The 55014-nt window shown below is 67.4% G+C and carries 51 protein-coding genes and 1 riboswitch (1 of these 52 running past the window's edge); of the genes, 27 read left to right on the forward strand and 24 right to left on the reverse strand.

Annotation, left to right across the window (positions count from 1 at the left end; all coding sequences use genetic code 11):
- Positions 1-16: 16 nt before the first annotated feature.
- Complete coding sequence (pepN, locus tag ACZLZY_RS00550) at positions 17-2662, reverse strand: aminopeptidase N (protein ID WP_472931932.1); 2646 nt, start codon at positions 2660-2662, stop codon at positions 17-19.
- A gap of 325 nt (positions 2663-2987) precedes the next feature.
- On the opposite strand from pepN, the gene ACZLZY_RS00555 reads away from it, so the two are divergent.
- A complete protein-coding gene (locus ACZLZY_RS00555; RefSeq protein WP_472931450.1) occupies positions 2988-3938 on the forward strand; it encodes a DMT family transporter in 951 nt (316 codons plus the stop codon).
- 85 nt (positions 3939-4023) lie between these two features.
- Here ACZLZY_RS00555 and ACZLZY_RS00560 read toward each other — a convergent pair whose 3' ends face one another.
- Positions 4024-5271: an MFS transporter gene (locus ACZLZY_RS00560; protein WP_472931451.1), complete on the reverse strand. Its 1248-nt coding sequence runs from the start codon at positions 5269-5271 to the stop codon at positions 4024-4026.
- 151 nt (positions 5272-5422) lie between these two features.
- On the reverse strand, positions 5423-6460 hold the full coding sequence (locus ACZLZY_RS00565; RefSeq protein WP_472931452.1) for a helix-turn-helix domain-containing protein: 1038 nt from the start codon (positions 6458-6460) through the stop codon (positions 5423-5425).
- Positions 6461-6609: 149 nt separating this feature from the next.
- On the opposite strand from ACZLZY_RS00565, the gene ACZLZY_RS00570 reads away from it, so the two are divergent.
- The gene (locus tag ACZLZY_RS00570; RefSeq protein ID WP_472931453.1) at positions 6610-7656 is read left to right on the forward strand and encodes an alpha/beta hydrolase family protein; all 1047 of its coding nucleotides are present in this window, start codon (positions 6610-6612) and stop codon (positions 7654-7656) included.
- Between the two features lie 50 nt (positions 7657-7706).
- Here ACZLZY_RS00570 and ACZLZY_RS00575 read toward each other — a convergent pair whose 3' ends face one another.
- Positions 7707-8597, reverse strand: a complete 891-nt coding sequence (locus ACZLZY_RS00575) for an SDR family oxidoreductase (RefSeq protein ID WP_472931455.1) — start codon at positions 8595-8597, stop codon at positions 7707-7709.
- 100 nt (positions 8598-8697) lie between these two features.
- Here ACZLZY_RS00575 and ACZLZY_RS00580 point away from each other — a divergent pair, with 100 nt between their 5' ends.
- Complete coding sequence (locus ACZLZY_RS00580) at positions 8698-9540, forward strand: helix-turn-helix transcriptional regulator (protein ID WP_472931456.1); 843 nt, start codon at positions 8698-8700, stop codon at positions 9538-9540.
- Between the two features lie 66 nt (positions 9541-9606).
- On the opposite strand, the gene ACZLZY_RS00585 is transcribed toward ACZLZY_RS00580, so the two are convergent.
- Complete coding sequence (locus ACZLZY_RS00585; protein WP_472931457.1) at positions 9607-10488, reverse strand: uracil-DNA glycosylase; 882 nt, start codon at positions 10486-10488, stop codon at positions 9607-9609.
- Positions 10489-10878: 390 nt separating this feature from the next.
- On the opposite strand from ACZLZY_RS00585, the gene ACZLZY_RS00590 reads away from it, so the two are divergent.
- The 4 genes from ACZLZY_RS00590 to ACZLZY_RS00605 all read left to right on the forward strand — a co-directional run bounded on the left by ACZLZY_RS00590 (position 10879) and on the right by ACZLZY_RS00605 (position 13842).
- On the forward strand, positions 10879-12531 hold the full coding sequence (locus ACZLZY_RS00590) for an electron transfer flavoprotein-ubiquinone oxidoreductase (protein ID WP_472931458.1): 1653 nt from the start codon (positions 10879-10881) through the stop codon (positions 12529-12531).
- Between the two features lie 63 nt (positions 12532-12594).
- Complete coding sequence (locus tag ACZLZY_RS00595; RefSeq protein ID WP_472931459.1) at positions 12595-13008, forward strand: hypothetical protein; 414 nt, start codon at positions 12595-12597, stop codon at positions 13006-13008.
- Positions 12987-13379, forward strand: coding sequence for a hypothetical protein (locus ACZLZY_RS00600; protein WP_472931460.1), 393 nt, complete (start codon positions 12987-12989; stop codon positions 13377-13379). Before ACZLZY_RS00595 ends, ACZLZY_RS00600 begins: the two co-directional genes overlap by 22 nt.
- A 73-nt stretch (positions 13380-13452) precedes the next feature.
- Positions 13453-13842, forward strand: a complete 390-nt coding sequence (locus ACZLZY_RS00605) for a lysozyme inhibitor LprI family protein (protein ID WP_472931461.1) — start codon at positions 13453-13455, stop codon at positions 13840-13842.
- Positions 13843-13872: 30 nt separating this feature from the next.
- Here the strand turns inward: ACZLZY_RS00605 and ACZLZY_RS00610 are convergent, their stop codons facing one another.
- Both ACZLZY_RS00610 and ACZLZY_RS00615 read right to left on the reverse strand, forming a co-directional pair.
- A complete protein-coding gene (locus ACZLZY_RS00610) occupies positions 13873-14868 on the reverse strand; it encodes an endonuclease/exonuclease/phosphatase family protein (RefSeq protein WP_472931462.1) in 996 nt (331 codons plus the stop codon).
- 8 nt (positions 14869-14876) lie between these two features.
- Entirely contained in the window at positions 14877-16379 is a 1503-nt protein-coding gene (locus ACZLZY_RS00615; RefSeq protein WP_472931463.1) for an AMP nucleosidase, read from the reverse strand.
- Between the two features lie 259 nt (positions 16380-16638).
- On the opposite strand from ACZLZY_RS00615, the gene ACZLZY_RS00620 reads away from it, so the two are divergent.
- The 3 genes from ACZLZY_RS00620 to ACZLZY_RS00630 all read left to right on the forward strand — a co-directional run bounded on the left by ACZLZY_RS00620 (position 16639) and on the right by ACZLZY_RS00630 (position 19249).
- Complete coding sequence (locus ACZLZY_RS00620; RefSeq protein WP_472931464.1) at positions 16639-17340, forward strand: glutathione S-transferase family protein; 702 nt, start codon at positions 16639-16641, stop codon at positions 17338-17340.
- 233 nt (positions 17341-17573) lie between these two features.
- Positions 17574-18041 carry a putative pterin-binding protein gene (locus ACZLZY_RS00625; protein ID WP_472931465.1) on the forward strand — a complete coding sequence of 156 codons (468 nt, stop codon included), beginning with the start codon at positions 17574-17576 and terminating at the stop codon, positions 18039-18041.
- A gap of 11 nt (positions 18042-18052) precedes the next feature.
- Entirely contained in the window at positions 18053-19249 is a 1197-nt protein-coding gene (locus ACZLZY_RS00630) for a diguanylate cyclase domain-containing protein (protein WP_472931466.1), read from the forward strand.
- A gap of 40 nt (positions 19250-19289) precedes the next feature.
- On the opposite strand, the gene ACZLZY_RS00635 is transcribed toward ACZLZY_RS00630, so the two are convergent.
- Positions 19290-20852, reverse strand: coding sequence for an adenylate/guanylate cyclase domain-containing protein (locus ACZLZY_RS00635; RefSeq protein WP_472931467.1), 1563 nt, complete (start codon positions 20850-20852; stop codon positions 19290-19292).
- A gap of 203 nt (positions 20853-21055) precedes the next feature.
- The gene (locus ACZLZY_RS00640) at positions 21056-21394 is read right to left on the reverse strand and encodes a DUF2147 domain-containing protein (RefSeq protein ID WP_472931468.1); all 339 of its coding nucleotides are present in this window, start codon (positions 21392-21394) and stop codon (positions 21056-21058) included.
- A gap of 404 nt (positions 21395-21798) precedes the next feature.
- Here ACZLZY_RS00640 and ACZLZY_RS00645 point away from each other — a divergent pair, with 404 nt between their 5' ends.
- Positions 21799-22074 carry a sel1 repeat family protein gene (locus ACZLZY_RS00645; RefSeq protein ID WP_472931469.1) on the forward strand — a complete coding sequence of 92 codons (276 nt, stop codon included), beginning with the start codon at positions 21799-21801 and terminating at the stop codon, positions 22072-22074.
- Between the two features lie 42 nt (positions 22075-22116).
- Here the strand turns inward: ACZLZY_RS00645 and ACZLZY_RS00650 are convergent, their stop codons facing one another.
- On the reverse strand, positions 22117-23241 hold the full coding sequence (locus ACZLZY_RS00650) for a pyridoxal phosphate-dependent aminotransferase (protein WP_472931470.1): 1125 nt from the start codon (positions 23239-23241) through the stop codon (positions 22117-22119).
- Between the two features lie 159 nt (positions 23242-23400).
- Positions 23401-23511, forward strand: a riboswitch (TPP riboswitch).
- Here ACZLZY_RS00650 and ACZLZY_RS00655 point away from each other — a divergent pair.
- The 4 genes from ACZLZY_RS00655 (at position 23503) to ACZLZY_RS00670 (ending at position 27181) form a co-directional block, all read left to right on the forward strand.
- A complete protein-coding gene (locus ACZLZY_RS00655; RefSeq protein ID WP_472931471.1) occupies positions 23503-24165 on the forward strand; it encodes a YkoF family thiamine/hydroxymethylpyrimidine-binding protein in 663 nt (220 codons plus the stop codon). Its footprint overlaps the riboswitch before it by 9 nt.
- 37 nt (positions 24166-24202) lie before the next feature.
- Complete coding sequence (locus ACZLZY_RS00660; RefSeq protein WP_472931472.1) at positions 24203-24781, forward strand: ECF transporter S component; 579 nt, start codon at positions 24203-24205, stop codon at positions 24779-24781.
- Positions 24774-26456, forward strand: coding sequence for an ATP-binding cassette domain-containing protein (locus ACZLZY_RS00665; RefSeq protein ID WP_472931473.1), 1683 nt, complete (start codon positions 24774-24776; stop codon positions 26454-26456). Before ACZLZY_RS00660 ends, ACZLZY_RS00665 begins: the two co-directional genes overlap by 8 nt.
- On the forward strand, positions 26456-27181 hold the full coding sequence (locus tag ACZLZY_RS00670) for an energy-coupling factor transporter transmembrane component T family protein (RefSeq protein ID WP_472931474.1): 726 nt from the start codon (positions 26456-26458) through the stop codon (positions 27179-27181). Before ACZLZY_RS00665 ends, ACZLZY_RS00670 begins: the two co-directional genes overlap by 1 nt.
- Here ACZLZY_RS00670 and ACZLZY_RS00675 read toward each other — a convergent pair.
- Entirely contained in the window at positions 27178-27723 is a 546-nt protein-coding gene (locus ACZLZY_RS00675; protein WP_472931475.1) for a gamma carbonic anhydrase family protein, read from the reverse strand. The two genes, ACZLZY_RS00670 and ACZLZY_RS00675, sit on opposite strands and share 4 nt — an antisense overlap.
- A gap of 175 nt (positions 27724-27898) precedes the next feature.
- Here ACZLZY_RS00675 and ACZLZY_RS00680 point away from each other — a divergent pair, with 175 nt between their 5' ends.
- The 4 genes from ACZLZY_RS00680 to ACZLZY_RS00695 all read left to right on the forward strand — a co-directional run bounded on the left by ACZLZY_RS00680 (position 27899) and on the right by ACZLZY_RS00695 (position 34788).
- Entirely contained in the window at positions 27899-29029 is a 1131-nt protein-coding gene (locus tag ACZLZY_RS00680) for a metallophosphoesterase family protein (RefSeq protein WP_472931476.1), read from the forward strand.
- Positions 29029-31671, forward strand: coding sequence for an AAA family ATPase (locus ACZLZY_RS00685; protein WP_472931477.1), 2643 nt, complete (start codon positions 29029-29031; stop codon positions 31669-31671). The genes ACZLZY_RS00680 and ACZLZY_RS00685 overlap by 1 nt, the downstream gene beginning before the upstream one ends.
- A gap of 377 nt (positions 31672-32048) precedes the next feature.
- Positions 32049-33278, forward strand: coding sequence for a porin (locus ACZLZY_RS00690; protein ID WP_472931478.1), 1230 nt, complete (start codon positions 32049-32051; stop codon positions 33276-33278).
- A 520-nt stretch (positions 33279-33798) separates the two neighbouring features.
- The gene (locus ACZLZY_RS00695) at positions 33799-34788 is read left to right on the forward strand and encodes a helix-hairpin-helix domain-containing protein (RefSeq protein ID WP_472931479.1); all 990 of its coding nucleotides are present in this window, start codon (positions 33799-33801) and stop codon (positions 34786-34788) included.
- Between the two features lie 15 nt (positions 34789-34803).
- Here the strand turns inward: ACZLZY_RS00695 and ACZLZY_RS00700 are convergent, their stop codons facing one another.
- From ACZLZY_RS00700 to ACZLZY_RS00710, 3 genes are all read right to left on the reverse strand, one after another.
- Positions 34804-35700, reverse strand: coding sequence for an alpha/beta fold hydrolase (locus ACZLZY_RS00700; RefSeq protein ID WP_472931480.1), 897 nt, complete (start codon positions 35698-35700; stop codon positions 34804-34806).
- A gap of 38 nt (positions 35701-35738) precedes the next feature.
- Positions 35739-36095 (reverse strand): winged helix-turn-helix domain-containing protein, encoded by a 357-nt coding sequence (locus ACZLZY_RS00705; protein ID WP_472931482.1) that lies wholly within the window; start codon positions 36093-36095, stop codon positions 35739-35741.
- Positions 36096-36323: 228 nt separating this feature from the next.
- Complete coding sequence (locus ACZLZY_RS00710; RefSeq protein ID WP_472931483.1) at positions 36324-38207, reverse strand: ABC-F family ATP-binding cassette domain-containing protein; 1884 nt, start codon at positions 38205-38207, stop codon at positions 36324-36326.
- Positions 38208-38306: 99 nt separating this feature from the next.
- Here ACZLZY_RS00710 and ACZLZY_RS00715 point away from each other — a divergent pair, with 99 nt between their 5' ends.
- Both ACZLZY_RS00715 and vapC read left to right on the forward strand, forming a co-directional pair.
- Positions 38307-38501 (forward strand): type II toxin-antitoxin system VapB family antitoxin, encoded by a 195-nt coding sequence (locus ACZLZY_RS00715; RefSeq protein WP_472931484.1) that lies wholly within the window; start codon positions 38307-38309, stop codon positions 38499-38501.
- Positions 38498-38890: a type II toxin-antitoxin system VapC family toxin gene (vapC, locus tag ACZLZY_RS00720; protein WP_472931485.1), complete on the forward strand. Its 393-nt coding sequence runs from the start codon at positions 38498-38500 to the stop codon at positions 38888-38890. The genes ACZLZY_RS00715 and vapC overlap by 4 nt, the downstream gene beginning before the upstream one ends.
- A 26-nt stretch (positions 38891-38916) precedes the next feature.
- Here the strand turns inward: vapC and ACZLZY_RS00725 are convergent, their stop codons facing one another.
- A complete protein-coding gene (locus ACZLZY_RS00725) occupies positions 38917-39399 on the reverse strand; it encodes a DinB family protein (protein ID WP_472931486.1) in 483 nt (160 codons plus the stop codon).
- A gap of 258 nt (positions 39400-39657) precedes the next feature.
- On the opposite strand from ACZLZY_RS00725, the gene ACZLZY_RS00730 reads away from it, so the two are divergent.
- The 3 genes from ACZLZY_RS00730 to ndk all read left to right on the forward strand — a co-directional run bounded on the left by ACZLZY_RS00730 (position 39658) and on the right by ndk (position 41861).
- Positions 39658-40557 (forward strand): bestrophin family protein, encoded by a 900-nt coding sequence (locus tag ACZLZY_RS00730; protein ID WP_472931487.1) that lies wholly within the window; start codon positions 39658-39660, stop codon positions 40555-40557.
- Positions 40558-40655: 98 nt separating this feature from the next.
- Entirely contained in the window at positions 40656-41351 is a 696-nt protein-coding gene (locus tag ACZLZY_RS00735) for a glutathione S-transferase family protein (protein ID WP_472931489.1), read from the forward strand.
- 87 nt (positions 41352-41438) lie between these two features.
- A complete protein-coding gene (gene ndk, locus ACZLZY_RS00740; protein WP_472931490.1) occupies positions 41439-41861 on the forward strand; it encodes a nucleoside-diphosphate kinase in 423 nt (140 codons plus the stop codon).
- A 366-nt stretch (positions 41862-42227) separates the two neighbouring features.
- On the opposite strand, the gene ACZLZY_RS00745 is transcribed toward ndk, so the two are convergent.
- The 4 genes from ACZLZY_RS00745 to uvrC all read right to left on the reverse strand — a co-directional run bounded on the left by ACZLZY_RS00745 (position 42228) and on the right by uvrC (position 45740).
- Complete coding sequence (locus ACZLZY_RS00745) at positions 42228-42695, reverse strand: molybdenum cofactor biosynthesis protein MoaE (RefSeq protein WP_472931491.1); 468 nt, start codon at positions 42693-42695, stop codon at positions 42228-42230.
- Between the two features lie 3 nt (positions 42696-42698).
- Entirely contained in the window at positions 42699-42950 is a 252-nt protein-coding gene (moaD, locus tag ACZLZY_RS00750) for a molybdopterin converting factor subunit 1 (RefSeq protein WP_472931493.1), read from the reverse strand.
- A 47-nt stretch (positions 42951-42997) separates the two neighbouring features.
- Entirely contained in the window at positions 42998-43579 is a 582-nt protein-coding gene (gene pgsA / locus ACZLZY_RS00755) for a CDP-diacylglycerol--glycerol-3-phosphate 3-phosphatidyltransferase (protein ID WP_472931494.1), read from the reverse strand.
- Positions 43580-43682: 103 nt separating this feature from the next.
- Positions 43683-45740 (reverse strand): excinuclease ABC subunit UvrC, encoded by a 2058-nt coding sequence (uvrC, locus tag ACZLZY_RS00760; RefSeq protein ID WP_472931495.1) that lies wholly within the window; start codon positions 45738-45740, stop codon positions 43683-43685.
- Positions 45741-46094: 354 nt separating this feature from the next.
- Here uvrC and ACZLZY_RS00765 point away from each other — a divergent pair, with 354 nt between their 5' ends.
- On the forward strand, positions 46095-46760 hold the full coding sequence (locus ACZLZY_RS00765) for an outer membrane protein (RefSeq protein ID WP_472931496.1): 666 nt from the start codon (positions 46095-46097) through the stop codon (positions 46758-46760).
- 281 nt (positions 46761-47041) lie between these two features.
- On the opposite strand, the gene ACZLZY_RS00770 is transcribed toward ACZLZY_RS00765, so the two are convergent.
- From ACZLZY_RS00770 to ACZLZY_RS00780, 3 genes are all read right to left on the reverse strand, one after another.
- Positions 47042-47638 (reverse strand): glutathione S-transferase family protein, encoded by a 597-nt coding sequence (locus ACZLZY_RS00770; protein WP_472931497.1) that lies wholly within the window; start codon positions 47636-47638, stop codon positions 47042-47044.
- A gap of 79 nt (positions 47639-47717) precedes the next feature.
- Positions 47718-48173 carry a hypothetical protein gene (locus tag ACZLZY_RS00775; protein WP_472931498.1) on the reverse strand — a complete coding sequence of 152 codons (456 nt, stop codon included), beginning with the start codon at positions 48171-48173 and terminating at the stop codon, positions 47718-47720.
- Between the two features lie 50 nt (positions 48174-48223).
- Entirely contained in the window at positions 48224-49060 is an 837-nt protein-coding gene (locus ACZLZY_RS00780; RefSeq protein ID WP_472931499.1) for a 23S rRNA (adenine(2030)-N(6))-methyltransferase RlmJ, read from the reverse strand.
- A 136-nt stretch (positions 49061-49196) separates the two neighbouring features.
- On the opposite strand from ACZLZY_RS00780, the gene ACZLZY_RS00785 reads away from it, so the two are divergent.
- Entirely contained in the window at positions 49197-50309 is a 1113-nt protein-coding gene (locus ACZLZY_RS00785; RefSeq protein ID WP_472931500.1) for an alkene reductase, read from the forward strand.
- A 112-nt stretch (positions 50310-50421) separates the two neighbouring features.
- Entirely contained in the window at positions 50422-52521 is a 2100-nt protein-coding gene (locus ACZLZY_RS00790) for a molybdopterin-containing oxidoreductase family protein (RefSeq protein WP_472931933.1), read from the forward strand.
- A gap of 285 nt (positions 52522-52806) precedes the next feature.
- Here the strand turns inward: ACZLZY_RS00790 and ACZLZY_RS00795 are convergent, their stop codons facing one another.
- Both ACZLZY_RS00795 and purN read right to left on the reverse strand, forming a co-directional pair.
- Positions 52807-54507 carry a sensor domain-containing diguanylate cyclase gene (locus tag ACZLZY_RS00795; RefSeq protein WP_472931501.1) on the reverse strand — a complete coding sequence of 567 codons (1701 nt, stop codon included), beginning with the start codon at positions 54505-54507 and terminating at the stop codon, positions 52807-52809.
- A gap of 59 nt (positions 54508-54566) precedes the next feature.
- Positions 54567-55014: the 3' portion of a phosphoribosylglycinamide formyltransferase gene (gene purN, locus ACZLZY_RS00800; RefSeq protein ID WP_472931502.1), read on the reverse strand. The gene runs 170 nt beyond the window's last position; 448 of the gene's 618 nt are visible here — the last part of the coding sequence; its start codon lies beyond the right edge, outside the window; the stop codon is at positions 54567-54569.

Here is a 55014-nt window from a genome sequence, read left to right on the forward strand (position 1 = left end):
ATTGACTTGGAGTCAATCAGCCCAAAGATCTATCCACAATATCGCGAAGATCCACCGAAAGGTTATTCTTTTCAGCCAGTTGAGCAAGGACAACCCGGGCCTGCTCGCGGCGGCCCTGCTCGAAGCAACGCCATGACCGAAAGGCCGTGGCGAGGCGTGCCGAGATCTGCGGATTGAGTTCGTCGAGCGAGTGAATCATTTCGGCCACCCAGGCATATCCGGCCCCGTCGGCGCGGTTGAACCCGACCTGATTGCCGGCCGCGAAAGCGCCGATCAGCGCCCGCGCCCGGTTGGGGTTGGCGAGCTGGAATTTCGGATGGGCGGCCAGCGCCTTCACCGTCTCGAGCGCCTCGGCGGTCGGTGCCGTGGCTTGCAGCGAGAACCATTTGTCGATGACCAGCGCATTGTTCTCGAAGCGGTCGTAGAAGTCGGCGAGCGCCTGGTGCGTCGCCGGGGCATCGGGGAAGCGGTGGCAGAGGACGGTGAGGGCGACCAGCCTGTCCGTCATGTTGCGCGCGTCGGCGTACTGTTCGGCGGCAAGGTCCGGCTGGCCGGCGGCGGCCGAGAGGAAGTCGAGCACGGCATTGCGCAGCGACCGGCGGCCGGCGCTCGCCGCGTCCGGCGCGAAGTCGGCGGCGTCGGTGAGCTCCGCCCGCAAGGCGGTGAAGGCAGTGCGGCCGCGCTCGCCGATGGCGCCAATGATCGCCATGCGCGCGGTGTGGATGACGTCGGGGTCGACGTTGTCGCCGATCAGCCGGGCGATGTCGGCCTCGCTCGGCAGCGCCAGCGTCTGCGCGCGCAAGGCTGGCTCGAGCGACGGGTCGGTGGCGGTGGCGACGAGCGCATCGACGATCGCCGGATCGATGGTCGGGGCGCGGCCGCCGCGGGCGTCGCGGGCCGCCGCCTCCAGCGCCTCGCCGGCGAGATCGGACAGCGCCCGCCAGCGGTTGAAGGGATTGGGATCGAGCCGCGCCAGCGCCAGCCGGTCGGCGCCGCTCTGGGCAAAGCGCAAGGTCACCGGCGCGGAGAAGTCGCGCAGGATCGAGACGTAGGGCCGCTCGCCGAGGCCCTCGAACACCACGGTCTCCTCCGCCTCCCGCAGGTGGATCACGTCGCCCTCGACCTCGGCGCCGTGCAGCGGCCGTGCCGCCATGTCCTGTCCGTTCGATCCGACGAGTCCGAAGCGGACCGGCAGGTGCATCGGCTTCGTGCCGGTGCGGGCGGTGCCCTGGGCGAGGGACTGACCGAGCGTCAGGGTCAGCTGGCCGAGCGCTGCGTCATACTCCTCGCGCACCGACAAGGTCGGCGTGCCCGCCTGGTCGTACCAGAGCGCGAACTGGCTGAGGTCGGCGGAGGTCGCGTCCTCGAAGCAGCGGATGAAGTCCTCGATCGTCGCCGCATCGCCGTCGTGCCGGTCGAAATAGAGGTCCATGCCCTTCCGGAAGCCGTCGGCCCCGAGAATGGTCTCGATCATCCGCACGAGCTCGGCGCCCTTGTCGTAGATCGTCGCGGTATAGAAGTTGGAGATCTCGCGGTATTCCCGCGGCCGGACGGGGTGCTGCAGCGGCCCTTGGTCCTCCGGGAACTGGTGCGCCTTCAAGCCGCGCACCGAGGCAATGCGCTTGACCGCCGCCGAGCGCTCGTCGGCCGAGAATTCCTGGTCGCGGAAGACCGTAAGGCCTTCCTTCAGGCAGAGCTGGAACCAGTCGCGGCAGGTGATGCGGTTGCCGGTCCAGTTGTGGAAGTATTCGTGCGCAATCACCGTCTCGACGCCGGCATAGTCGGCATCGGTGGCGCTCTCGGGGTCGAGCAGCACGTATTTATGGTTGAAGACGTTGAGCCCCTTGTTCTCCATGGCGCCCATGTTGAAGTCGGAGATCGCCACGATCGAGAACACGTCGAGATCGTATTCCCGGCCGAAACGCTGCTCGTCCCAGACCATCGAGCGCTTCAGCGCGTCCATGGCGTAGAGCGATTCGTGCGCGCGGCCCTTCTCGGTGTAGATCGCCAGCGCGACGCGGCGCCCCGAGGCGGTGGTGAAATGGTCGTCGAGCCGGTCGAGGTCGCCCGCGACGAGAGCGAAGAGGTAGGCGGGCTTCGGGTGCGGGTCGTCCCAGACGGCGAAGTGGCGGCCGCCCTCAAGCAGCCCGTGCTCGCCGGGATTGCCGTTCGACAGGAGCACCGGGACGCTCGCCTTGTCCGCCTCGAGCCGCACCCGGTAGGTGGCGAGGACATCAGGTCGGTCGAGGAAATAGGTGATGCGGCGAAAGCCTTCGGCCTCGCACTGGGTGCACCAGACGCCGTTCGAGCGGTAGAGGCCCATCAGCTTGGTGTTGGCGGCCGGATCGAGCCGGGTGCCGATGGCGAGCGAGAAGCGGCCCGCGGCCGGCAAGCCGGAGACCGACAGTTCGCGCGGGCTGGCGGTATCCGCCGCGGGTGCGACGGCGACGCCGTCCAGCGTCAGCGAGGCCAGCGCCAGCTCGTCGCCGGCGAGCACCAGCGGCGCCGATTCCAGCGTGCCGGCGCGCCGCTCCAGCACCAGCGTGGTCAGGACGTCGGTGTGCCCGTCGAACAGTTGAACAAGCATGTCGACCGTGTGCACGACGAAATCGGTCGGGCGATAGTCCTCGAGGCGGATGGCAAGGCCCTGTTCGGTGCGCAGCATGGAGAATCCTTCGGAGCGGCCAGCGTTTGGTCAGCCGGGATAGACTGCCCCGCGGGGTTTGCAAATGGCGCGCGGCGCCTGAGTAACTGTAAGCCTGCATTCTTCGGCTGTAACCGTCTTCCGCAGCTTCGGCCCGGCGGCCTCGATGACGAAGCGGCAAGGCGGGAGACAAATGGTGACGCCGGCGGCCGGCGACGGCGGTTGCCACGGCCGGCGGCCTCGGCGACAAGGGACACGGGCGCCAGCGCAGCCGGACTGGCCGGCATCACGCCGCGCCCGGCGAGAAGGCGGCGCGGACGTGCTGCCGAGAGGCATGAGCGGCATGAGCAGAGCAGTGGCGAGCGGGCTCCAATCGGACCCGGCGCGGGGCATCGGACTGAAGATCATCTCGGTGGTGGTCTTCGTCGGGATGCAGACCTTCATCAAGCTGTCGGGCGACGACATTCCCCCCGGCCAGATCGTCTTCTTCCGCTCGTTCTTCGCGCTCATCCCCGTCGTCGCCTATCTCGCTTGGCTCGGCGATCTCGGCACGGCGCTGAAGACCGACGACCTGCCGGGCCATGTCTGGCGCGGGGTGATCGGCGTCACCTCGATGTCGCTCGGCTTCTTCGCGCTGACGCGGCTGCCCTATCCCGAATGGATTTCGATCTCCTACGCCTCGCCGCTCCTCACCGTCGTCTTCGCCGCGGTGTTCCTGAAAGAGGTCGTGCGGCTCTACCGCTGGTCGGCGGTGCTGGTCGGCCTCGTCGGCGTGCTGGTGGTGGCGCTGCCGAACCTCACCTTCTTCGAGGCCGGCTTCGACCGGGCGCAGGCGGTCGGCATCCTCGCTTCGCTGGGCTCTGCCGCCGTCGCGGCCGTCGCGATGATCCAGGTGCGGCGCCTGGTGCGGCACGAGAAGACGGCGACGATCGTCATCTATTTCTCGCTGACCTGCTCGGCGATCTCGCTGGTCAGCTTGCCCTTCGGCTGGGTCTGGCCGACGCCGGGCCAGGCCTGCGTCCTGGTGCTCGCCGGCCTCTGCGGCGGCGTCGGGCAGCTGCTCCTGACCGCCTGCTACCGCTACGCCGACGCCTCGACCATCGCGCCGTTCGAGTACACCTCGCTGATCCTCGCGGTCGGGCTCGGCTACTTTCTGTTCGCCGAGGACGTCACCTGGACGACGCTCCTCGGCTCGCTGATCGTCGTCGGCGCCGGCATCTTCATCATCTACCGCGAGCACCGCCTCGGCATCGAGCGCAACAAGGCGCGCAAGGTCTCGCCGCCGGCGGGGTGAGCGTACCGGGAACGAGCGCCTTTGCGGCCCGCCAGCCAGGCCGTTTCATTGGCGTAGGGCGGCCGGGCCTGTCGAAGCTGCTGCCTCAGGCGTTCTGCGGCGCGCTCTCAGCGCGCGGATCGAGCGCGAAGGAGGCGGGGGTCTGGGTCCGCGCCAGCGGCGTCGTCTGGAAGTCCGACCGCTCGGAAGCCGGCGGCGCACTGCGGCGGAAGGTGCGGTAGTAGGCATAGCCGGCGAAGATCGCATGCGCGGCGCCGGTGGCCGCGAAGATGCCGGAGGGGCCGAAAGTCTCCATCAGCCAGGCGGCGAGCAGCGGCCCGCCCATGGTGCCGAAACCGTAGAGGATGAGAAGGCCGCCGGAGACCTTCACGAAGTCCTCCGGCCTTGCATAGTCGTTGGCGTGCGCGACCGTCAGCGAATAGGCGGGGTAGATGACACCGCCGAGGATGAAGGCGGTGGCGAACAGCCAGTAGGCATTGCCGCTTTGCGACACGAGCGCGACGAGTGCGATGGCGACGCCGATGAGGCCGGCGACGGTCATCACGTAGCGACGGTCCATGCGGTCGGACATCCGCCCGAGCGGGTATTGGAAGACGATGCCGCCGGCCATGGTGGCGGCGAGGAGCGTCGCGATCTCGGTGTTGGAGAAGCCGAGGCGCTGGCCGAACACCGGCGACATGTTGTTCCAGGCGCCCGACAGGACACCGGCAAGGAACACCCCGACCGCTGCCGCCGGCGAGTTGCGGTAGATCAGCTTGAGGTCGAGGCTGGTCGTCGTCAGCGGCTTGGGGGAGGGCGCCTTGGACAACGCGGTCGGGATCACCGCCAGTGCGAACAGGATGGCGCAGATCATGAACGGCGTCGTCAGCTCGGGGCGCGAGAGCGGCATGATGTACTGGCCGCCGGCCATCGCGAGCATCGAGATGATCATGTAGAGCGAGAACACTCGGCCACGGGTGTCGTTGGTGACGCGCTCGTTCAGCCAGCTCTCGATGATCATGTAGCTGCCAGCCAATGCGAAGCCGGCAAGGCCCCGGATCAGGATCCAGGCGATCGGGTGCACGATCATCGCCAGCATCAGGACGCCGATGGCCAGCACCGCGCAGAGGCTGGAAAAGGTCCGCACGTGTCCGGCCTGGCGCACGATGCGCGGCACGACGAGGCAGCCGATGGTGAAGGCGATGGCGTAGCCGGTGCCGAGCAAGCCGATCTCGTAGGTCGACCAGCCCTCGATCGCGCCGCGAACGGGGAGGAGAATGCCCTGCAGACCAGCACCCGCCATCAGGAAGAAGGTCGAGATCAGCAGCGAGACGATCGGCAGAAGGGCGGTCATGGCAGGCTTTCGACGGGGGCCGATGCGGCTCGGCGACCATAAGAGGTTCGCCGCCTCATCGACAGGCAGGATTGCGACTCCGGGTCGACCGCGAACCGACATCGCGGCCGGAAAGCTTCTTCGCGGGCGCAGCAAACCGGGCGGTCGTTCCCTAGCGCATGGCCGGTGATTTGGACAGCACCGTGTCAGCGGGCTCGGCCAAACTTCGCCAGGCGCTCGGGCTGGTGCCGGCGACCCGGCGGAATTCGCGGTTGAAGTTGGACTTGGTGAGGAATCCGACGTCGAGCATGATCTCAGTGACCGAGCGGTCCGTGCTGACCAGCATCCGGCAGGCCTCGGCGATGCGGAATTCATTGACGTATTGCGAGACGTTTCGGCCCGTCGCCCGGTTGATCGCGCCGGAAATGCGGCGCGCGGGAATGCCGGCCCGGCGGGCCAGCCGATCGAGGCTAAGCTCGGGATCGCGAAACAGCCGGCGTTCAACCATCATCGCCTCGACCCTCGCAAGGACCGCGGCGTCTTCGCCCGCGTCGATGGACGGCGTTTCAGGCGAGGTCGTGACGGTTTCTGCCTGGGGCTGGCTGCGGCCGCCCACCAGCCCCGCAAAGCCGATGGCGATCAGGCCGCCGAGATTGGCGATGGCGACGATCAAAGCTGCATGCGCGCCGCTGGACCATTCGAGGTCGATTGCCACGAGGAGGTCGGTGACGGCCGACGCCACCAAGGCACCGGCGGCCAGCAGCATGGCCCGATGGGCCGGGGCGGCACCCTCGAGCCGCGCCTGGCCGAGCCCGTCGGGCCCGGCGCGGGCAAGCTGCAGCAAGCTGCCGGCGTAGAAAAGAAAGATCAGGACCAGGGCTGCGTCGATCGCCGCGCGCCAGAACAGCACGAGCAGCGCGACGAACAGGGGCGGCAGGGCGTGCAGCCAGAGTTGTGGACCTTCCTGCCGCGACAGGCCGCCGAAACTGGCATAGACCAAGGCCGGGCCCGCGGCAGCGGTGACCGGCAGGATCGGCCGCACCCAGTCGATGCCATAACCCCAGCGCAGGCCGAGCAGCACCGATTGCAGGATGCAGGCTGCAATCAGGGCCAGAAAGACCGGCCGGCTGCCGTTCTCCTGCCGCACGAGCTCGCCGAGCAGCAGCGCCAGCAGGATGGCAATGACGAAAGGCAGCGGTATCGAGGGCATGACCAGCGTCTGCGAGGAATAGGCGCTGCCACATTGGCCTGTTTCGCGATCCAGGACGACCTCGAACCGGTTTCAGGTCGCGGGATTTCCTGTCGCTGGCCATCATTTCCCGAGGGATCGGGCTTGGCCGATCAGGGATCGATGGCACAATGAGGATCTTCGAAACGTCTCTCGCCTTTCTGGCAGGCTGCTTTCTCGCGATGATGGCGATGACCGCGACCTCGAATGCTGCTGGCTTTCAATGGGCGGAGGCGGCCGATCCGGGCGACAGCCCGTTGGCGCTCGGCATCTGGTATCCGAGCGCTGCACCAGTGCCCGCGGTGCCGAACACGCCGTTCCGCCAGGCGTTGGCGATCGACGCTCCGGTCGCCGGTGAGAACCTGCCGGTCGTGGTGATCTCGCATGGCTATGGCGGCTGGCTCGGTGGCCACGCCGATACGGCGAAGGTGCTGGCCGAAGCGGGCTACGTCGTCGTCGCGATGACCCATACCGGCAACAACTACAAGGACAACGCCGCGCCGGCTTCGCGCTGGATGATCGATCGGCCGCGCCACGTCGCCCGCACCGTCGACTTCATGCTGCGGGACTGGAAGGGCCGGGGGCATCTCGATGCCCGGCGCATCGGTCTGTTTGGTTTCTCCGCCGGCGGTTACACTGCACTTGTCTCCGTCGGCGGCGCTCCCGACATTGCCGGCGTGCCGGACTACTGCAACGCGCACCCTGCTGACTATGTCTGCGTCAGCGGGATCCTTGGCGACATCGCGAAGATCGGCGCACCGAAGATGTCAGCATCCGCCTTCGTAAACGAGCCGCGGATCAGGGCGGCGGTGATCGCGGCACCGGGCCTTGGCTTTGCCTTTACCGCGGATGGGCTGAAAGAGGTGCGGGTGCCGATCCAACTCTGGTCGGGCGAGAAGGACGATCGCGTGTCGACGGCCGAAAACGCCGCCCACGTGCGCGACGCCTTGCCGGTGGAGCCGGAGTTCCACGCGGTGCGTGGCGCGGGACATTTTACCTTCATGGCGCCGTGCAAGCCGGAACTTCAGACGCTGGAGCCCGCGGTCTGGGCGGAAATCTGCACGGACGGGGACGGGTTCGACCGCGCCTTGTTCAAGCAGCATTTCAACACGGCGGTCGTCGCTTTCTTTGGCCGGGCGATGCCGGCAGCCTCTGCCGTCAGCAGCGCGAGTCGCTGACGGCACCCTGGATGACAGGCGGCGCCGTCCGCTCCTTCTCCGCACTTGGCTCAGGTCGCGTAGTCAATCGCCGCAAGGTCGGCGAGAAGCCCGGGACCCGCGGGCTGCCAGCAGAGCGTTGTCCGGGTCTGCGCACTCGAGGCGGCAAGGTCTGCGCTGGCGAACCGCGCCAGCCAGCCGAAATGCGCGTCGGCTTCGTCAGCTGAAAGCGAGACGGTCGGCACGCCGAGACCCGCGCCGATGGCACCGGCGATCTCGCGCAGCGAAATGCCTTCCTCGGCGACGGCGTGATAGCGCGCGCCGGGCTCGCCGCGCTCGAACGCCAGCCGGTATAGGCGGGCGACGTCGAGGACATGGCCGGCCGACATCCGGTTGGTGCCGTCGCCGAGATAAGCCGACATGCCCTTCTGGCGGGCGAGCGCGATGAAGGCGGTGACGAGGCCTTGCTTCACCGTATTGTGGACCTGCGGAAGCCGCACCACGGAGACGTTGACGCCGGCCGCCAGCATAGAGGCGCCTGCGCGCTCCGAGGCGGTGCGCGGGTTCGGGTGGTCCGGGTCAAAACGGTCCTCCGTCGCCAGCTGCCCCGGCGCGCCGTTGCCCATGCCGGTGCTCGACGTGATGACCAGCGGACGCTCAGATCCGCCGAGCGCCGCGCCGAGGGCCGAGATCGCCCGGCGATCCTTTTCGCAATTGGCGGCGAAGTTCGTGAAGTCGTGGTCGAAGGCGGTGTGGATGACGCCGTCCGCTTGTGCGGCGCCGCTGCGCAGGCTCTCGAGGTCCTCGATGTCTCCGCGGTGGACTGTTGCGCCGGCCGCCTCGAGCGACGCCGCGCCGGCATCCGACCGCGTGAGGCCGAGCACCGCGTGGCCGGCTCCGAGGAGTTCGGGAATGATGGCGGAGCCGATGAAGCCGGTCGCGCCGGTGAGGAAGATTTGCATGGTCGGGGTCTCCGAATTTTCTGGGACCCTCGGAATGGGCTAACTCTTCATCCTGTTAAAGTGGTGACCTTATAATGGTATAATGACTGACGGGATCGCGATGGCTGCTCTGTCCGACAATCTCCTCGGCGCCTATCTCCGCGACCGCCGGGCGCGTCTCGACCCCGCGTCTTTTGGTTTTACCGGGCGACGGCGCACGCCCGGCCTGCGGCGCGAGGAGGTGGCGCAGCGCGCCAATATCAGTGCCACGTGGTACACCTGGCTGGAGCAAGGGCGCGGCGGCGCGCCCTCGGCCGACGTCCTCAACCGCATCGCCGGCGGGCTGATGCTGACCGAGACGGAGAGAGAACATCTCTTCATGCTGGCGCTCGGGCGCCCACCGGAGCGCCGCTATCACCCGGCATCCTCGGTGACGCCAAGGCTGCAGCGGCTGCTGGATTCGCTCGAGGCCAGCCCGGCTCTGGTCAAGACCGCGACCTGGGAGGTCGTCGCCTGGAACCGCGCCGCCGCGGTGGTGCTGACGGATTACGGCGCGCTGCCGCCGGGCGAGCGCAACATCCTGCGCCGGGTCTTCTGCGACCCCAAGGTGCGGGCCGCGCAGCACGACTGGGATGCCCTCGCGCGGTTCGTGGTGGGTGCGTTCCGCGCTGATGCCGCGCGGGCTGGGGCGGTGTCGGAGGTGGCCGATCTCGTCGACGAGCTTTGCCGGGTCAGCCCCGAGTTCGCCGCACTGTGGCGCGAGCACGACGTCCACGCCGAGGGGGAGGGGCTGAAGCGGCTGAACCATCCCGTCCTCGGTGCGATCGAGCTTGAATTCTCCGCCTTCGCTGTCGACGGGCGACCGGACCTCGGGATGATCGTCTACAACCCGGTGTCGCCATCCGTCGCAGCCGAGATCCGCGCGCTGACTGGCCGGCCGCAAGGCGTCGGCACCGACGCCTGAACCGGGGTCCCGCCGCTTATCGGCCGATGCCGCGCTGGTGCAGATTCGCACCCGGCGGAACGATTCTCAGCCTGCCGGCGCCATCAACTCGTCGAGCCGCGCTTTCACGGCCTGAAGATCGCGCCAGGCGAGCTTTTTCTGGTTCGGGTGCTTCAGCAGGTAGGTCGGGCTCAGCATGGGCAGAGCAGGGATCGATTCGTTGCAGTCCACGCCGAAACTGTAGGTCTGCCACTGGCCGCGCAGGCGCAGGAAGCTTTCGTCGAGGTTGAGGATCGCCTTGGCGGCATAGGGGCCGAAGCAGACGACGAGTTTCGGCTGCACGAGTTCGATCTGGCGGGCGATGAAGGGCTGGCAGATCTGCGTCTCGATCGGGGTCGGCGGGCGGTTGCCGGCCGGCCGCCACGGCACGGCATTGGCCAGCCGGACATCCTCGCGCGTGAGGCCGATCGCCTGGAGCATCCGGGTCAGTAGCTGACCGGACTTGCCGACGAAGGGCTCGCCGGCGACATCCTCGTCGCGGTCCGGCGCCTCGCCGATGAGCATGATGTCGGCATCCTCGCGGCCGCTGCCGAAGACCAGCGAGCGGGCGGTGAGGCGCAGGTTGCAGCCCTGGAAACCCGCCAGGGCCGCTTCCAGTTCGGCCAGCGTCGCGGCGGAGGTGGCGCGCGCATGCGCGTCGGCGATGGCGATCTCGTCGGGGACAGCGATGCCGGCGGCGGGAAAGCTCTCGATCGGTGTCGGTCGCGGCGGCGGCGCGACCCGTTCTGCCGGTGCCGACGCAGCGCCTTTACCCGTGGCGGCCGCCTCGGCCGAACCCTGGCGCCGGCCGGAGCGGGCGGCGAGTTCCGCCTCGGTCTCGGCGAAGCGGTCGCGGGGCGTATCCAGCATCACCGTGTCGATGCCGGCAGCCGCGTACCAGTCGAGAAGGGCGGCCGCGGCGGCACGCATCTGGGCAGGGGTTCCGCTCGGCATCATGCGATCGTCTTAGCGCAAGCCGGGCCGACGGCAAAGCGCGACCGGCTGCGACCGGCGGCAAAAGCGCAAAGGGACGGCGGTGCCTTTATGCGCGCGTGGGACGACGGGGCGGGGCGAGCCGAGCGCCCCGGCGGTTGGCGGCGCGACGTCGGGGGTGCGAAAACGCTGATGGGGCCTCGCTTTGGGCAATTTTCGAGCTATTCTAAATGCGGCATCGGATGGAGCAGGAAACGCCGCCTCTCCCGGGCGACCGATGCATAGTCCGCCCCGCGCGGCACCACTTGCACAGCCTCGACCGACGGCCCGGACCCTCGCCCCCACCGGCGGGACCGGACGATTTTGCCGAATGACGATGGAGACGACATGAGCGAGACCCCCGAGCGCGAAAGCATGGAATTCGACGTGGTGATCGTCGGCGCAGGGCCGGCAGGGCTCGCCGCGGCGATCCGGCTGAAACAGCTCGATCCCGAGCGGACGGTCGTCGTCCTCGAAAAGGCGGCCGAGGTCGGCGCCCACATCCTATCCGGCTGCGTGCTTGATCCCTCGACGCTCGACGTCCTCCTGCCGGAATGGCGCGAGGAGGAGACGCCGATCCGCCAGGCGGTGACCGAGGACCGCTTCTACTTCTACGGCGCGCAAGGCGGGATGCGGCTGCCCAATGTGCTGATGCCGAAGCTCATGGACAACCACGGCAACTTCGTCGTCTCGCTCGGCCTCGTCTGCAAGTGGCTGGCGGAGAAGGCCGAGGCGCTCGGCGTCGAGATCTATCCCGGATTTGCCGCGACGGAGATCCTCTACGACGAGTCCAATGCGGTGATCGGCGTCGCGACCGGCGACATGGGCATCGAGAAGTCGGGCGAGCCCGGCCCGATGCACCAGCGCGGCATGGCGCTGCTCGGGAAATACGTCTTCATCGGCGAGGGCGTGCGCGGCTCGCTCGCCAAGGAGCTGATCCGCACCTATGGCCTCGCCGAGGGCCGCGAGCCGCAGAAGTTCGGCCTTGGCATCAAGGAGCTGTGGGAGATCGATCCGGCGAAGGCCAGGCCGGGTCTCGTGCAGCACTCGTTCGGCTGGCCGCTCGACATGAAGACCGGCGGTGGCTCGTTCCTGTACCACCTTGAAAACAACCAGGTGTATGTCGGCTTCGTCGTCCACCTCAACTACAAGAACCCGTACCTGTCGCCCTTCGACGAGTTCCAGCGCTACAAGACGCATCCCGACATCGCGGCGCTGCTCGAGGGCGGCAAGCGCATCGCCTATGGCGCCCGCGCCATTACCGAGGGCGGCTGGCAGTCGGTGCCGAAGCTGGTCTTCCCCGGCGGCGCGCTGATCGGCTGCTCGGCTGGCTTCGTCAACGTGCCGCGGATCAAGGGCGTCCACAACGCCATCGCCTCGGGCATGCAGGCGGCGGAAGCGGCGCAAGGCGCGATCGCCTCGGGCCGCGCGCACGACCGGCTGTCGGACTACGAGGCCGGCTGGCGGACATCCTCGATCGGCCGCGACCTGAAGCGCGTGCGCAACGTCAAGCCGCTCTGGTCGAAATTCGGCACGGCCATCGGCGTCGCGCTCGGCGGCGTCGACATGTGGGCCAACCAGCTGTTTGGCGTCTCGCTGTTCGGAACGATGAAGCACGGCAAGCCGGACTACGCCTCGACCGAGCCCGCGGCCGAGCATACGCCGATCGACTATCCCCGCCCGGACGGCAAGCTGACCTTCGACAAGCTGTCCTCGGTGTTCCTGTCGAACACCAACCACGAGGAAGACCAGCCCGTGCATCTTCAGGTGAAGGACATGGCGATGCAGAAGACCTCGGAGCACGACGTCTATGCCGGGCTGTCGCAGCGCTACTGCCCGGCCGGCGTCTACGAGTGGGTCGAGGCCGAAGGCGAGCCGCGCTACGTGATCAACGCGCAGAACTGCGTGCACTGCAAGACCTGCGACATCAAGGATCCCAACCAGAACATCAACTGGGTGCCGCCGCAGGGCGGCGAAGGGCCGGTCTACCAGACGATGTGACGGCGTGGCCGGCTCCGCCATCGCGGCTTGCCGGCCCCACCGACACGGGTGAGGATGGCGTCCATGCGCCGTCCCGACCAGCAGATGCTGGCCAAGGCCAAGATCGACGATGCCCGGCTGCTGGTCGCGCACCACCGCGCGGGCAACGCCTACTATCTGGCAGGCTATGCGGTGGAACTCGGGCTGAAGGCCTGCATCGCCCGGCAGGTGCTGGCGGAGGTGATTCCGGACCGGCGGTTTTTGAGCACGGTGTACGACCACGATCTCGAACGCCTCGTGGTCGCCGCCGATCTCGCCGACAGGTTTGCGGAACGACGGCGCAGCGATCCCCCGTTTGCCGCCAGTTGGGTCATCGTGCGAGGATGGAGCCCGACAAGCCGCTACCAGGATGCGACGATCGAGCAGGCGCGAGAGATGGTGCTGGCCGTTGGCGACCCGGAGAGGGGAGTGCTGAAATGGATACAGATCTTCTGGTGAGAAAGGGTCACCAGCTTCTCGATGTCCTCGACCGCGACGGCGTCAATCCGCGTGCGGCCCTCTGGGTCTATGACGACACCTACGATCGCTGGACGCTCTGGCTCGTGCCGTCCGAGGACGGGCCGATCGACCGTTTCGCTTTCTACGTGCGGATGTGGGAAGTGTTTCGTGCGCATCCGGAACTCGGCATGACGGAAGGCGATGTCCGCGCCATCGAGGCCGACCATCCCGCCATCGTCGAATTCGGCCGACGGTACGATCTGCAGGGCCATGCCAGTCGCAGCTTTAGCCATACGATGCTGGGCGATGTCTTCGCCGCCAAGGGGATCATCCTGAGAATGGCGATGCAGGCACATTCCGACGCTGCCTGACGCCGCACCTTTGTCTGTCCGCGAGCCTGAAATGCCCCCGCCCGCCGGGGTTTGCCGAAACCCGGAGATCCTTATGCGCCTGTTCCTGCCTCTTCTCCTCCTGCCCCTCCTCGCCGCGCCGGCTCTGGCGGATGACAAATACGACGCCTGCGTCGGCGATGCCGATGCGACGATGGCGGACATGGGCGAATGCGGCGGGGCCTGGGTGGACCGGGAGGACGCCCGTCTCAACGTCGCCTGGAAGAAGCTGATGGCGGGGATCGCCGAGGACAGCAAGCCTGCGCTGCTGGACGAACAGCGGGCATGGCTCGCCTACCGCGACGCGTCCTGCCTCGTCTATCTCGACGATGCCGAATATGGCCAGAACGGCCGCTATCTCTCCTATCCCGGCTGCCGCGCCGCAATCATCAAGCAGCGGACCGAGGCGCTGAAGGCGGTTCTGGAGGCCATCGAGCCGCAATAGCGGGCCGGCCGGCTGGCCAGCGCAAGCCGATTACCGCGCGACGGTCTGCACTTTCGGCTCTTCCGGATTGGCGAAGGGCAGAGTGAAGGTCAGGAGCACCGGCAGGTGGTCCGAAGTGGTCGCTTCCGGGCGTTCGATCTTCAAGATCTCGATCCCGGCCGATGTCAGGATGTTGTCGATCGGCAGGCCGATGAAGCGGGCGAAGACCGGCGGCAGGAAGTTGACGAACCAGGTCGGTCCGATGCCCGCGACGATCCGGGTTCCGCTGTTGGCCGCCATGGTGCGCACCGCGGCGCTCCAGGGCGCGGCGTTGAAGTCGCCGGCGATCACCAGGGGGTCGCCGAGCTTTGCCAGCGTCGGGGCCAGCCGCGCCACCTGGATCCACTGCCGCCCGGGGGACGGCCAGCGCAGGTGCTGGGATCCGACGATCACCTGCAGCCCGTTGAAGTCGACGCGCTTGGCCGTGAAGCCGCTGGTGGGATCGCAGACCCCGACATCGCCCTCGGCGAACGGCCGGCGCGACAGGATCGCGACGTCGCTCGAGCCGTCGGAATGGTTGCAGTAGAACTGGTAGGGATAACGCCCTGCAATGGCGTCGAAGACAGGCCGCCAGCCGTCGAAGACCTCCTGCACGGTGATCACGTCGGGCGAGAGCTTGCCGATCAGCCGCAGCGCCGCAGGCTTGTCCGGGGCGTCGAAGCGCAGGTTCATCTGCAGGAGTGTGTAGCGCGGGGTGCCGGCGGCGGCGGCCATGGTCGGCGGCGGCAGCATGTAGGGCAGGACGGTGGCGATACCCAGCAAAGCGGCGACGGCCGAGGCCAGCGCTGCCGCGTACAGCCGCGACCACACCAGGACGATGGCGACAAGAAACAGCAGGATTGCGGCATGCGCCCGGAAGTGCGCTGCGGTGTCGAACAGATGCACGCGGTCGCCGAAGAAGCCGGCGAGCAAGCCGAAACCGAGGCCGATGGCCGCGAACAAAGCGACGCCGCCGGCGATCTGCCGGCGCTGTGACAGGGGGGACATGCGGGCGCCTACTGGAACGCGGTTTCGAAGAAGGAGCGCAGCTTGCGCGAATGCAGGCGTTCGGGCGGCATGTCCGCCAGCTTCTCCATGGTTCGGATGCCGATGCGCAGGTGCTGGGCGATCTGCCGCTTGTAGAAGTCGGTCGCCATGCCCGGCAGTTTCAACTCGCCGTGCAACGGCTTGTCGGAGACGCAGAGCAGCGTGCCGTAGGGCACGCGGAAGCGGAAGCCGTTGGCGGCGATCGTCGCCGACTCCATGTCGAGCGCGATCGCCCTTGACCGGGAAAGCCGCTCGACCGGCTCCTTCTGGTCGCGAAGCTCCCAGTTGCGGTTGTCGATGGTGGCGACCGTGCCGGTGCGCATGATCTTCTTCAACTCGTAGCCCTCGAGGCCGGTGATCTCCTCGACCGCCTCCTCCAGCGCGACCTGAACCTCGGCGAGCGGCGGGATCGGCACCCAGACCGGCAGGTCTGCGTCGAGCACGTGGTCCTCGCGGACATAGGCATGCGCCAGGACGTAGTCGCCGAGCGCCTGGGAGTTGCGCAGGCCAGCGCAGTGGCCGAGCATCAGCCAGGCATGCGGGCGCAGCACGGCGATGTGGTCGGTGATCGTCTTGGCGTTGGACGGACCGACGCCGATGTTGACCATGGTGATCCCGGCACCGCCCTCGCGCATCAGGTGATAGGCCGGCATCTGCGGCAGCCGCAGCGGTGCCATGCCGGTTTCCGGCGCATCATGGCCGGGGAGGGTCCGGATGTTGCCGGGCTCGATGAAGCCGGTGTAGCCGCCACCGCCACGGCCCATCAGCTCGCGCGCCAGCATGCAGAACTCGTCGATGTAGAACTGGTAGTTGGTGAACAGCACGTAGTTCTGAAAATGCTTCGGGCTGGTGGCGGTGTAGTGCGCCAGGCGGTGCAGCGAGTAGTCGACGCGCTGGGCGGTGAAGGGCGCGAGCGGCATCGGCTCGCCCGGGCTCGGCTCGAAATTGCCGTTGACGATGCGGTCGTCGGTCGAGGCGAGATCGGGCACGTCGAAGATGTCGCGCAGCGGCTTGTCGAGCTTCTCGGCCGAGGCGCCGTCGACATAGGAGCCTTCGGGAAAGGCGAAGTGCAGCGGCATCGGGGTGCCGGAGTCGCCCACCGAGACCGGGACCCCGTGATTGCGGATGAGGAGGCCGATCTGCTCGGTGAGATAGGTCTCGAAGAGGTCGGGCCGGGTGATGCTGGCGGCATAGCTGCCGGGGCCGGGGACATGGCCGAAAGAGAGGCGGCTGTCGACGCGGGCGTGGCTGTCGGTGACCAGCGAGACCTGCGGGTAATAGGCCCGGAAACGTCGCGTGGTATCGCCGCTCGCCAGCACTTCTTCAAAGCTCTCGCAGAGAAACGAGACGGCGCGCTGGTAGAGCCGCTGCAACTCGGCGACGGCGGCTGCCGGGTCCTCGAAGACCTGCATGGGCGCGGCCGGCGGCGTGGCGAGGATCGGGGCGGGGCGGGCGGTGAAGAACTTGGTCATGCCCTATCTCTAATCGCCGGGGGAAGCTGGCGGAAGCCGAGACGTCAAATATGCGCCGGAACGATGGCGGAGGCCTGCTTTACTCGCCTCCGCACATGAAGCGTCGATGACGCCGCTCGGTATGCGGCGGGCGCAAACCGCGCGGACCAGCCGAGAGCATCGGCATGACGGTCGAACGGTCCGTTCAGGCTGCAGCGATTGCGCCGCACAACAGCCGCCCTAGCTTAGCCCCATCTGCCATCCGCAAGAGGAAGCTGACATGACCACCCAGACCCAGCCCATCGAGCTGCACTACTGGCCGACCCCGAACGGCTGGAAGGTCTCGATCATGCTCGAGGAACTCGGCGTCCCCTACGAGATGCACTACGTCAACATCGGCAAGGGCGAGCAGTTCGAGCCGGACTTTCTGAAGATCGCCCCGAACAACCGCATGCCCGCGATCGTCGATCCGGAAGGCCCGGGCGGCGCGCCGATCTCCGTCTTCGAGTCCGGCGCCATCCTGCAGTATCTCGGTCGCAAGTTCGGCCAGTTCTATCCGACCGATGAGCGCGCACGTGTCGCGACGGACGAATGGCTGTTCTGGCAGGTCGGCGGCCTCGGCCCGATGGCCGGCCAGGCGCATCACTTCCGACAGTACGCGCCCGAGAAGATCGCCTACGGCATCGACCGCTACACCAACGAGGTACATCGGCTCTACGGCGTGATGAACAAGCGCCTCGGCGCGGTGGAATATCTCGCCGGCGACTATTCGATCGCCGACATGGCCTCGATCGGCTGGATCGTCCCGCACGAGAACCAGGGGCAGACCCTCGAAGAGTTCCCGAACCTCAAGCGCTGGTTCGAGGCCGTGAAGGCGCGTCCCGCCGTCGAGAAGGGCCTCGCCATCGGCGCGGAGCACCGCAAGAACATAGCCAATGACGCCGATGCGCAGAAGGTGCTGTTCGGACAACGCGCGAAATAGAACTATTTGGCGTCTCGTGAAGCTTGATTAGACAGGATAGCTTACGATCAGGCTCAGGCTTGGTACGATCGCTACCCTGTTCTTGGGTGCGACGCGGAATATTGCTTCGCGGCGCACCCTCGGCAAATACTTCTTAAAGCAAACTTAGGTATCTCGGCCCATTGTGAACCCAACGGAAAGCCGGGGTGATCATGGTCAGGTTTGCGAGAGGTCTTCTACTATGGGTCGCTGCCTTGGCGTTTTTGCCGGCGGCGTCGGCTGGTGAACTGTCGGTGCCGAAAGGCGAGGTCATCCTCACCGTCGGGGGAAAGATCGAGAATCACAACGGGGAGGGCCAGGCCCGTTTCGACCTGGCCTCGCTCGAAGCGCTGGATGCGACCGAGATCGTCACCACGACCCCGTGGACCGAGGGCGAGCAGACCTTTGTCGGCGTCGATCTGCAGAAGCTGATGAAGGCGGTAGGCGCCAAGGGAGATACGCTCCTCGTCACGGCGCTGAACGACTATCAGGTCAGCGTGCCGATCTCCGATTTCACCAACTACCGCCCGATCCTGGCCTACCGGCGCAACGGCGCCCCGATGCCGGTCAGCGACAAGGGCCCGCTTTTCATCGTCTACCCCTATGACAGCGCTTCGAACCTGCGGAGCGACGTCTTTTACACGCGCTCGGTCTGGCAGGTCGCCAGCTTCATCGTCGAGTAAACATCGGCGGCATGCGACAGCTCAAGACCCTTCTTCTGGTGCTGGTGGCGGTCACGATCGCCGCCTTCGCCTATGTGTCGCTGATCATCGAGCGCCAGCATCTGGCCATCGCGCAGATCTCCAACAACAACACCGTCTTCATCGGCAGCCAGTCGGTGGCCGAGCTGCTGCGGTTTCGCGGCCAGTTGCGGGACTATGCGTCGACTCCGACGGATGCCTCCGACCAGCAAATCCGCCTGCGCTTCGACATCCTACTGAACCGGCTGGCGACGGTGTCCAACGGCGAATTCGGCGCCTTCATGCGGGCCTCGCCCCGGCGCGACCTGCTGCTCGGATCCTACGCCGAGGCGATCGCGGAGGTCGGCGGCGTGATGGCGGAAGGGTTGTCGCCGGTCTCGGCCACCCGGATGAGCGACATGCTGGCATTCTACGAGCGCCCGCTGATGGGCCTTGCCTCCGAGGCCAACCAATACGGCGCGCAGAAGGCGGCCGACGGGCAGCGCGACCTGCTCCGCCTGCAGGAAGCGTCGGTCTACATCACCCTCGCCCTTGTCGCCCTCGGCGCGCTGCTCCTCTCGATGGTCCTGCGGGCGAATGGGCTCCTGGCCAAGGCGCACGACGCGCGCCAGCTCCTGATGGAAGAACTGCGGGCGACCTCCGACAGGCTGACGCTGCGCAACCAGCAACTCGACCGCATGGCGCATTTCGATCCGCTGACGGGTCTTGCCAACCGGGCGCTGTTTGCGACTGAACTGACCCGGCAGATCGAACAGGTGCGTGGCGAGGGGCAAAGCTTCGCGCTGCTGCTGCTCGACCTCGACGGCTTCAAGGACATCAACGATACGCTCGGCCACTACGCCGGGGACGAGCTGCTCCGCCAGGTCGCCGATCGCATCCGAGCGCTGGCCCCGGCCGATGCCTTCTGCGCCCGGCTGGGCGGCGACGAGTTTGCTGTCCTCTGCAGCGACGCGCAGGAAGTCGGGTCGAGCGCTGCGCTGCTGGCCAGCACGATCGTCCGCGAGATCGCGCTGTCTTTTCTGATCGAAGGCACGGCCGCTGAGATCGGCGTCAGCATCGGCTTTGTCGGCTGCGACCGGGACAGCCTGGAGGGGCCCGACGATCTCATTCGGCATGCCGACGACGCGCTCTACGACGCCAAGCGCCGGGGCAAAGGGCGTTTCGAGCGGGCAGAGCGCCGGGCGGCCTGAGGATCGGACCGACCGCCGGCAAGCCCGCCACCGCGTTCCTTCAGGCCGGCGCAGCCTGCCGGCTTCTGAGCGCCCCGACCGCGCCGGCAAGGACAGTCTCGAGCCGCGTGATTTCGCTCTCGCTCAGGCGATCGATGTCGATGAAGATGCGGGCGCCGTCGCTAAACTCGTCGATGACGCCGTTGGCGCTGGTGCTGGCGGCGGCGTCGTGGATGTTGTCGACGGCATAGGGGATGACGGGCCGGCTGATGCCCTTCAGGCTGATCGCCGCCAGCGGATGGGCGCGCACCCCGTCCTCGACCAGCGCGAAGGTCTCATAGCTCATCACGATGCCGCCGGGCTCGGCGATCTGCTCGAGCCGCGCGGCAAGGTTCGCCTCGGCGCCGATGATCGTATAGTCCATCCGGTCGACGCTGCCGAAATTGCCGACATTGCAGTAGCCGGTGTTGATGCCCATCCGCGCCTGGAAAGGCTTCTCGATGCCGCGGCGGCGCCATTCGGTGTTGAGCTGCACCATGCGCCGCTGCATGGCGATCGCCATGGCGACGCAGGCCTTGGCGTCCTCGGCCGCGCCGCGCGTTTCCGGATCGCCGAAGAAGGCGAGGATCGCGTCGCCGATGAACTTGTCCAGCGTTGCCCCATGCTCCAGCGCGATCGCCGACATCTCGGTGAAATACTCGTTCAGCAACCGCGTCAGTTCCTCCGGCTGCAATCGCTCGGAGGTGACGGTGAAGTCCTTGATGTCGGAGAAGAAGATGGTGAGCTTCTTGCGCTCGGTCGAGATCACCACGTCGCGCTCGCCGCTGAAGATGCTCTTGTAGACCTGCGGCGACAGGTATTTCGAGATCTTCAGCGAGATCGAGGCGAGGAAGGAGTTGGTTTCCTCGAGATCGGCATTCATCCGGCGAAACGCGTGCGCCTGTCGCCATTGCTGGGCGGCGAAGACGACGCCGAACAGCGCGGCGCCCGTGAAGTAGGCGAAGAGGTGCTTGAACGAGAAGAGGTTCGCCGCGATCGGCTGTTCGATCGAGACCTCCTGGATGCCGCGGACGTCGCCGACCTTCCAGTCCTGCTTCGGGCTCTCGGGATGGACGTTGTGGCAGGCGACGCAGGCCTCGGCCATGACCACGGGCGCGGCGAGGCGGATGCGCCGGTCGAAGATGGAGCCGGTGACCTCGGTGATCACCGGCCGGCTCTCCTGCGGCTCGGCCCGGAACGCCGCCAGCGCGCCGCGCTCGAAACCGTCGAGGACATGCGGCTCGCGGCTGGCGAAGACGAGATCGGAGACGAAGCGGTAGCCGATGTTCTCGCCGCGCTTGCCGATGACGTCGCCAAGCTCGAGCGACAGCGTCGCGGGGATGGGAATGGCGCCGGGAATGTCGGCGTAGTTGTGGGCCGTGACCGTCTTGCCGTCGAAGGCCAGGATGCGGCCGACGACGTTCTTGCTGTAGTAGCCGCGAATGTCGGTGATGATGGCGTTGAGGCTGGTCGCCTGCGAGCGCAGCGCGACGTCGGAGAGATGGCTGAGGTCGAGCCAGACCGCCACTGGCAGCAGCGCGAGGGCAAGGACGACGACGAGTGCGAACCAGATCGGCCGGGCCAACGGCACCTCTCCCTCTCGACCAGCAAAATCCCGACCAGCAGACTCTCGAGCCGCAAGGCGCGGCCTAATCGGCACGGCGTCACGCCGCCCGCGAGACCCACAGCGGGACGCAGCGCCCTTCCGGCCGAGGCTAGCACGGGACATTGCTGCTGCCAGTGGTTCCGGCGGGAAAGATTGGTGGCTGCGCTGCTATCTGCCGGGGGTCACAGCCGCGACCAGGTCTGGCTCTTGCAGAAGATCTTCAGCGCGCAGCCGGTGAGCTTCAGCGAGGCGCCGCTGACCTTGGCGCTGCCGGAATAGGTCTTGTCCGCTTGCGGGTCGAGGATCTCGCCTGCGTAGTCCGCCCCCGCGCCGCTCATCTTGCCGATCTGCTTGCCCTTGAACTTGCCGGTAGTGACCGTGATGCAGTAGTCGCCGCCGCAAGGCGCGATCTTCGCGGTCTCGCCGCTGGCGGTCTTCCAATTGCCGACGACCGGCTCCGCGGCCACAGCGCTCCAGCTGATCATCGCGAGCGATGCGGCAGCGATCATGATGCGGTTCATTCTTATCCTCCCCAGCCGGAATGCGGCGCCGTGCCGGCGCTTGCGCGGTTCCCAGAGCAAAGACGTAAACCAGGCGGGTGGCGCTGACAAAGCGTGATTTGGACGCTGAGCGACAGGCCTTTTCGCCTGTCGGCGGAAAGGCCGAAGATGAGGGTCTGTTTCGCGGAATGGTTACGCAAGCGTTCACAGTTCGCTTGCCCGTATTCTGCCGCATTTGCTGTCGCCGCTGCCGTATAGGGGATGCGGAAGGGCGAGTGGCCAAAGGTTAGTGAAAGATGAGCGTGGTGTTTAGTTCAAATTAGCCACGCCTTTTAAGCGGGTGTTGAAGCGAAGGGTGCATTCTCTGGGGCAGCAGAGAGCGGCCGGGGCAACCGGCGAACCGCACCATCAGGAGACCTTCGGACATGGCACGCTTCGATTTCTCGGATCACTCCACCGGCACCATCGGCGCCACGGTCTTCACCCCGTCGCCGGACGTCCTGTTCCAGATGGGCCTGCTCTGCGCGCTCGGCCGCGACGGCGCGGTCGATCTCGTGGCCGCCCACATGTACTTCAACCTCGCCGCCCGCGACGGTGTCGAGGATGCCGCCTTCCACCGCCAGGAAGTCGCCGACCAGATGTCGAAGGCAGACATCGCCAAGGCGCTGCGCGCCGCCCGCGACTGGATCGCCCGGCACTGATCGCCTGGGGCTGGTCTTACCGGACCCACGACGACAGCCGCATCAGCCGTTGCGGCCGAGCCCGTCCAGGACCCTGTGCAGCGCCTGTTCGAACAGAGCGAGGTCCGGCTCGCGGCCGACGGTGACGCGGATCATCCGGTCGAGCGGCGCGACGCCGGGCATGCGGATGAAGACGCCCTCCGCCAGAATGCCGGCGAGCACCGCTTTCGCGTAGGCCGCATCCCGGCCGCAGTCGATGGCGACGAAATTCGTCGCCGAGCGGAGCGGCGAAAGCCCTGCCGCCGTTGCGATCGAGGCCAGCCGCGCGCGTCCTGCCGCGACTTTTCCGACGACGTCAAAGAGAAACGCCTGGTCGCCGAGCGCTGCGAGCGCGCCGGCCTGGGCGATCCGCGACACCCCGAAATGATTGCGCACCTTGTCGAACTGGCGGATCGAGCCGGCATCGCCGATGGCGTAGCCGACCCTGACGCCCGCCATGCCGTAGGCCTTCGAGAAGGTGCGGAAGCGCAGGAGGTTCGGCCGGAGAAGGTCGATCGGCGGCAGCGCGGACGCCGGCGCGAAATCGCAATAGGCCTCGTCGAGCACGAGGATCGTCTCCTCCGGCGTCTCGGCGATCAGCCGCCCGACCGCTTCGGCCGAATGCCAGGAGCCCGTCGGGTTGTCCGGATTGGCGAAGTAGAGGAGGCGCGGCCGGGTCTCGCGGGCGCGCTCGAGCAGCGCGTCGATGTCCTCGGCGATCTCCGGACGGGCGTCGCGGTAGGGCACCATGTCGAGCACCGCGCCATGGCCAGCGACGTGGTAGTTGAAGGTCGGATACGCCCCGCGCGAGGTCAGCACAGCATCGCCCGGCTCGGTAGCGAGCTGCACCAGGAGGCCCAGCAGGCCGTCAATGCCCTCGCCGACGGTGATGTTCTCCGGCTTCAGCCCGTGATGCGCGGCGAGCGCCGCCTTCAATTCGGCCTGCTCGGGATCGCCATAGGCCCAGCTCTCCGCGGCCGCCGCGCGCATCGCCTCGATGGCGGCGGGGGAGGGGCCGAACACGCTCTCGTTCGCCCCGAGCCGGGCCTTGAAGGCCGTGCCGGCCTGGCGCTCCAGCGCTTCCGGCCCGACAAAGGGAATGCTGGCCGGCAGCGAGCGGGCGAGGGGCGAAAACAGCGTGCGCGTCATGGCGGGGTCCCGGTTGGCCGCCCCTTCTGCCGAATTTTTTGCGGGAGTGCCAGTTGTGGCGGGAGACGCAACGCTGCTGCGGCGCCGCCGGGCCATGTCGGGGTGCCGCGCCCCCTCGCGAAAAGCCCTTGTGCCCGACCTCCGCGGGGCGTAGACACGCCGTCACGACAGGGGTGCTCCGCAATGCCGGGGCTGAGACGAGGGCGCAGGCCTTCAAACCCTCAAGCTGATCTGGGTAATGCCAGCGGAGCGAGGCGAGCGATGTTTTCAGGCGCACAGATTTCCCTTTACCCGATGACCGACGATTTCGTCGCGGTCATCCTCGGTGCGCTCGGCGCGCTCGATCCCTACCGCCCGCGGTTCAGGATCGAGACCGACGACCTCTCGACGCTCCTCGTCGGCCCGCCGGAGGAACTCTTCCCGGCAATGCGCGACCTCTTCGTCTCCGCCGCCCGCGGCGGGGTGCACACGGTGCTGTCGGCCACGGTCTCGCGCGGCTGTCCCGGCGAGCCGGACGATGCGATCTGCTCGCCGCCCGAGGGAGGCTTCGCCCCGCTCGGTCCGCTCGACCAGCGCGTCGCCGCAAGCCTTGCCAAGGTCGCGGCCGCAACCCCCACCGGCCAGACAATATCGGCGCAGTTCTCCTACTATCCGCTCGGCCGCGGCGAGCACATGGACGAGATCTACGCCTGCATCGACTTTCTCAAGCAGTCCGGCGTCTTCGACCGCTCGAAGAATTTCTGCACGAAACTGTCCGGCGATGCCGGGATGGTCTTCGCCACGCTGTCGGAAGCCTTCCTGCGCTTTGCGCCAGAGGGGGCCCACGTCGCCCTCGACGTGACCCTGTCTGCGAACAGTCCTTCTTCTGTTCGCCCGGCGAACAGTCCCTCGACCGTTCGCCCGGCGTCCACCAGCCTTTCCTGACGTCCCCAGACTGACCCCTCACATCCGGAGAACTGCCATGCGAACAGGCTGGACCCTGCGCGAAACGCTCGTCGTCGCCGTCCTCGGCGCGGTTTTTGCCGTGCTCTATCTCGGCTGGGTGCAGATCTGGCTGATCGCCCAGGCCGCCCTTGGCGCCATCTCGATGGACGTCTTCATGGGCTTCTGGTTCATCGCCTCGGTGGTCGCCGCGGCAATCATCCGCAAGCCCGGCGTCGCCTTCGCCGCCGAGGTGATGGCGGCGGCGGTCGAGATCCTGCTCGGCAGCCCCGGCGGCCTCCTCTTAATCCTCTCGGGCATGATCCAAGGCGCGGGGGCGGAAGCCGTGTTCGCCGCGACCCGCTGGCGCAACTACTCGCTGCCGGTGCTAATGGCGGCCGGCGTCGGCGCGGCGATCGCAAGCTTCATCTACACCTGGATCCGCTTCGACTACGGCGCGCTGGCGCCGGGCCTGCTGGTCGCCATGTTCGCGCTGCGCTGCCTGTCTGGAGCGCTGCTCGGCGGTTGGCTCGGCCACGCCATCGTCGCCGCGCTCTACCGGACCGGCGTGCTGCACGGCCTGAAGATCGACACCGACCGGCGGACGGCGCTTGCCTGACGCACGCCCCCTCGACGCCGGCACACCCCCCGGCGACGGGGTGGCTGCGGCGGAGTGGCGGCGGACGGCGATCACCTTCGCGGGCACGCCGACCATCGGCCCGGTCGACGTGCGGCTTTTGCCGGGCGAGCGGGTGCTGCTGCTCGGCGCCTCCGGTTCCGGCAAGTCTTCGCTGCTGCTGGCGCTGACCGGGCTGGTGCCGGCAAACGTTCCCGCCGCCGTCTCGGGCTCGACACGCCTGTTCAGCCGGCCCGGCGACAGCCGCTCGCCAGCCGAGTGGTCCGATACCGTCGGGCACTATTTCCAGGACGCCGACCAGGTGCTCTGCGGCATGCGCGTCCGCGACGAGATCGCCTTCGCCTGCGAGAACCTCGGCATGGCGCCGGCCGCGATCGAGGCGCGGGTGTCTGATGTGATGCAGCGGCTCGGTCTGCCCGCGGATTGGCGCGAGCGGCGCTCGCTCTCGATGTCCGGCGGCGAACGGCAGCTGGTGGCGCTCGCGGCCATCCTTGCCCAGGACGCGCCGATCCTCCTTGCCGACGAGCCGACAGCGCACCTTTCGCCCGAGGCGGCCGCGCGGCTGCACGCGGTGCTCCACGACAGGACGGGCAACCGCGCCGGCCTCGTGGTCGACCACCGGCTGGACGGGCTGATCGACGCCATCGATCGCGTCGTCGTGCTCGGCCGATCCGGGCAGGTGATCGCCGAGGGGCCGCCGCGCCAGCTGTTCCGGGCAAGCCATGCCGCCCTCCGCGCGGAAGGGCTCTGGCAGCCGCTCGCCGCCCATCTCGACGCGGCGCTGATCGCGGCCGGCATCACGCTCGACCCGCCGCCGCTGACTCTCGCCGAAGCCCTAGCGCCGCTGGAGCGCCTGTCGCCCGAGATTCAGGCGGCGGCCAGGGCTGCGGTGGCGGGTTTCGTGGCCGAGCGGCTGCCGCCGCAGGCCCGACCACAACCGGGCGCGGACATCGCCCGCCTCGACAAGGCCGATTGCGCGCCGTTTCTCGGCCCCGTCGTGCTGCGGGAAATCTCCCTCGGAGTTCAAACCGGCGAGGTGCTGGTGCTCCTCGGGCGCAACGGGGCGGGGAAGTCGACGCTCGGTGCGAGCCTTGCCGGGTTGCTGCGCCTGAGAGGCGGCGCGCGGACCGGGGCGCCCGGCGCCATCGCCTTGCAGCATCCCGAGGACCAGTTCGCGACCGGCTCGGTCCACGACGAGATCGACGCCATGCTGCCGCCGGCCATGCCCGCGGCGGAGCGGGCAGGCCGTCTCAACGTCGCCCTCGACCGCTTCGGCCTCGGCGGGCTCGAGGACCGCCATCCGTTCACGCTGTCCGAGGGCCAGAAGCGGCGGCTGGCGCTGGCGGCGATCGATGCCGCCGACCGCTGGCCGCTGCTGGTGCTGGACGAGCCGAGCGCCGGGCTCGACGCTGCCGGCACGGCCGATTTGACCGCGCGGATCGACGCGCTGCGCGCCCGCGGTCGCGCCATCGTCGTCATCACCCACGACATGGACCTGGCGCTGCGGCTGGCCGACCGGGTGGCGATCCTCGGGGAGGGGTGCCTGAAGGCGATCGGGCCGGCGCGCGACCTCCTGCTGGATGCCCGGCTGATGGCGGAAAACGGCCTCGCCGAGCCGCTGCTCGCGCCGGCGCTGACCTGGCAGGCGGGGCGCTGATGGGCGCGGTCAACCCGCTGACGGTGCTCGGCGCTTGCCTCGCCTGGATCCTCGCGACGACCATGGTGTTCACCCCCGGCTTCCAGCTCTTCGCCATCCTGCTGTTTGCCGGGATGACAGTGGTGCTCACCCGCACGCGCGTTCTGGTGCTGCTTGGCCTGACCGTGCCCTTCGTGCTGTTCGGTTTCGGCTTCCTCACCACCAACATCCTCTTCCGGCAGGAGAACTCGGCCGTCGCGGTGTTCTCCGCCGACCTTGCGGCCTCCGAGGCCGGCCGGGCGGGGCTGGTGCTGTTTCTGCGCGCGATCGCCGGCGGGATGGTCTCGATCTTCTTTGCCCGGGCGATCGATCCCGGCGGCTTCGTGCGGGCGCTGATGGCCTATCTCCGGCTGCCCGCCGGCATCGCCTATGCGCTGTTTGCGGCGATGCAGATGGTGCCCGACCTTGCCGCCAAGGCGCAGCAGATCCGCATCGCCGACGCCATGCGGCGGGGTCGCCCGCTCCGCCGCTTTCCCTCGCCCGCCGCGATCCTGCGGCTGGTGATCCCGCTTCTCGCCTTCGCCATCCGCCGCGCCGGGCGCACCGCCATCGCCATGGAAGCCCGCGGCTTTTCGCCGGGCCGAGCGCGGACGCTGACCGACGTGCCTGGCTTTTCCGGGCGCGACGCCGGCTTCGCCGTGGCCAGCGCGCTGCTGCTCGGCGTCGCCTTCGCTATGTGGGGCTAGCCGACGTCCGAGGGTACGCCGTCGATCCGCCTCAGGCCTTCCGCAAAGCGGCGGGCGTTGGCGACGTAGTGTGCGGCCGAGAGTTTCAGCGCGTCGGCAGTGGCGTCGTCGAGTTCGCGCACGACCTTGGCCGGCGAGCCGACGATCAGCGAATTGTCCGGAAACGCCTTGCCCTCTGTGACCAGGGCATTGGCGCCGACGATCGAGTTGCGGCCGATGCTGGCGCCGTTGAGGATGGTCGCGCCCATGCCGACGAGCGTGTTGTCGCCGATCGTGCAGCCATGGACGATGGCGCCGTGGCCGATGGTGCAGCCGGCGCCGATGGTGAGCGGCAGGCCGGCATCGCTATGCAAGGTGGCATTGTCCTGGATGTTGGTCTCGGCGCCGATGGTCATCCACTCGTTGTCGCCGCGCAGGACGGCGCCGAACCAGATGCCGACGCCGCGCCCGAGCCGCACACGCCCGATCACCCGCGCGCCATCGGCGACGTAGACGCCCTCTGCGATCTCCGGTGCCGCGCCGTCGAGCGAATAGATCGCCATGCCGTTTCCTCCTGCGTGTCGCCCGGACCGTGCGGCAGCGGGGAGGGAGGGTCAAGCGCCCAGTTCCAGGCTGCGGGAAAGCGGTTGATATCCAAGGGTTGCAGGAGGGACGCCTTGCTTTTGCCCGCGCCGTTTCGCAGCAAGGTTGCTTGGCACAGCTTCAGATTGGGCGCCCGTGATCCGCTTCCTGCACACCGCCGACTGGCAGATCGGCAAGCCCTTCGGCGGATACGAGGCCGATACCCGCGGCGAGCTGAAGGCCGAGCGCTTCCGCGCCGTCGAGCGCATCGCGCGGCTGGCCGCCGAGCGGGGCTGCGAGGCCGTGCTGGTCGCCGGCGACGCCTTCGACGACAACACGGTGAGCGAGCGGGAAATCCGCCGGACGCTGGAGGCGATGGCGGGCTTTGCCGGGCCGTGGGTGATGCTGCCCGGCAACCACGATGCGGCGCTGAGCGTCTCGGTCTGGAGCCGGCTGCGCCGGATGGGGCCGCCGGCCAACCTTCTGATCGCCGATGCGCCGGTGCCGCTGACGCTCGCCGACGGGCGGCTCGTGGTGCTGCCCGCGCCGCTCACCCGCCGGCACGAGGGCGCCGACCTCACCGCCTGGTTCGACGAGGCCGAGACGCCGCCGGGTGCCGTGCGGGTCGGCCTTGCGCACGGCTCCGTCGCCAACCGCCTGCCGGAGAAGGCCGAGAGCGGCAATCCGATCGCCGACGACCGCGCCGTCCGGGCGCGGCTCGACTATCTCGCGCTTGGCGACTGGCATGGCTTCCTCGAGATCGCCGCGCGCACCTATTACAGCGGCACGCCCGAGCCCGAGCGCTATCCCGCCAACCGGCCGGGCTTCGTCGCTATTGTCGAGATCGACGCACCGGGCGCCGCGCCGCGCGTCGAAGCCGTCGCCACCGGCCACTTCATCTGGATCTCGCGCGATCTGGTGCTGACGGAAGCCGCGGGTCTCGACGATGCGATGGCCGATCTGCGCCGGCCGAGCGACACGCTCCTCGACCTCCGCCTGTCCGGCGCCATGCCGCTGCGCGAGCGCGTCGTCCTCGACGAGCGCCTGGCGGCCCTTAGCGCCAGTGTTTTCGACCTCCGGGTTTCCGATGCCGGCCTCATCGACGCGCCGGACGAGGAGGATCTCGACCGCATCGACGTCGCCGGCTTCGTGCGCGTCGCCATCGACCGGCTGCGCCTTAAGGCCGCCGACCCCGCCGACCCGCAGCGCGCGGCGGCGGCGCTGGCTTTGCGGATGGCGTATATAGAACACGCGCGCGTAAGCGTCGCGGATGCGGGAGACGCCTGATGTATCTCGGCCATCTCACGCTCAAGGATTTTGCCGGGCTCGGCGCTGTCGATCTCGACGGCTTCGAGCCGGGGCTGAACATCATCGTCGGCGACAACGAGGCCGGCAAGTCGACCTTGCTGCTGGCGCTGCGCGCCGCCTTCTTCCAGAAGCACCGGGCGAGCGGCGAAGCGACAAAGGCCTTGGCGCCCTACGGCCGGACCGCGCGGCCCGAGATCTCGGTCGGCTTCAGCACCGGTGGGACCCCGTACCAGCTGCGAAAGAGTTTCCTCCAGCGGCCGGAAGCAGAGCTGTCCTGGCCGGGCGGCGCGCTGTCCGGTGATGCGGTGGAGGAGCGTCTCGCCGAGTTGCTGCGCTTTGCTCATCCCGGCAGCGGCCGCCCCAAGCTCGACGAGCACCAGGGCGCCTTCGGCCTGCTCTGGGTCGAACAGGGCCGCTCGCACGAGCACGACCTGAACCTCGGCGTCGGCAAGAACGCGGTGACCGCTTCGCTCGAGGGCGAGATCGGCCAGATCCTCGGCGGCGACCGGGGGCGGGCGCTGCTCGGGGCGGCCAAGGCGCTGCAGGACCGGTTCTTCACCACGACCGGCCGGATGGCGTCGTCGAGCCCGCTCGGCAAGGCCGAAGAGGCGCTCGCCGCGCTGCGAGCCGAGCTTTCGGAGAAACAGGCGCTGCGCCGCGACTACGAGGAGAAGATCGACCGGCTGCGCAGCCGGCGCGAAGTGCTCCACGCCTATCTCAGCGAGGACGCGATCGGCGCCGCGGAGCGGACGGTCGAGGCCGGCGAGCGCCGCGCACGCACCATCGAGGGCTATGAGCGCGAGCTGCAGGAGGCGCAGCGGGCGCTCGACCACGCCGCCTTGCAGCGCCAGGCGGCGGGCGAGCGGCTGTCGGCGCGCGAGGACCTCGTCCGCCGCGTCCGGCTGGCGGGGACTGCGGCGCAGGAAGCGGCCGCCTCGCTCGCCGACAGCCGCAGCGCGGAGAAAGCGGGCCTTGAAGGGCTCGGCCGTCTCGAGGAAGAGCGCGTGAAAGCCCGCGCAGATCTTGCGGCGGCGGAGGCTGGCGACGAGGCGGCGGCGGCCGGCGCCGAGCATCGCCGGCTGACCGCCGAAATTCAGGCGCTGGAGACGCGGCTTGCCCAGGCGACAGCGCTCGCAGGGCAGCTCGCCGCCCTCTCGGCCGAGGATCTCGGTCCCGCGCTCGACGCCAAGGCGCTGCAGGCCCTTGAACAGGCCGAGCGAAAGCGCCGCGAGGCGGAGATCCTCGTCACAGCAGCCGCTCCGACGATCCGTTTCGCGCCCGAGGCGGGCAGGGGCGTGCAGACGCCTTCGGGCGATGAGGTCGATGTGGCGGCGCCGCTGCCGGTTCTGACGCTGAGCACGTTCCTGCTCGAGGGTTTTGGCGCGGTGACGATCGAGCCGGGCGGCGATGCTGGCGAACTCCGTCGCGGTTTCGAGGCGGCGGATGCCGCCTTGAAGGCCTTGCTGGCGCGTCACCGCGTCGCCGATGTCGAAGCTGCGCGTCGCCGGCTGGCTCAGATCGAGGCGCGCCAGCGTGAGATCGTCCTGCTGCGGCGCCAAGTCGAGACCATTCTTCCGGAGGGGGAGGCCACGGCCGCCAAGGCGCTCGCCGAAGCCCGCGCCAAGCTTTCCCGTCTCCCGCCCCAGCCTGTCGGCGAGGCCGCCGACGCCGGCCCCGATGCGGCCGAAGCCGCCCGCGCCCGGCGCAAGCAGGCGCAGTCCCGATCTGCCGCCGCCGATGCCGCTCTGGAGCTCGCCCGCAGCGAGGCATCCGCTCACACGGCGCGGCTCGCCAAGGCGGAAGCCGAGGCGGAGCACCTTGCCGAGGCAGCCGCCCGGTTGCAGCGCGCTCTCGCCGACGCGGAGGCCACGCGCGCGCTGGCGGCGCTGAACGAGGATCTGGCCGCCGCCGAGCTGGAGCGCAGCGCGAAGAACGCCGTGGTTGTTTTGCGCCAGCGCGATCTCGGCGAGGCCGACCCCGAGACCGCCGTCCGCTCGCTGCAGGCCAGCCGCCGGGCGCTCGAAGAAGTTCGCCGCGTCGTCGGCCAGCTGAAGGACGAGACTGCGGCCCTGGAAGGTGAGCTGCGGGCACAGGGCCTCAGCGCCCTCGGGGAGGATATCGAGCGCATCGGCGGCGAGATCGAGCGGCTCGACGCGCGCCGGCAGCGGCTGGCGCTGGAGGCGCAAGCGTCGCGGCTGCTGCACGAGACACTCGTCGGGGCCCAGCGCGATGCCCGCGAGCATTGGCTTGGGCCGATCAAGGCGCAGGTCGCGCCTTATCTTAAGCTGATCCACCCCGAGAGTGAGGTCGCCTTCGACCACGCGACACTGGCGATCACCGGCCTTCACCGCCGCGGCGTCGCCGAGGAGTTCAAGCGGCTGTCGGCCGGCGCACGCGAGCAGGTGGCGGTGGTCACCCGGCTGGCGCTCGCAAAAGTTCTGAAGTCCGGCGGCCACCCCGCTTTGGTGATTCTCGACGACGCGCTCGTCAACACCGACGAGCAGCGCCTTGCCCGGATGCACCTCGTCCTGCAGCTGGCAGCCGAGTCGATGCAGATCATCGTTCTGACCTGCCGCGAGCGCGACTTCCGTGGCCTCGGCGGCAAGATCTTCCGGATCTAGTCGGACGGAACCAGCGAACGACCAAATGAGGCCGTCTGCCAAGTTTGCCTGCCTTTGGCCGGATTCGGCGAAAGAACCCGCCTCATTTGCCCCGTCATTGCCGGTTCGGCGCCAAAATTAACCCTTTCTTCATCATGGTTAAGAGGGGGTGAACGAAATCGTGGCATTCACGCCACAGGGGTGTGTTCAATACGGCTCAGGACCCCCCGGAGCGCGATTGCGTGATTGCATCGAATCTCTCGCTGGGTGATGGTCATTTCAGAGAGAGACGGGGCGGTGCTTCGGACCTTTCAAATCAGGGGATGCGGCAGGGGCAGGTTTTGTCCTCGAAAAGCAAGGCCCAACCCTAACCTGTTAACTTGACTGGAGGTCAGGACATGAACATCAAGAGCATCCTGCTTGGATCCGCTGCGGCTCTCGTCGCAGTTTCCGGCGCCCGTGCTGCGGACGCTGTCGTAATGGTCGAGCCGGAGCCGGTTGAATACGTTCGCGTTTGCGACGTTTACGGCGCTGGCTTCTTCTACATCCCGGGCACCGAGACCTGCCTGAAGATCGGCGGCTACGTCCGCATGCGCGTTAACGCTGGCGACCACGCCAACATCGACGACCTCGACGACGACAGCGGCAACTCGGGCTTCAACAGCCGCGTTCGTGCCCGCCTCGACTTCGATGCCCGCGAAGAGACCGAGCTCGGCACCCTGCGCGCCAAGGTTCGCGTTCAGGCTACCAACCGCGGCGACGGCTTCGGCACCAACGATGCCGGCTACGGCATGGACGAAGCCTACATCCAGCTCGGCGGTCTGACCGTTGGTTACCTCGACTCGCTCTGGGCCGAGCGTGACGGCCTCTTCACCGACGCCGACTGGTCGGTTGGTGACTACCAGCAGAACCGCATTTCCTACACCTACACCGCGAACGGCTTCTCGGCCGCTCTCTCGCTCGAAGACGACGGCACGGGCGATTTCGTTCCTGACGTTGTTGCTCAGCTCGCCTACGAAGGCGCATGGGGCGAAATCTACGCTTCGGGCGTTTACGACGAGCAGGAATTCGGCAACACCTACGGCGATTTCAGCAACCAGATCGACTATGCTGACGGCAACCTGAACATCATCCGTACCCGTGATTTCCAGTCTGACAGCGACGCGTTCGCCATCAAGGCCGGCGTCACGCTCAAGGACATCTTCGTCGCCGACTCGCAGTTCAAGGTTGAAGGCCACTACGCCACCGACCCGACCGAGTACGCTGTCACCGACTACGTCTTCGGCGACAACTACGGCCTCGGCGTCAACACCTACGCTTCGAACCTGCCGAGCGAGTACCAGATCGGTGCTGGTTACCAGCAGCAGTTCGGCAAGGTCTTCGCTGCCATCTCCGGCGTCTACGGCAAGACCTTCGACCTGAACACCACCGTGTTCAACGTTGCTGGCGTCAACAGCTTCAACTCGAGCGGTGCTGACTACTACGGCGGTGCTGTCAACCTCGGCTACCAGATCACCACGAACCTCTCGGTTCTCGGCGAAGTCTCGTACCGCGACGTCGACCTGCCGGCTGGCATCGACAACTACGACCAGACCGGCGGCTTCCTGGAACTGAAGCGCACCTTCTAATCGATCCCAAAAGATCGATCTGACGAGAAGCCCGGCGGCAACGCCGGGCTTCTTGCGTTTTGGCTCCCGCGCTGGTCGTGTGGGTTGCCGCCTGTTGGTCCGGACCTGTCTGTCGATCCTGACAAATGTCGCGCTGCCTATCAGCGTCCCCGGTTCGCGCGGAAGGAGCCTTCCTTGCTGTCCTTGGCCGCCGATCTCTGGCTCTTCCTTATCATTGCCCTTGCCGCCGGCTTTTTCGTCGGCCGCTTCTTCTAGAGGGGGAAGCGCTGGGCCCGGACCGGGAGCGCTCTCCTTTTTCCTTCCATGCCTTCACGCTGGCGAACCGTTGCCGTCTGCCCGGCTGATGACGAGCCTCGGACGTGCTCCCGGTGAACGTCCGGACGTCCTTGAGGCAGACTTGCCGGCAGGAATGCCGCCCTCTGGTCGTGCGACCGCAATCGGTGTGCCGCGCCGGCGCTAGCGTTTCCCCTGCACCGCACTAGTTTCGGTGGACCAACGTCCGGCTTGCGGAGACGCCACGATGCTGACCTTCCTCACCCGAACCTTCCTGCTCCTCGCTGCTGCCTTCAGCCTCGGCCTCATCGGCGGGCGCGGAACGCGGGGAACACGCGGGCCGCGCGGGGGCGCCAGGTCTGACAATGCGGTTCCGAGTAGGGACGCCCGGCCCCGCGGCAATGAACAAACAGACGCGCGCCGGCCGGTTTCGGACACGGCCGTCTCGGCAACGGCGGCGAGGGCGCCCTCCGGCGACGGAGCGGAGCCAGTCTCGGGGGCCTCGCTGCCGACTTTTGCAAGTTATGGCGGAAGTGGCTTCTCGGCCGCCGTCATTGTCGATGGCGAGGCGGGAAGAGACGCTTCCTCGCCGAATTCCGACCCCGCGCTCCTGGCGTCACCCGACCCGCACGGCAGGACGGGCACAGCCGAGGCACGCGCGGCCTTGCCGGACGATCCGCTGGCGAAGCGGCACGTCAGCGACGAACTGGATTTCCGGACGGTTGACTACGGCAATGCAAAGGCAGCAGAGCGATCGGCGGCGGAAGCGCGGTCGCGCGATGACGGTTGGACTGTCCCCGAGGAGACCACTGGCGAAAGCCGGCCCGTCTACGACGAGAGCTTGGCGGCCTTCAAGTCCGGCGGCGGCTCGGGTGCGGTTCACGGCGCGCCTGACCCCGACGCTCCCCGCAGTGACGCAGACGCCGCCGATGGCGCGGCAGCTGAAGCTGGCACGTCGGACACGCCATTGGCCTCGTCGGTGGCCGATAAGGAAACTCCGGCCCAGCTTGGGACGGCGCGTGACGGCGTTCCAGACGATCTGACCCGCATCGAGGGCATTGGCCCGTCGATCGAACGGCTGCTGTTCGACAATGGCGTCTTCCATTTCGACCAGATTGCCGGCTGGTCGACGGAGCAAGAGCACTGGGCGGATGAGCTCACCGGCTTCCGCGGCCGGGCGGCGCGTGAGAAATGGGCCGAACAGGCCGCTCGGCTGAAGCAAGCGTCTCCGATGTAATTCAAGCCGTCCCCGTCAGTCGATTGTCGCGGGATTTCTCGCCAATGCAGCACGGGCAGCCAAGGCAAGGATTTCCGAGGGCAGTTCGCCGGTCTCCAGCAAGGGCGCGTGGCCTTGACCCGCTACCTCAATCGCCCGTAGGGCCGGATGCTGTTCGCCCATCGTCTTGACTGTCTCGCGGCTGAGGAGACGGGAGTGCTCCCCGCGGATAACGAGGACCGGCACCGTGTGCAACGCCGCAAACGCGGGCCAGAGTTCAGGGAGAGGCTGGTCGAGATCCAGCAGAGCCAGCGCCTCGGTAAGACGCGAATCGTAGTCCCCGACGATGCCCGCCGCCGTCTCGGTGTGGCCGGCTGTCGCATAGTCCGCAAAATCCGCGTCCGCGAGAGCCGGAAACGTCGGGCTGAGCGCGGCGCGGACACGGGATATCGCGGTCTCCCAGTCCGGCGCTGGCGGTTGGCCCGTGAGATAGGCCCGGATCATCGCGAGGCCTTCGGCTTCGATCCTCGGCCCGGCATCGTTCAAGACGGCGCCAGCAATGAGCCTTGGCTGGAGCAAGGCCAGCACTTGGATGATCAAGGCGCCACGCGACGTCCCGACGAAGACCGCGCGCTTGATGCCGAGATGCGCAAGGCCCGTCAGCACGTCGGCGGCTTCCCGCGGCACGGTGTAGGACGAAGGGTCCGCCGCCCAGGCGGAGCGGCCGCGGCCGCGATAGTCGAAGGCGATTAGCGGTGGTGAACCGGGCAAGCATGCGATTGCCTCGGCCAGAGCATCGAAATCGCGGGCATTGCGCGTCAGGCCGGGCAAGCAGACGAGGGGGAGGGCTTGCCAAAACGCACCGGGGTGACGCCGTCCCGACAGGCGGAGGCCGTCATCGCTCTCGAAGAAGAAGGTTTCGACGTCGGTCATGGGCTGCCGCCTTCGCTTGATCCGCCGGCGTCAGCCTATCACGCTGGCGGGCTCGGGGACGACAGGGCCTCTTCCAGCGCCGAAATCTCGGCTGCCGCGCCCGCCATGATCTTCGCCTCGGCGCATCGGTAGAGCGTGACGACGCTTTCGCCGAGTTCAGTCAGCACAGCTCCGCCGCCATTGCGACCACCGCCACGGGTTTCGACCACGGGTTCGCGGAACATCTTGTTCATCTCGTCGACCAGCAGCCAGGCGCGGCGGTAGGACATGCCAAAATCGCGTCCGGCGGCAGCGATCGAGCCATTGCGGCGGATCGCCTCGAGCAGCGAGACCTTGCCGTGGCCGAGGCGACGATCGGCAGCAAAGTCGAAGCGGAGCGTCACCTGCGCGGACATCGAAGGTCTTTCATTCTCTGCCGCCATGCCGGAGGGCCGTGGGCGACGATGGCCGGTCGCGGTTCTGCTCAACTTGGGTCTGATGTCGGACGATGCGGCGGGCGCGGCCAAGCCGCTGACAAAGTCGCGTTAGCGTCGCCTGCACTTCGAAACAGCTCGCTCGACTGAGCGATAATGTTCCGCATCACTGAGCTCGGACCCCTTGCGTCCGGTTTCACCCACGCTGCCTCAGTCAGCCATCGCGCTGTCGTGTTCCTCCGAGCGTGCCAGCCACTGCTCCTCCAGTTCGCCGATCGACTTGACGGCATCCGAGCGCTGCTTGGCGAGCTTGGCCGCCTGCGAGGGATCGCGGGTGTAGAGGGCGACGTCGGCAAGCTTCACGTCGAGGTCCGCGACGCTCGTCTGCAGCTTGGCCATCTTCGTCTCGATCGCCTTGATCTCCTTGCGCAAGGGGGCCAGCGTCTCGCGCTTCTGCGCGGCATCGCGGCGCTGGTCGACCTTGGTCGTCTTGCCCTCGTCGCCGGCATCCTTGGAGTCGCCGCCGCGGCGGGCGGAGAGGATCAGCTGCTTGTACTCGTCGAGGTCGCCCTCATAGCGCGTCACCGTTCCCTCGCCGACCAGCCAGAGCCGGTCGACGGTCGCCTCGACCATGTGCCGGTCATGGCTGATGAGGATGACGGCGCCGGGGAAGTCGTTCAGCGCATGCACCAGCGCCTCGCGCGAGTCGATGTCGAGATGGTTGGTCGGCTCGTCGAGGATCAAAAGGTTCGGCGAGTCAAAGGTGGCAAGGCCCATCAGGAGCCGCGCCTTCTCGCCGCCGGACAGGGTGTCGGCGGGCGTGTCCATCTTCATGGTGGCGAGCCCCATGCGCGCGACGCGGGCGCGGACCTTCGCCTCAGGGGCTTCCGGCATCAGCCGGCGGACATGCTGGACGGCGCTCTCGGTCGGGCGCAGGTCGTCGATCTGGTGCTGGGCGAAGAAGGCGATCTTCAGCCCCGGCGCGCGCACGACATCGCCCGACTGCGCCGTCAGCCGCTCGGCGAGGAGTTTGGCGAAGGTCGACTTGCCGTTGCCGTTGGCGCCGAGCAGCGCGATGCGGTCGTCGGTGTCGATGCGCAGGGTCAGGCCGGAGAGGATCGGTTTCGCGTCGCCATAGCCGACGGCGACCTTCTCCATGCGGATGATCGGCGAGGCCGGGCGTTTCTCCGGCGGCTCGAAATGGAAGGGCACGACGTTTTCCTCGATCACCGAGGCCAGCGGCTTCATCTTCTCCAGCGCCTTCAGCCGGCTCTGCGCCTGCCGCGCCTTGGTCGCCTTGGCGCGGAAGCGCTCGACGAAGGCCTCCATGTGCTTGCGCTCGGCGTCCTGCTTCACCTTGGCCTTGACGAGATGCTCCATCTTCTCGGCCCGCTGGCGCTCGAACTGGTCGTAACTGCCGCGGTAGAAGACGAGTTTCTGCTGGTCGAGATGGACGATGGCGTTGACGGCGTTGTTGAGGACGTCGCGGTCGTGGCTGATGATGATGACGGTGTAGGGATAGCGCGCGACGAAGTTCTCGAGCCAGAGCGTGCCCTCGAGGTCCAGATAGTTGGTCGGCTCGTCGAGGAGGAGGAGGTCCGGCCGCGAGAACAAGACGGCGCCGAGCGCGACGCGCATGCGCCAGCCGCCGGAGAAGGAAGAGGCTGGCCGCGCCTGCGCCGCCGCGTCGAAGCCGAGGCCGGACAGGATGGCGCTCGCCCGCGCCTCGGCCGAATGCGCCTCGATGTCGGTGAGGCGGATCTGGATGTCGGCGATGCGGTTGGCGTCGGTCGCCGTCTCGGCTTCGGCGAGCAGCGCGAGGCGCTCCTCGTCGGCCTTCAGCACGATCTCGATCAGCGATTCCTCGGTACCCGGCGCCTCCTGCGCCACCTGGCCGATGCGGGTGTTGCGCGGCAGCGAGACGCTGCCGCTCTCGGAGGCGAGATCGCCGGTGATCACCCGGAACAGCGTCGACTTGCCCGCGCCGTTGCGCCCGACGAGGCCGGCCTTCGTCCCCGCCGGCAGCGTCAGCGTTGCATGGTCTATGAGAAGGCGTCCGGCGACGCGCGCGGAAAGATCGGTGATCTGCAGCATGGATAGGCTTTTGCCATGGCGGGGGACGGCGGGGAAGGGCGTTGTTGCCAAGCGCGGGCGGGCGCATGATGGACGAAGGCTTGTTGAAGGGCGCAGAGCATGGAGAAGATCGAGATCGACGAAGCGGTGGTCAGCGAACTGATGGAACTGACAGGGCTAACGACACGGCAGGCAGTGGTGAACAAGGCGCTGAGCGAGATGGCCGACCGGCGGCGTGTCCAACGCAAATTATTGGAACTGGAGGGAAAGATTGAGTGGGATGGTGACCTCGACGCCATGCGGCGAAACAGGTGATCCTGCCCGACACCAGCGCTTGGATCGACTACCTCAAAGGGCCGCGAACCGAGGCTGCCGCAAGCCTCAAACGGGCGCTGGTAGTTGAGGATGTCGTTGTCGGCGATCTTATTCTCGCGGAGGTACTTCAGGGCATCCGGCATGAACGCGACCTTCGGGCTGCCGCCGCCTTGCTCTACACCCACCCGGTGCTGACACTCTGTGGGGCTGCGATTGCCGAGGAGGCTGCCTACAACTATCGTTTCCTGCGTCGCCGGGGGATCACGATCCGCGGCACGATCGACGTGATCATCGCGACTTGGTGCCTCTCCGTCGGGGCCCGCATCATCCACAATGATCGCGATCTCGGCGTGATGGAAGATGCCCTCGGCCTGAAGCGCTACGCGTAGTCTGCTTCCTCTTGCGGCGCCAGCCGTCAGGCCGCCACCTCCCGCTGGAACTGGATCAGGTCGAGGCTCGGCACCGCCTTGCCAAAGCCGGTGAGGATCGCGTGCGTTTGCCCCCGATGATGGGTCTGGTGGTTGAAGAGATGCGCCAGCGCCGGGGCAAGGGGCTGGGTGATGTCGCGCGGGTTGGTCACCGGCTGGTAGGTGAAGCTTCCGGCGAGTGCGGCCTCGTCGAGGCTGTCGACCCAGGCGATGATCCGCGCGTCCTCCACTGCCCGGGCCTGCCGAAGCGGAGCAAAATCGGCGTGGAGGATGGCGTCGAGCAATGTCGGCGCGGTGCCTGAGCCGGTGAAGCGGCGCAGCCAGATGCGGTCGGTGACGAGGAGATGGTTGAGCGTGCCCGAAAGGCTGCCGAAGAAGGCGCCGCGGTCGGCGGCGAACTCGTCGGGCGAGAGGCTTTCGGCTACCCCGTAGAGGCGGTCATTCGCCCATTCATTGTAGCCGGCGAACATTCGGCAAAGCGCGTGATACACCCCATCCCCCAAGCTGATTTCTGCCGCGCAAGGCACCGGCCGTCCTTCATGGCATGGCCGCCCGATCGCGCGAAAGTCATTGCTTGAAGCGCCTACGCGCAAATCCCTAAGAGCCAGGGCGGTGAGGCCGAATCCTCACGTTTCCGGATAGGTCGCGCCTCAGCCACCCTATTGTTGCGCCGCAACCAAGCCGTAGTTCTGCCGTTCGCTGGAACTCCCAACAGCACCGGAAAACCCATGGTCCTTCCCGAATCCGCGCGTCTCGACCGCATGATCCACTACACCGGTTGGCCGCTGGCGCTGCTGTTCGTCTGGGATGTGATCGTTACGCTCGCCTATGTCTACGTGCCGCATCCCGGCTTCGAACTGCCGTCGCTGCCGATGACGCTGCTCGGCTCGGCGCTGGCGCTGTTCCTCGGCTTCCGCAACAACAACGCCTATAACCGCTGGTGGGAGGCGCGGACCCTCTGGGGGGCCATGGTCAACGTGTCCCGCTCTTTCGGACGGGCCGCGTTTCATCTGGTCGACAACCGGCCGGAGAGCCACGAGCTGCGCCAGGCGCTCGTCCTGCGGCAGATCGCCTACGTCAACGCGCTGCGCTGCCATCTTCGGCGTCATCCGGCGCTGGAGGGGATCGCGGAGTTCCTGCCGGCCGACGAGATCTCGCGGCTGGAGGGCGTCGCCAATGTCCCGAACGCGATCCTCAACGAAACCGCGGCTCTGGTCAGGAGCGCGGCAGGGGAGGGCTGGATCGACCCCATCAGGCACGTGCATATCGAGAGCTTGCTGGTCGACATGAGCAACGCTCAAGGCGGCATGGAGCGGATCAAGAACACGCCGCTGCCGCGCGAGTACGGCTACTTCCCGACGCTGTTCGTCCACGTCTTCTGCATTCTTCTGCCTGTCGGACTCGTCGACAGCCTGACCATCTACACGCCGCTGGCATCGACCATCGTCGGCTTCATGCTGTTGGCCATGGACCGCGTCGGCAGCGATCTGCAGGATCCGTTCGAGAACCGCGCGCACGATGTTCCGCTGACCTCGATCTGCCGGACGATCCAGATTGATCTGGAACAGCTGCGCGGCGAGCGGGCAGCGCCCCAGCCCTTGCGGCCAGTGTCGGATGTGTTGTGGTAGCGGCGTCACTGAGGGTCTAGGAGTACGCTCGCGTTTCCGTACCGACTTCCGCTCCTATCCGTTCCTTTCTCTGTTCCGCGAATTGCGAAGGCCGATCCATGGGCATCCTCCTCTACGAACTCGTCGGCGCCGATGCCGCTCGGCCTTTCTCGCCGCATTGCTGGAAGGCGCGGATGGCGCTCGCGCACAAGGGCCTCGCCTTCGAGACGGTCCCGGTTCCGTTTACCGAGGTGCCGCTTGTGGAAGACGGGTTCGCGACGATCGTCCCGGTGCTGCGCGATGGCGAGCACCGCGTCGCCGACTCTTTCAAGATCGCCGAATATCTCGACGCCGCCTATCCCGATGCGCCGACGCTGTTCGGCGGCGAGGGCGGGCGGGCGCTGTCACGCTTCGTCGAAAGCTGGACGCAGCGCACCATCCATCCTTTCGTCTCCACCAGCCGGGCGCTCCTCGACATCCACGACAGCCTCGCGGCGCCCGACCAGGCCTATTTCCGCCAAAGCCGCGAGAAGGTTTTCGGCAAGCCGCTGGAGGCGGTGATCGTCGGCGACGAGGCGCGGCTGGAAGGGTTTCTCGACAAGCTGAAGCCGCTGCGCAGCCTTCTCGACGGGCAGAAGTTCTTGGGCGGCGCGACGCCGCTGTTTGCCGACTACATCGTTTTCGGCGCCTTCCAGTGGCTGCGCATCGTCTCGCCCTGGCAGGTCTTGCCGGCAGGCGACGCGGTGAGCGACTGGTTCGAGCGCTGTCTCGACCTCCACGGGGGCGAGGGCCGCAAGGTCTCGGCCGCGGCCTGAGCCGAGAGGCGGCGCGGACGCCTTGCCGCCCGGAGGCGGCCCGGCTATAGAGCGCCATCCCTTTCCCTGGAAATCTGAGGACCACCCATGGCCGTCGAACGCACCTTCTCCATGATCAAGCCCGATGCGACCCGTCGCAACCTCACCGGCGCGATCACCAAGATCTTCGAAGAGTCGGGTCTTCGCATCGTCGCCTCGAAGCGCGTCTGGATGAGCCAGCGCGAGGCCGAGGGCTTCTACGCCGTGCACAAGGAGCGTCCGTTCTTCGGCGAGCTCGTCGAGTCCATGTGCGCCGGCCCGACCGTCGTTCAGGTGCTGGAAGGCGAGAACGCCATCGCCCGCAACCGCGAGATCATGGGCGCGACCAACCCGAAGGACGCTGCCGAAGGCACCATCCGCAAGGCGCACGCTCTGTCGATCGGCGAGAACTCGGTGCACGGCTCCGACGCCCCCGAGACCGCCAAGGAAGAGATCGCCTACTGGTTCTCGCAGACCGAAGTCGTCGGCTGAATTCATCGGCTAAGCTGATGTGAGAAAAGGGCGGTTGCTGCGGCGGCCGCCCTTTTTCGTTTCAGCTGCGGAGCGCGCCATGGCGGCGGAGCACGTCATCGCAAAGAGCGTGCTACTTCCAGAGGCGCGAACCCCTCAGATCGTCATCCTCGGCCGCAGGCCGGGGACCCATGCCGCCGCCTTCGCACCGCCGCCTCGGTCCCGGAAGGGGTGTGAGACATCGACCGCTGACGTTGTTTTCTATGGAGAGGCATGGGTCCCCGCGCTGCGCGCGAGGATGACGAACCTTTAGGCGTTCGAACTCTTCAGAGATCGAAAGATCGCCAGTCAGATCGCAAGTCCGCCAGTCCGCCGTGGATTGGAGAATTACAGACCCCAGCGGGCCGCGGCGGCATCGTCACTGGCCTTCGCCTCGACCCATCCGCCGACGCTCCCATCGGCGAGATGCTCGCGCTTCCAGAACGGTGCGCGTGTCTTCAGGTAGTCCATCAGGAAACTGGCGGCATCGAACGCCGCCTCACGGTGGGCGGAGGCGCAGGCGACGATGACGATCTCCTCGCCGGGTGCGATCATGCCGTGGCGGTGGATGGCCCGGCAGGCAAGGAGCGGCCAGCGCCGGCAGGCCTCGTTGGCGACCGACGTCAGCTCGCGCGTCGCCATGCCGGGATAATGCTCAAGCTCGAGGTTCGCCAGCCGGCCGCCTTCGTCGCGGCAGTAACCGATGAAGGTGACGAGGCCGCCCATCGCCCCGAGGGCTGTGGCCTCGATCGAGGCGGTTTCAGCGGCGAGGTCGATGCGGCCCGAGCGGATGTCGACGACAGGCGTGCAGCCCAAGGCTCAGCCTCCGGTCATCGGCGGGAAGAAGGCGATCTCGGTCGCACCGGCGATCGGCTCGGAATGGTCGACATGCTCCTGGTTGATCGCCACGCGGATCACTTCAGGTGCCTGCAGCGCTTCCTCGTAGCCCTCGCCGCGGCCTTTCAGCCAGTGCAGGAGGTCATCGACGGTGACGATGCCGGCGGGCAGAACGACGTCTTCCTCGGAAAGGCCGATCCGCTCGCGGACCCAGGCGAAATAGACGAGTTTCATCGGCGTGCTCCCAGTGTACGGGCGTTGTCTCTCAGGGCTGAAACGTCTCAGTCCGGGATATGGCGCACGCCGGCGCGGAAATAGTCGTAGCCGGTGTAGAGCGTCAGCACGGCCGAGATCCACAGCAGCACCAGCCCGGTCTCGGTGATGTAGGGCAGGATCTTGTCGCCGGCGGGTCCCGACAGCAGGAAGGCGACCGCAACCATCTGCACCGTCGTCTTCCACTTGGCGAGCTGGGTGACGGGAACGCTGACCTTCAGCCCGGCGAGGTATTCCCTGAGACCCGAGACCAGGATCTCGCGGCAGAGGATGACGATGGCCGCCCAGAGCGTCCAGCCGACGATGGTGCCATCGGCGGAGAGCAGCAGCAGGCAAGCGGCAACGAGGAGCTTGTCGGCGATCGGGTCGAGCATGCGGCCGATCGTCGAGGTCTGCTGCCAGGCACGAGCGAGGTAGCCGTCGAAGAAGTCGGTGATGCTGGCAACGACGAAGATGCCGAATGCCCACCAGCGCGCGTTGTCGTTGGCGACGAAGCTGCCGCCCCAGAAGAAGCAGATGACAACGAGCGGCACCGCGACGATGCGGGCGTAGGTCAACATGTTGGGGAGGCTGAGCGCCCGAGATGCCATAGGGAGTCCGGTCCGATAGTTTGGGGCTGCGCCTCTTGAACAGCGGCGCGGGAGCCGCGTCAACCGCCGAGTTCACGGGAAGGCGAGACGCGGCGCCTTTCTATCACCTGTCTTGGAAATGGTCGTAGACGAGCTTAGCCATCGCCTCAGAAATTCCCTCGACCTTTCGCAGATCGCCAAGCGCGGCGCGGCCGACTTCCTTGGCCGTGCCGAAGTGGTGCAGCAGCGCTCTTTTCCGCGAGGGGCCGATGCCGGCGATTTCGTCGAGCGGGTTCTTCACCAGCTCCTTCTTGCGCTTGGCGCGGTGGGTGCCGATGGCAAAACGGTGCGCCTCGTCCCGCAACCGCTGGACGAAATAAAGAACGGGATCGCGCGGAGGCAGAGAGAACGGCTCGCGCCCCGCGGTGATGAACCGCTCGCGGCCGGCATCGCGGTCGACACCCTTGGCGATGCCGATGGTGGTCACCTTGTCGGCGATGCCGAGTTCCTCGAGGATTGCCTTCACCGCCGAGATCTGGCCTTTGCCGCCGTCGATCAGCACAAGGTCCGGCCAGGCCGGCATCTCGGCCTCGTCGGCATCCTCGTCCGTCTCGGCCGGTGTGATGGCCGGTTGCGGCCCTTCAGCGTGCTCCTTCTTCAAGCGCGAGAAGCGGCGGGTCATTACCTCGCGCATCATGCCGAAATCGTCGCCCGGCGTGATGTCGGTGCCCTTGATGTTGAACTTGCGGTACTGGCTCTTGGCAAAGCCCAGTGGCCCGGCAACGACCATGGCGCCGACCGCAGCCGTGCCCATGATGTGCGAGTTGTCGTAGACCTCGATGCGGCGTGGCACCTGGGCAAGGCCGAAAGTCTCGGCAAGGCCTTTCAGCAGCCGCCCTTGCGAGGACGTCTCCGCCAGCCGCCGCCCCAGCGCCTCGCGCGCATTGGCGGTGGCGTGGTCGACGAGATCCTTCTTCTCGCCGCGCGCGGGCACGCCGATCACCACCCGCCGCTGCGCCCGCACGCCGAGCGCCTCGGCCAGGAGGACGCGGTCCTCGACCTCGATCGGAAGCAAGATCATCCGCGGGGCCGGCTTGTCGTCGTAGAACTGCGCGAGGAAGGCGCCGAGCACTTCCTGCGGCTCGAGCGAGGAATCGGCTTTCGGGAAATAGGCGCGGTTGCCCCAGTTCTGGCCGGTGCGGAAGAAGAACACCTGGATGCAGGTCAGCCCGCCCTCCTGGTGGATGGCGAAGACGTCGGCTTCCTCGGTGTTCTGTGGGTTGATGCCCTGGTGCGCTTGGATCTGGCTGAGCGACGTCAGCCGGTCGCGGTAGATCGCGGCGCGCTCGAACTCCATGTCCTCGGCGGCTTCCTGCATGGCGACAGCCATGTTCTGCTTCACCTGGGTCGACTTGCCCGACAGAAACGCCTTCGCCTCCTCGACGAGGTTCGCATAGTCGGGGATGGCGATCTCCCCGGTGCAAGGGCCGGAGCAGCGCTTGATCTGGTAGAGGAGGCACGGCCGCGTGCGGCTCTCGTAGACCGAGTCCGTGCAGGTGCGCAGCAGGAAGGCACGCTGCAGCGAGTTGATGGTGCGGCCGACCGCGCCGGCCGAGGCAAAGGGGCCGAAATAGTTGCCTTGGCGCGAACGGGCGCCGCGGTGCTTCATGATCGCCGGCGCCTCGTGGCCGCCGCTGACGACGATGTACGGGAACGACTTGTCGTCCCGCATCAGGACGTTGTAGCGCGGCCGCATGCGCTTGATGAGGTTGGCCTCGAGCAGCAGCGCCTCGGTCTCGGTGCGCGTCGTCACGAACTCCATGTGCCGCGTCTCGCGGATCATCCGGGCGATGCGGTTGGTGTGGAGCCCGGTGCGGGTGTAGCTCGTCACCCGCTTCTTCAGCGACTTCGCCTTGCCGACGTAGAGGACGTCCTCGCTCGCGCCGAACATGCGGTAGACGCCGGGGCCATTCGGCAGGCGCTTGACGAAGGCTGCGATCAGCTCGGCGCCTATAAGGCCCTGCGCTTCCGGCGTGCCGGCATCGTCCCACTCGATCGCGGCGAGAAGGGCAGCCGTTGGCGAGGGCAGGGAGTCGGGTGCGGCGTCGCCTTCCGCCTCGCTGTCGAGGTCGAAGTCGTCGTCGAGATCACTGTCGAGGGGAGTTGCGTCGGCGTCGGTCATGTCTGCTTCGTTGGGAGCGCCGAGGGCGCCTGGACTGTCGGGGAAATCCCGCGCTTCTATGTGCCTCAAGGCGCAGGCTGCGGCGGGATTTGTCGTTCCCTTATATGCGAACGCTGCGGCAAGAATGCAGCGTCAAAACCGCCGACCCGCAAAAGGTCGATGTGGCCGTTTCGCCATAGTGGCGAAAGAAAGGCAGCAGAACGAAAGCGGCGGTTCGATTATGGCGGATATGCGGCAGCGCGCCACTAGTCCGGCGGCGCGACGCGTGGCTAACCTTCTTCCCAAGCGGCGCTTGCGCGATCTCGTCGGCAGCGCCATTTTATCGGTGACGTCACCCAGGAAGGAGTGTCGATCATGCCATCGTTTCGACGCTCCCTCGCTCTGGCGACGCTCCTGCTTCTTTCGGCGCCCATGCTGTCGTCACCGGGCGTTTCGGCCGATCTCGCGGTGGCCGAGCCCGCCGTCCCGCTGGCATCCGCGCCGTCCTACATCTGGTCCGGGCCCTATGCCGGCGGCTTCGTCGGCTACAACTTCGCCAATCTCGACCATGCCGGCGGCGCCGAGTTCGACGGCGAAGGTTTCGTCGGCGGCGTCTATACCGGCTACAACCTGCAGACCAACCAGTTCGTCTACGGCATCGAGGCTGATCTCGGCGCCTCCGGCCTGGACGCCGGCGGCTACGATGCGGTGACCGGCGCGCCGATCTCGGCCGACGCCAACGCCTTCGGATCACTGCGCGCGCGTGTCGGCGTCGCCTACGACCCGTTCCTGTTCTTCGCCACCGGCGGCGTCGCGGTGGCGGGTGCCGAGCTCTCCTCCAATGGCGCCGAGGACAGCAACACGCATCTCGGCTACACCGTCGGCGCCGGTGTCGAGGCGCAGGTCGGCGGCAACGTCACCTCGCGCGTCGAGTATCGCTACTCCGACTTCGGCAGCAAGACGTACGATCTTGGCCCGGTCTCGACCTCGACTGGCTTCGACGAGCATTCGATCCGCGCGGGCGTGGCGCTGAAGTTTTAGGGCTTCAGGTGGGCCGGCGGCATGACGGGCGACGTCGATGTCAGATGTCTATGAAGGTAAATGCAAACGCTCGCGATTGGCGGCATACGCCAAAACTTCGTCATCCCGGACTTGGTCCGGGATCCATTCCTCAGCGCATCCAATGCGATCCATCACAGAATCACAGGTCCGCGACGGGAAGGTCAGCCGTTCTCGGACATGTTCAACGGTTTGGAATGGATCCCGGATCAAGTCCGGGATGACGAAACTTCAAGGTTGGCGCTAATTACACCGCCCAACTTTCACCCCTGCGGCTTCAGCGCCTCGTACTCCGGAAAGATCACCGGAAACGCCTCGATCCAGGCGACGAGCTGGGGATGCTTGTCTTCCCACTGGCCCTTGAAGCGCAGGTCGAGGTAGCCGAGGAGGCTGGCCAGGGCAAAATGGGCGAGGTTTGGTTCATTACCGAGCGAGGCGATGTTGGATTCCAGCACGGCCAGGCCGCGCCAGAGCTTACCGAGCTGGCGGTCGACCCAAGGCTGGTGCCGCATCTCCTCGGGGCGCATGCGCGCCTCGTATACGGTGAGCAGCGCGCTGTCGGCGACGCCGTCGGCGGTCGCGGCGATCCGCTTGACCAGCAGCCATTGCGGTCCGTCCTGTGGCACCAGGCGGTGGTCGCTGAGCCGGTCGAAATAGTCGCAGATGACATTGCTGTCGTAGAGCGGGGCGCCGTCTTCCGCGACGAGGGCCGGGATCTTTCCGAGCGGGTTGACCGCCAGGAGGTCGGCGGGCTCGGCGCCCGTATCGGTCGGGACCAGCGTCAGCGCGATGCCGCAATGGGCAGCGGCCATCCGGACCTTGGCGGCGAAGGGCGAGGCAGGTGCGTAGAACAGCCGCATGCGGGCTCCCGTCGGTCTGGACGCAGCGCTCACGAAACACTGGTCGCGTGTCAAAGCCCGCGGGCGGCGGGCGTTTTCGTCAGAAACGGCGAAGCGACTGGCAGTTGGCGCCGTAGATCAGCCACTTGTCGAGGCCGAGCACGCAACCCTCGGCCTTCCAGCCGATCGAGGCATAACCGAGCGGATGGGAGACGGTGTAGTAGACCGTCCGCCGCTGGCCGTCGGAAATCATCGCTTCGCCCTGGCAGTAGCGGCGCTCGATCGGCCGGTCCTCGCTCAGCGGGAAATAGGCCTTCTCGGCCATGTCGCTGAATTCCTCGATGACGTAGCCGGTCTGCAGCATCTCGACGGCGCCATGCTCGAACTGGTCCTCGACCTCGGCCAGCACTTTCGGGTTGTCGCAGGTCGGCACCAGCGCATCGGCGTAGATCTGCTGCGTCGGCGCCGGGCCGTAATAGTCGGCGCTCCAGGCGGGCAAAATGGCTGTGGTCGCAAGGGCTGCGCCCATCAACAGGCTGAGAAGACGGTCACGCATGGCTGTGGTCCTTCGCGGAGTCGGCGCCGCTGGCTCGGTATCCCACCGGTTTAGGATCGCTCGCCCGATATCGCAACCATCTCGACGCGGCCACGGCCTTCTTTGCCGAGCACCTGTTTCAGAATTGCCATGACGCGGGCCGCCTCCTCGGCAAAGGTATAGGGCGGATTAATCACCACGAGGCCGGAGCCGACGAGGGTTTCCGTCGGGGTGAAAGGTTCGCGGAAGAAGTCGGCCGCGACGATGTCGGGAATGCCGCTGGCTTTCAGGCCCGCATGCAGGCGGGCGCGCTCGGCTTTTCGCTTGATCGGGTACCAGATGGCGTAGATGCCGCCCGGCCAGCGCTTGTAGGCAGCCGTGACCCCGGCGACGATGTCGTCGATCTCGCTTGTCTTCTCGAAAGGCGGGTCGATCAGCACGAGGCCGCGCTTCTCCTTCGGCGGCAGGTGCGCCCCGAGCGCCAGCCAAGCGTCGAGGGCGATGACCTTGGTCTGCACGTCGCCGGCGAACACCTCCTTCAGCGCCTCGGCCTCGAAGGGGTGCAGTTCATAGGCCGAGAGCCGGTCCTGGCGCCGCATCAGCCGGCGGGCAATCAGCGGCGAGCCGGGATAGGAACCGGCACCGTCCGCCCGCACGATGTCGAGGTAGGCCTGGAGTTCGGGCGCCTCGGCCGCCGGCGAGGCGAGCAGCCGCGCGATGCCGTCCTGATGCTCGCCGGTGCGCTGCGCCTCCTCGCTCGACAGGTCGTAGCGGCCGCGGCCAGCATGGGTGTCGATGACCCGGAATTTCTTGTCCTTGCGCTTCAGATATTCGACGATCGACACCAGCAGCGCATGCTTCACGACATCGGCAAAATTCCCGGCGTGGAAGGCGTGGCGGTAGTTCATGCGGTTCTCCTGATGCCGGCGGCAACGCAGCGTTCACACCTCTTGACCGCGCTGCAGCGAGGGCCAAGTTGCAGCGCGGCGTATGCGCATTACATGCGACATACACAGTGTTACCCCCCGAAAGGAATTGCCCGTCATGGCAAAATCTAAGCTCTTCGAAGCCTTCGACCTCGGCCCGACCCATCTGGCCAACCGTCTGGTGATGGCGCCGCTGACGCGCAGCCGCTCGGACGAGGAGGGCAACCTGCTCGACCGTCACGTCGAGTACTACCGCCAGCGCGCCGGCGCCGGCCTGATCATCTCCGAGGCCACCAACATCTCGCCCGAGGGCCGTGGCTATGCCTATACGCCGGGCATCTTCAACGATGCCCAGGTTGCCGGCTGGAAGAAGGTGACCGACGCCGTGCACGCTGCCGGTGGCAAGATCTTCCTGCAGCTCTGGCATGTCGGCCGCATCTCGCACCCCGACCTGCAGCCAGGCCATGCCGCGCCTGTGGCCCCTTCGGCCGTCAAGCCGGACGGCAAGGCCTTCACCGTCGAGGGCTTCAAGGACCATGAGATGCCGCGTGCGCTCGAGGAGAGCGAACTGCCGCGGGTGATCGAGGACTACGTCAAGGCGACGAAGAATTCCAAGGCTGCCGGCTTCGACGGCGTCGAGCTGCATTCGGCCAATGGCTACTTGCTCGACCAATTCCTGCGCGATGGCACCAACCTTCGCACCGACCGGTACGGCGGCTCGATCGAAAACCGCATGCGCTTCCCGCTCGAGGTGCTGGATGCGGTGATCTCAGCCTGGGACGCCGAGCATGTGGGCGTCCGCATCTCGCCGGTGACGGTGATGGGCGGCTCCTTTGAGAGCAACCAGCAGGCGGTGTTCAACGCCTATGTCGAAGAGATCGACAAGCGCCATCCGGTCTATCTCCACGTCATCGAAGGTCAGACCGGCGGCGACCGCAACAAGGACAAGTTCGACTACAACGCCCTGCGCCAGCGCTTCCACGGCACCTACATGGGCAACAACAACTACGATACCGAGCTCGGCGTCGAGCGCGTCGACCAGGGCAAGGTCGATCTCGTCTGCTACGGCAAGCTGTTCATTTCCAATCCGGATCTGCCGGTCCGCATGCAGCTCGGCGCGCCGCTGCTGCCCTGGGACCAGGCGACCTTCTACGGCGGCGACGAGAAGGGGTACACCGACTATCCCGCGCTGACCCCCGAGGAGATCAGCCGCTACGCCGCCGCGGGCTGATCGGCAGCCAAATGCATCGAGAGGGGCCGGAGCGAAAGCTTCGGCCCTTTTTGCTGGGCGGTGTCCGCCAAATCGCATGACGGCGCGCGAAAAGCGCGCCTATACTGCCGGCATGAACGACCTGACCCCCCTTCGCACCGGCCACAGCGCCTGCCCGCATGATTGTCCGTCGACCTGTGCGCTCGACGTCGAGCTGATCGGAAACAGCATCGGCCGCGTCCGTGGCGCCACCGGCAACAGCTACACCGCCGGCGTCATCTGCGCGAAGGTCGCGCGCTACGGCGAGCGCATCAACCATCCCGACCGCCTGTTGAAGCCGCTGCAGCGCACCGGGGCGAAGGGCGAGGGCAGTTGGCGCGAGATCACCTGGGACGACGCGCTCGATCAGGTGGCGGAAGCCTTCGTCAAGGCCGAGGCCCGGCATGGCGCCGAGAGCGTCTGGCCGTACTACTACGCCGGCACCATGGGCCAGGTGCAGCGCGACGGCATCCACCGCCTGCGCCACGCCAAGCGCTACTCCAACCAGTTCGATTCGATCTGCACCAACATGGCCTGGAGCGGCTGGCACGCCGGCACCGGCCGGCTGACCGGCGTCGATCCGCGCGAGATGGCGGAGGCCGACTGCGTGGTGATCTGGGGCACCAATGCGGTGGCGACGCAGGTCAACGTGATGACCCACGCCATCCGCGCCCGCAAGGAGCGCAAGGCCGCGATCGTCGTCATCGACATCTACGACAACGCGACGATGAAGCAGGCCGACATGGCGCTGAAGCTGCGGCCAGGCAGCGACGGCGCGCTGGCGGCGGCGCTGATGCATGTCGGCTTCCGCGATGGCACCGCCGACCGCGCCTACATGGAAAAGTACACCGACGACCCGGCCGGGCTCGAGGCGCACCTCGCCACCCGGACGCCGGAATGGGCCGCGGGGATCACCGGGCTTTCCGTCGCCGAGATCGAGGCCTTCGCCGCCCTCATCGGCCGGACGCCCCGCACCTTCTTCCGCCTCGGCTACGGCTTCACCCGCCAGCGCAACGGCGCGCCGGCGATGCACGCGGCGCTCTCGGTGCCGGCGGTGTTCGGCCACTGGCAGCACCGCGGCGGCGGGGCGTTCCACACCAACTCCGACATCTTCCAGTTCGACAAGAGCCTGATCATGGGCTCGGCGATGAAGGACCCGTCCGTCCGCTCGCTCGACCAGTCGCGCATCGGCAGGATCCTCGTCGGTGATCCCGGCGCTCTTCAGGGCGGCCCGCCGGTGACGGCGATGATCGTCCAGAACACCAATCCCGCCAACGTCGCGCCGGAGCAGCGGCTGGTGATCGAGGGGCTGCGGCGCGAAGACCTGTTCGTCTGCGTGCACGAGCAGTTCATGACCGACACGGCCAAGCTCGCCGACCTCGTGATTCCCGCCACGATGTTCCTCGAGCACGACGACATCTACCGCGCCGGCGGGCAGAGCCACATCCTGCTCGGGCCGAAGCTCGTCGAGCCGCCGGCGACGGTGCGCAGCAACCATTTCGTCGTCGAGGAACTCGGCAAGCGTCTCGGCGTCGGGGACCGTCCGGGCTTCGGCCTGACCGAGCGCGAGCTCATCGAGGACCTGCTGCAGCGCAGCGGCCGCGGGACGCTCGACGATCTCGAGGCCGGCCGCTGGCTCGACGCTCAGCCGGCCTTCGAGGATGCGCATTACCTCAACGGTTTCGGCTGGCCGGACAAGAAGTTTCATTTCCGGCCGGACTGGGCGAACGCCTCCTCGCCGAACCGGCCGCCGGCCTCGATGGGCCCGCAAGGTCCCGTCGCCCGCCTGCCGGAATGGCCCGACCATGCCGGCCTGGAAGAGGCGAGCGACGACGCCCATCCGTTCAAGCTCGCGACCTCGCCGGCGCGCCAGTTCCTCAATTCGAGCTTTGCCGAGACCGCCGGCTCGCGCTCGCGCGAAAGGCGGCCGGAACTCCTGATGCACCCGGACGATGCCGCCACCCTCGGCGTCGAAACCGATGCGCTGGTCACCATCGGCAACCGCCGGGGCGAGATCCGTCTGCCGGTCGCGGTCTCCGATACCGTGCGGCCGGGCGTGCTGGTGCACGAGGGGCTGTGGGCGAACTCGGACTTCGAGAGCGGCGAGGGGATCAACACGCTGGTCGGCTCCGACCCGGTCGCCCCCTCCGGCGGGGCAGCTTTTCACGACACACAGGTCTGGGTGCGGGTTTAGCGCGGCTTTCGGTGGACGTAGCGGTGATGGGACTGCTGTTATCGCAGAGTGAAAGCGCCGGTCGCTCGGGCCGCCGGGTCCTCTGACCAGCGATGACCGAACGAACTGCATGATCCAAATGTTAATCAGACGTTTACGGGAAGTTTCCCGACCAGTTCGGTAAGCGTTTGAATCAATCTCTCAGCCTGATGATTCTGGGTCTGAGCCCATGGGCCGGAGCCGTTGCGTGGACTCGGCTTAAGGCAGTTTGAGGAGTGCCGGCGAACGCGCCGGGGCTGCCGAGGGTCAGAGGGACGAATTGAAGCTGATGCGGTTGCGGCCGTTCGACTTGGCGTCGTAAAGGGCGAGGTCGGCGCGGTGGATCACGTCCTCGATCTCGCGATCGTCCGGCGCCATCGCGGTCGCGCCGATGCTGACCGTCACCTTCAGCGACTGGCCCTCCCAGACGATGACCGCCTCCTCGATCTGGCGGCGGATCCGCTCCGCCCAGGTGCCGATGACGGCCTCGTCGACATGGCGCAGCGAGACGACGAACTCCTCGCCGCCGAAGCGCGCAATGCGGTCGCTCGCCCGCAGCGAGCCGGCCAGCAGCCGGGCGATCTCGACGATGACCTTATCGCCGGCGGCATGGCCGTAGATGTCGTTGATCCGCTTGAAATGATCGATGTCGATCATCAGCACGCCGAGCTCTTGACGCTCGTGGCGCCCGAACACCCCAACCTTCGTCGCAAACTCCCGAAAGCCGCGGCGGTTGAGGAGGCCGGTCATCGGATCCGTGTTGGCGAGCGTCCGCAACTCGGCGATCGCCTCTTCCGACCGATCGGCCTCCAGCTTGGCGGCGCTCAGATGCGCTTCGGCGAAATCGATCCGGCGCACCAGCGAGCGGAGGGAGTTGGTCAGCCGCACGATGTCCAGCGAGCCGGATTGGCGGTGGATCAGGCCGATGTTCGGATCGCGGCCGATCTTGTCGGCATTGTCGGCCAGCATGGACAGCGGGCGTGTCACCCGTCCGGCGATCAGGGCGGCGGCCAGCGAGCTGGCGAGGGCCGCGATGGTGCCGATGAGGAAGATCACGAGGATCGTGCCGTTGGCGCGCGTCAGCGCCGCGGTGACCGGGCGCCGTGCGACGACGCGCCAGCCAAGCCCGTCATAGGAGCGAAGGCCGCGCGTGCCAACGATGGCGACGAGATCGTCTCCCGTCTGCGAGGGGGCGACCGTTCCGACCGTCGCGCCTTCGGCGGTGTCGGCGATCTGCTGCGGTGTCAGGGCCGGCTTCACGAGCTTCGGGCCAAGGAGGATGTTGCCGTCCGCCGAGGTGATCCACAGCTCGGTCTTGAGAGCCGGATCGATGTCCGACAGAAGCGTGTCGCGCATGTCGCGCGCCCAGGTCCAGCTGAGATGCGCGCCGAGGACACCGCCGACCCCGCCGCTGGCGTCGCGAACCGGCGCGGCGACGTCGACAAACCGGAAGGGCTCGCCGTCCACTGCCGCCGGGAGGAGCTTTTCCAGGAGCTTGGCCTGATGGACATCCTGGGTGATGGGACCGGCGAGGCCCGCCTTGAACCATGGCCGCTCGGCCACCGAGACGCCCTCCAGCATCCGCTGGGTGGCGGCCCGGACGGTTCCGTCCGCGGTGGCATAGCCGATCCAGGCGTAGTTCGGCAGCGTCGCCTGAGTCTCGTCGAGGAAACGGCCGATCGCGCCGGCATCGTCGGTCCAGGCTGCGGTGAGGGGCGCAAGGTTGGCGAGGTTGGTGATCTCGCGATAGCGCTCGAACATCTGCCGGTCGAGTTGCCGCGCCATGGTCTGCGAGAGCTGGCGCAGATCGGCGTTTGCCGTATCGACCGCGTGCCGCCGCACGACGCTAGCCGTCGCCAGCGTCATGATCGCAACGGTCGCCAGCGCCAGCAAGACCGTCAGCGCTGCCGATTGCGCGCGGATGCTGAGGCGGTCTCGCAGGCGTCCGAGCGCAATGCGCCATGGCATGTTGAGGTTTCCGATCGTTCCAGACCTTGCTGACGATAGGTCAAGAACACCCTTGGCGGCTAAGAAGTTAACACTGCCTTATCGTCCAGCATCACAACTCTGCCATCGAGGACCATGGCGAGCGCCTGCGGGTAGAGCGCGTGCTCGGCGACCAGCACCCGTGCGGCCAGCGTCTCCGGCGTGTCTGATGGCTCCACCGGCACGGCGGCCTGGGCGATGATCGGGCCGCCATCCATGACGAAGGTGACGAAATGCACGGTGCAGCCATGCAGCTTCACGCCGGCCTCGATCGCCCGGCGGTGGGTCTCGAGGCCCGGGAACAACGGCAGCAGCGAGGGGTGGATGTTGATCATCCGGCCGGCGAAGCGGTCGACGAACTCGGCCGACAGGAGGCGCATGTAGCCGGCGAGGCAGATCACGTCGGGGCGCGCCGCCTCGATCGCCGTGATCATCGCGGCCTCGTGCGAGGCCTTGTCGGCATGCCCCTTGCGCGGCACGGCTTCGGCA

The sequence above is a fragment of the Mesocryomonas lacus genome (assembly GCF_055730135.2).

What these genes read in the sequence shown, in the direction of transcription:
- ACZLZY_RS00555 (WP_472931450.1), top strand. Translation starts at nt 2,988, where the DNA reads ATGAGCAGAGCAGTGGCGAGCGGGCTCCAATCGGACCCGGCGCGGGGC.
- ACZLZY_RS00560 (WP_472931451.1), bottom strand. Translation starts at nt 5,271, where the DNA reads ATGACCGCCCTTCTGCCGATCGTCTCGCTGCTGATCTCGACCTTCTTC.
- ACZLZY_RS00565 (WP_472931452.1), bottom strand. Translation starts at nt 6,460, where the DNA reads ATGCCCTCGATACCGCTGCCTTTCGTCATTGCCATCCTGCTGGCGCTG.
- ACZLZY_RS00570 (WP_472931453.1), top strand. Translation starts at nt 6,610, where the DNA reads ATGAGGATCTTCGAAACGTCTCTCGCCTTTCTGGCAGGCTGCTTTCTC.
- ACZLZY_RS00575 (WP_472931455.1), bottom strand. Translation starts at nt 8,597, where the DNA reads ATGCAAATCTTCCTCACCGGCGCGACCGGCTTCATCGGCTCCGCCATC.
- ACZLZY_RS00580 (WP_472931456.1), top strand. Translation starts at nt 8,698, where the DNA reads ATGGCTGCTCTGTCCGACAATCTCCTCGGCGCCTATCTCCGCGACCGC.
- ACZLZY_RS00585 (WP_472931457.1), bottom strand. Translation starts at nt 10,488, where the DNA reads ATGCGTGCCGCCGCGGCCGCCCTTCTCGACTGGTACGCGGCTGCCGGC.
- ACZLZY_RS00590 (WP_472931458.1), top strand. Translation starts at nt 10,879, where the DNA reads ATGAGCGAGACCCCCGAGCGCGAAAGCATGGAATTCGACGTGGTGATC.
- ACZLZY_RS00595 (WP_472931459.1), top strand. Translation starts at nt 12,595, where the DNA reads ATGCGCCGTCCCGACCAGCAGATGCTGGCCAAGGCCAAGATCGACGAT.
- ACZLZY_RS00600 (WP_472931460.1), top strand. Translation starts at nt 12,987, where the DNA reads ATGGATACAGATCTTCTGGTGAGAAAGGGTCACCAGCTTCTCGATGTC.
- ACZLZY_RS00605 (WP_472931461.1), top strand. Translation starts at nt 13,453, where the DNA reads ATGCGCCTGTTCCTGCCTCTTCTCCTCCTGCCCCTCCTCGCCGCGCCG.
- ACZLZY_RS00610 (WP_472931462.1), bottom strand. Translation starts at nt 14,868, where the DNA reads ATGTCCCCCCTGTCACAGCGCCGGCAGATCGCCGGCGGCGTCGCTTTG.
- ACZLZY_RS00615 (WP_472931463.1), bottom strand. Translation starts at nt 16,379, where the DNA reads ATGACCAAGTTCTTCACCGCCCGCCCCGCCCCGATCCTCGCCACGCCG.
- ACZLZY_RS00620 (WP_472931464.1), top strand. Translation starts at nt 16,639, where the DNA reads ATGACCACCCAGACCCAGCCCATCGAGCTGCACTACTGGCCGACCCCG.
- ACZLZY_RS00630 (WP_472931466.1), top strand. Translation starts at nt 18,053, where the DNA reads ATGCGACAGCTCAAGACCCTTCTTCTGGTGCTGGTGGCGGTCACGATC.
- ACZLZY_RS00640 (WP_472931468.1), bottom strand. Translation starts at nt 21,394, where the DNA reads ATGAACCGCATCATGATCGCTGCCGCATCGCTCGCGATGATCAGCTGG.
- ACZLZY_RS00645 (WP_472931469.1), top strand. Translation starts at nt 21,799, where the DNA reads ATGGCACGCTTCGATTTCTCGGATCACTCCACCGGCACCATCGGCGCC.
- ACZLZY_RS00650 (WP_472931470.1), bottom strand. Translation starts at nt 23,241, where the DNA reads ATGACGCGCACGCTGTTTTCGCCCCTCGCCCGCTCGCTGCCGGCCAGC.
- ACZLZY_RS00655 (WP_472931471.1), top strand. Translation starts at nt 23,503, where the DNA reads ATGTTTTCAGGCGCACAGATTTCCCTTTACCCGATGACCGACGATTTC.
- ACZLZY_RS00660 (WP_472931472.1), top strand. Translation starts at nt 24,203, where the DNA reads ATGCGAACAGGCTGGACCCTGCGCGAAACGCTCGTCGTCGCCGTCCTC.
- ACZLZY_RS00670 (WP_472931474.1), top strand. Translation starts at nt 26,456, where the DNA reads ATGGGCGCGGTCAACCCGCTGACGGTGCTCGGCGCTTGCCTCGCCTGG.
- ACZLZY_RS00675 (WP_472931475.1), bottom strand. Translation starts at nt 27,723, where the DNA reads ATGGCGATCTATTCGCTCGACGGCGCGGCACCGGAGATCGCAGAGGGC.
- ACZLZY_RS00685 (WP_472931477.1), top strand. Translation starts at nt 29,029, where the DNA reads ATGTATCTCGGCCATCTCACGCTCAAGGATTTTGCCGGGCTCGGCGCT.
- ACZLZY_RS00690 (WP_472931478.1), top strand. Translation starts at nt 32,049, where the DNA reads ATGAACATCAAGAGCATCCTGCTTGGATCCGCTGCGGCTCTCGTCGCA.
- ACZLZY_RS00695 (WP_472931479.1), top strand. Translation starts at nt 33,799, where the DNA reads ATGCTGACCTTCCTCACCCGAACCTTCCTGCTCCTCGCTGCTGCCTTC.
- ACZLZY_RS00700 (WP_472931480.1), bottom strand. Translation starts at nt 35,700, where the DNA reads ATGACCGACGTCGAAACCTTCTTCTTCGAGAGCGATGACGGCCTCCGC.
- ACZLZY_RS00705 (WP_472931482.1), bottom strand. Translation starts at nt 36,095, where the DNA reads ATGTCCGCGCAGGTGACGCTCCGCTTCGACTTTGCTGCCGATCGTCGC.
- ACZLZY_RS00710 (WP_472931483.1), bottom strand. Translation starts at nt 38,207, where the DNA reads ATGCTGCAGATCACCGATCTTTCCGCGCGCGTCGCCGGACGCCTTCTC.
- ACZLZY_RS00715 (WP_472931484.1), top strand. Translation starts at nt 38,307, where the DNA reads ATGGAGAAGATCGAGATCGACGAAGCGGTGGTCAGCGAACTGATGGAA.
- ACZLZY_RS00725 (WP_472931486.1), bottom strand. Translation starts at nt 39,399, where the DNA reads ATGTTCGCCGGCTACAATGAATGGGCGAATGACCGCCTCTACGGGGTA.
- ACZLZY_RS00730 (WP_472931487.1), top strand. Translation starts at nt 39,658, where the DNA reads ATGGTCCTTCCCGAATCCGCGCGTCTCGACCGCATGATCCACTACACC.
- ACZLZY_RS00735 (WP_472931489.1), top strand. Translation starts at nt 40,656, where the DNA reads ATGGGCATCCTCCTCTACGAACTCGTCGGCGCCGATGCCGCTCGGCCT.
- ndk (WP_472931490.1), top strand. Translation starts at nt 41,439, where the DNA reads ATGGCCGTCGAACGCACCTTCTCCATGATCAAGCCCGATGCGACCCGT.
- moaD (WP_472931493.1), bottom strand. Translation starts at nt 42,950, where the DNA reads ATGAAACTCGTCTATTTCGCCTGGGTCCGCGAGCGGATCGGCCTTTCC.
- pgsA (WP_472931494.1), bottom strand. Translation starts at nt 43,579, where the DNA reads ATGGCATCTCGGGCGCTCAGCCTCCCCAACATGTTGACCTACGCCCGC.
- uvrC (WP_472931495.1), bottom strand. Translation starts at nt 45,740, where the DNA reads ATGACCGACGCCGACGCAACTCCCCTCGACAGTGATCTCGACGACGAC.
- ACZLZY_RS00765 (WP_472931496.1), top strand. Translation starts at nt 46,095, where the DNA reads ATGCCATCGTTTCGACGCTCCCTCGCTCTGGCGACGCTCCTGCTTCTT.
- ACZLZY_RS00770 (WP_472931497.1), bottom strand. Translation starts at nt 47,638, where the DNA reads ATGCGGCTGTTCTACGCACCTGCCTCGCCCTTCGCCGCCAAGGTCCGG.
- ACZLZY_RS00775 (WP_472931498.1), bottom strand. Translation starts at nt 48,173, where the DNA reads ATGCGTGACCGTCTTCTCAGCCTGTTGATGGGCGCAGCCCTTGCGACC.
- ACZLZY_RS00780 (WP_472931499.1), bottom strand. Translation starts at nt 49,060, where the DNA reads ATGAACTACCGCCACGCCTTCCACGCCGGGAATTTTGCCGATGTCGTG.
- ACZLZY_RS00785 (WP_472931500.1), top strand. Translation starts at nt 49,197, where the DNA reads ATGGCAAAATCTAAGCTCTTCGAAGCCTTCGACCTCGGCCCGACCCAT.
- ACZLZY_RS00790 (WP_472931933.1), top strand. Translation starts at nt 50,422, where the DNA reads ATGAACGACCTGACCCCCCTTCGCACCGGCCACAGCGCCTGCCCGCAT.
- ACZLZY_RS00795 (WP_472931501.1), bottom strand. Translation starts at nt 54,507, where the DNA reads ATGCCATGGCGCATTGCGCTCGGACGCCTGCGAGACCGCCTCAGCATC.